54 protein-coding genes and 4 tRNA genes (2 of these 58 running past the window's edge) are annotated in these 57,053 nt (G+C 61.4%); 37 read left to right on the forward strand and 21 right to left on the reverse strand.

What is annotated here, in order from left to right; all coding sequences use genetic code 11:
* Nucleotides 1-202: the 5' portion of a hydroxyisourate hydrolase gene (gene uraH, locus ACZ5BO_RS25790; protein ID WP_011062635.1), read on the reverse strand. The gene continues 152 nt to the left of window position 1, outside the view; only the first 202 of its 354 coding nucleotides appear in the window; the start codon lies at nt 200-202; its stop codon lies beyond the left edge, outside the window.
* A gap of 426 nt (nt 203-628) precedes the next feature.
* Between uraH and puuE the strand changes: the two genes are divergently transcribed.
* The 7 genes from puuE to ACZ5BO_RS25825 all read left to right on the forward strand — a co-directional run bounded on the left by puuE (nt 629) and on the right by ACZ5BO_RS25825 (nt 7,344).
* Nucleotides 629-1,555, forward strand: a complete 927-nt coding sequence (puuE, locus tag ACZ5BO_RS25795; protein WP_025127078.1) for an allantoinase PuuE — start codon at nt 629-631, stop codon at nt 1,553-1,555.
* Nucleotides 1,552-2,067 (forward strand): 2-oxo-4-hydroxy-4-carboxy-5-ureidoimidazoline decarboxylase, encoded by a 516-nt coding sequence (gene uraD, locus ACZ5BO_RS25800; RefSeq protein WP_025127077.1) that lies wholly within the window; start codon nt 1,552-1,554, stop codon nt 2,065-2,067. The genes puuE and uraD overlap by 4 nt, the downstream gene beginning before the upstream one ends.
* Before the next feature lie 87 nt (nt 2,068-2,154).
* Nucleotides 2,155-2,430, forward strand: coding sequence for a hypothetical protein (locus tag ACZ5BO_RS25805; RefSeq protein WP_464696919.1), 276 nt, complete (start codon nt 2,155-2,157; stop codon nt 2,428-2,430).
* A gap of 99 nt (nt 2,431-2,529) precedes the next feature.
* The gene (locus ACZ5BO_RS25810; RefSeq protein ID WP_025127076.1) at nt 2,530-3,033 is read left to right on the forward strand and encodes an ureidoglycolate lyase; all 504 of its coding nucleotides are present in this window, start codon (nt 2,530-2,532) and stop codon (nt 3,031-3,033) included.
* A gap of 50 nt (nt 3,034-3,083) precedes the next feature.
* Nucleotides 3,084-4,400, forward strand: a complete 1,317-nt coding sequence (locus ACZ5BO_RS25815; RefSeq protein ID WP_464696920.1) for a urate hydroxylase PuuD — start codon at nt 3,084-3,086, stop codon at nt 4,398-4,400.
* A 171-nt stretch (nt 4,401-4,571) separates the two neighbouring features.
* Nucleotides 4,572-5,930 (forward strand): nucleobase:cation symporter-2 family protein, encoded by a 1,359-nt coding sequence (locus ACZ5BO_RS25820; RefSeq protein WP_464696921.1) that lies wholly within the window; start codon nt 4,572-4,574, stop codon nt 5,928-5,930.
* Between the two features lie 628 nt (nt 5,931-6,558).
* Nucleotides 6,559-7,344, forward strand: a complete 786-nt coding sequence (locus ACZ5BO_RS25825; protein ID WP_464696922.1) for an outer membrane protein OmpK — start codon at nt 6,559-6,561, stop codon at nt 7,342-7,344.
* Between the two features lie 79 nt (nt 7,345-7,423).
* On the opposite strand, the gene ACZ5BO_RS25830 is transcribed toward ACZ5BO_RS25825, so the two are convergent.
* Nucleotides 7,424-8,209, reverse strand: coding sequence for a FadR/GntR family transcriptional regulator (locus tag ACZ5BO_RS25830; RefSeq protein ID WP_025127073.1), 786 nt, complete (start codon nt 8,207-8,209; stop codon nt 7,424-7,426).
* A 161-nt stretch (nt 8,210-8,370) separates the two neighbouring features.
* Between ACZ5BO_RS25830 and ACZ5BO_RS25835 the strand changes: the two genes are divergently transcribed.
* From ACZ5BO_RS25835 to ACZ5BO_RS25845, 3 genes are all read left to right on the forward strand, one after another.
* Nucleotides 8,371-9,681: an MFS transporter gene (locus tag ACZ5BO_RS25835; protein WP_464696923.1), complete on the forward strand. Its 1,311-nt coding sequence runs from the start codon at nt 8,371-8,373 to the stop codon at nt 9,679-9,681.
* A gap of 16 nt (nt 9,682-9,697) precedes the next feature.
* Nucleotides 9,698-10,672: a D-erythronate dehydrogenase gene (denD, locus tag ACZ5BO_RS25840; RefSeq protein WP_025127071.1), complete on the forward strand. Its 975-nt coding sequence runs from the start codon at nt 9,698-9,700 to the stop codon at nt 10,670-10,672.
* 145 nt (nt 10,673-10,817) lie between these two features.
* The gene (locus ACZ5BO_RS25845) at nt 10,818-11,672 is read left to right on the forward strand and encodes a pirin family protein (protein ID WP_464696924.1); all 855 of its coding nucleotides are present in this window, start codon (nt 10,818-10,820) and stop codon (nt 11,670-11,672) included.
* 69 nt (nt 11,673-11,741) lie between these two features.
* On the opposite strand, the gene ACZ5BO_RS25850 is transcribed toward ACZ5BO_RS25845, so the two are convergent.
* The gene (locus tag ACZ5BO_RS25850) at nt 11,742-12,914 is read right to left on the reverse strand and encodes a patatin-like phospholipase family protein (RefSeq protein ID WP_025127069.1); all 1,173 of its coding nucleotides are present in this window, start codon (nt 12,912-12,914) and stop codon (nt 11,742-11,744) included.
* A gap of 51 nt (nt 12,915-12,965) precedes the next feature.
* Nucleotides 12,966-13,898: a lipid A biosynthesis lauroyl acyltransferase gene (locus ACZ5BO_RS25855; RefSeq protein WP_025127068.1), complete on the reverse strand. Its 933-nt coding sequence runs from the start codon at nt 13,896-13,898 to the stop codon at nt 12,966-12,968.
* 122 nt (nt 13,899-14,020) lie between these two features.
* Between ACZ5BO_RS25855 and minC the strand changes: the two genes are divergently transcribed.
* The 8 genes from minC to ACZ5BO_RS25895 all read left to right on the forward strand — a co-directional run bounded on the left by minC (nt 14,021) and on the right by ACZ5BO_RS25895 (nt 21,931).
* The gene (gene minC / locus ACZ5BO_RS25860) at nt 14,021-14,758 is read left to right on the forward strand and encodes a septum site-determining protein MinC (RefSeq protein ID WP_025127067.1); all 738 of its coding nucleotides are present in this window, start codon (nt 14,021-14,023) and stop codon (nt 14,756-14,758) included.
* Nucleotides 14,759-14,958: 200 nt separating this feature from the next.
* A complete protein-coding gene (gene minD / locus ACZ5BO_RS25865) occupies nt 14,959-15,771 on the forward strand; it encodes a septum site-determining protein MinD (protein ID WP_011062650.1) in 813 nt (270 codons plus the stop codon).
* On the forward strand, nt 15,771-16,025 hold the full coding sequence (minE, locus tag ACZ5BO_RS25870; protein WP_007898843.1) for a cell division topological specificity factor MinE: 255 nt from the start codon (nt 15,771-15,773) through the stop codon (nt 16,023-16,025). Before minD ends, minE begins: the two co-directional genes overlap by 1 nt.
* 91 nt (nt 16,026-16,116) lie before the next feature.
* On the forward strand, nt 16,117-16,752 hold the full coding sequence (locus ACZ5BO_RS25875; RefSeq protein ID WP_025127066.1) for an RluA family pseudouridine synthase: 636 nt from the start codon (nt 16,117-16,119) through the stop codon (nt 16,750-16,752).
* Nucleotides 16,753-16,801: 49 nt separating this feature from the next.
* Nucleotides 16,802-17,923, forward strand: a complete 1,122-nt coding sequence (locus ACZ5BO_RS25880) for a hypothetical protein (protein ID WP_025127065.1) — start codon at nt 16,802-16,804, stop codon at nt 17,921-17,923.
* A gap of 98 nt (nt 17,924-18,021) precedes the next feature.
* Entirely contained in the window at nt 18,022-19,311 is a 1,290-nt protein-coding gene (locus tag ACZ5BO_RS25885; protein ID WP_025127064.1) for a M18 family aminopeptidase, read from the forward strand.
* 156 nt (nt 19,312-19,467) lie between these two features.
* On the forward strand, nt 19,468-19,674 hold the full coding sequence (locus tag ACZ5BO_RS25890; RefSeq protein ID WP_157838058.1) for a hypothetical protein: 207 nt from the start codon (nt 19,468-19,470) through the stop codon (nt 19,672-19,674).
* A gap of 79 nt (nt 19,675-19,753) precedes the next feature.
* Complete coding sequence (locus tag ACZ5BO_RS25895; protein ID WP_025127063.1) at nt 19,754-21,931, forward strand: mechanosensitive ion channel family protein; 2,178 nt, start codon at nt 19,754-19,756, stop codon at nt 21,929-21,931.
* On the opposite strand, the gene ACZ5BO_RS25900 is transcribed toward ACZ5BO_RS25895, so the two are convergent.
* Nucleotides 21,928-22,641: a UTRA domain-containing protein gene (locus ACZ5BO_RS25900; protein WP_464696925.1), complete on the reverse strand. Its 714-nt coding sequence runs from the start codon at nt 22,639-22,641 to the stop codon at nt 21,928-21,930. The two genes, ACZ5BO_RS25895 and ACZ5BO_RS25900, sit on opposite strands and share 4 nt — an antisense overlap.
* A gap of 376 nt (nt 22,642-23,017) precedes the next feature.
* Between ACZ5BO_RS25900 and ACZ5BO_RS25905 the strand changes: the two genes are divergently transcribed.
* The 6 genes from ACZ5BO_RS25905 (at nt 23,018) to ACZ5BO_RS25930 (ending at nt 28,325) form a co-directional block, all read left to right on the forward strand.
* A complete protein-coding gene (locus ACZ5BO_RS25905) occupies nt 23,018-24,085 on the forward strand; it encodes an ABC transporter substrate-binding protein (RefSeq protein WP_025127061.1) in 1,068 nt (355 codons plus the stop codon).
* A 124-nt stretch (nt 24,086-24,209) separates the two neighbouring features.
* Nucleotides 24,210-25,016, forward strand: coding sequence for an alkaline phosphatase family protein (locus ACZ5BO_RS25910; protein WP_464696926.1), 807 nt, complete (start codon nt 24,210-24,212; stop codon nt 25,014-25,016).
* Nucleotides 25,013-25,858 (forward strand): ABC transporter permease, encoded by an 846-nt coding sequence (locus ACZ5BO_RS25915; protein ID WP_025127059.1) that lies wholly within the window; start codon nt 25,013-25,015, stop codon nt 25,856-25,858. Before ACZ5BO_RS25910 ends, ACZ5BO_RS25915 begins: the two co-directional genes overlap by 4 nt.
* Nucleotides 25,845-26,645, forward strand: a complete 801-nt coding sequence (locus ACZ5BO_RS25920; RefSeq protein ID WP_025127058.1) for an ABC transporter permease — start codon at nt 25,845-25,847, stop codon at nt 26,643-26,645. Before ACZ5BO_RS25915 ends, ACZ5BO_RS25920 begins: the two co-directional genes overlap by 14 nt.
* Complete coding sequence (locus ACZ5BO_RS25925) at nt 26,642-27,631, forward strand: ABC transporter ATP-binding protein (protein ID WP_464696927.1); 990 nt, start codon at nt 26,642-26,644, stop codon at nt 27,629-27,631. The genes ACZ5BO_RS25920 and ACZ5BO_RS25925 overlap by 4 nt, the downstream gene beginning before the upstream one ends.
* Nucleotides 27,632-27,671: 40 nt before the next feature.
* Complete coding sequence (locus ACZ5BO_RS25930) at nt 27,672-28,325, forward strand: HAD family hydrolase (protein WP_464696928.1); 654 nt, start codon at nt 27,672-27,674, stop codon at nt 28,323-28,325.
* Nucleotides 28,326-28,361: 36 nt separating this feature from the next.
* On the opposite strand, the gene ACZ5BO_RS25935 is transcribed toward ACZ5BO_RS25930, so the two are convergent.
* Nucleotides 28,362-29,324, reverse strand: a complete 963-nt coding sequence (locus ACZ5BO_RS25935; RefSeq protein ID WP_464696929.1) for a zinc-binding dehydrogenase — start codon at nt 29,322-29,324, stop codon at nt 28,362-28,364.
* Between the two features lie 138 nt (nt 29,325-29,462).
* Between ACZ5BO_RS25935 and ACZ5BO_RS25940 the strand changes: the two genes are divergently transcribed.
* Entirely contained in the window at nt 29,463-31,547 is a 2,085-nt protein-coding gene (locus tag ACZ5BO_RS25940) for a carboxy terminal-processing peptidase (protein ID WP_177330228.1), read from the forward strand.
* 134 nt (nt 31,548-31,681) lie between these two features.
* Nucleotides 31,682-33,514, forward strand: coding sequence for a bifunctional diguanylate cyclase/phosphodiesterase (locus tag ACZ5BO_RS25945; protein ID WP_464696930.1), 1,833 nt, complete (start codon nt 31,682-31,684; stop codon nt 33,512-33,514).
* On the opposite strand, the gene ACZ5BO_RS25950 is transcribed toward ACZ5BO_RS25945, so the two are convergent.
* The 5 genes from ACZ5BO_RS25950 to ACZ5BO_RS25970 all read right to left on the reverse strand — a co-directional run bounded on the left by ACZ5BO_RS25950 (nt 33,459) and on the right by ACZ5BO_RS25970 (nt 36,169).
* Nucleotides 33,459-33,881 (reverse strand): SEL1-like repeat protein, encoded by a 423-nt coding sequence (locus ACZ5BO_RS25950; protein ID WP_025127052.1) that lies wholly within the window; start codon nt 33,879-33,881, stop codon nt 33,459-33,461. The genes ACZ5BO_RS25945 and ACZ5BO_RS25950 overlap by 56 nt on opposite strands.
* The gene (locus tag ACZ5BO_RS25955) at nt 33,882-34,253 is read right to left on the reverse strand and encodes a hypothetical protein (protein ID WP_007898892.1); all 372 of its coding nucleotides are present in this window, start codon (nt 34,251-34,253) and stop codon (nt 33,882-33,884) included.
* Nucleotides 34,250-34,591: a helix-turn-helix domain-containing protein gene (locus ACZ5BO_RS25960; protein ID WP_081818604.1), complete on the reverse strand. Its 342-nt coding sequence runs from the start codon at nt 34,589-34,591 to the stop codon at nt 34,250-34,252. The genes ACZ5BO_RS25955 and ACZ5BO_RS25960 overlap by 4 nt, the downstream gene beginning before the upstream one ends.
* A 114-nt stretch (nt 34,592-34,705) precedes the next feature.
* Entirely contained in the window at nt 34,706-35,161 is a 456-nt protein-coding gene (locus tag ACZ5BO_RS25965) for a YkvA family protein (RefSeq protein WP_464696931.1), read from the reverse strand.
* 294 nt (nt 35,162-35,455) lie between these two features.
* Nucleotides 35,456-36,169 (reverse strand): FKBP-type peptidyl-prolyl cis-trans isomerase, encoded by a 714-nt coding sequence (locus ACZ5BO_RS25970; protein WP_025127050.1) that lies wholly within the window; start codon nt 36,167-36,169, stop codon nt 35,456-35,458.
* A gap of 267 nt (nt 36,170-36,436) precedes the next feature.
* Between ACZ5BO_RS25970 and ACZ5BO_RS25975 the strand changes: the two genes are divergently transcribed.
* Together ACZ5BO_RS25975 and ACZ5BO_RS25980 are read left to right on the forward strand one after the other, a co-directional pair.
* Nucleotides 36,437-38,245 carry a di-heme-cytochrome C peroxidase gene (locus ACZ5BO_RS25975; protein ID WP_464696932.1) on the forward strand — a complete coding sequence of 603 codons (1,809 nt, stop codon included), beginning with the start codon at nt 36,437-36,439 and terminating at the stop codon, nt 38,243-38,245.
* Between the two features lie 29 nt (nt 38,246-38,274).
* A complete protein-coding gene (locus ACZ5BO_RS25980) occupies nt 38,275-39,411 on the forward strand; it encodes a catalase family protein (protein ID WP_464701378.1) in 1,137 nt (378 codons plus the stop codon).
* 142 nt (nt 39,412-39,553) lie between these two features.
* Here ACZ5BO_RS25980 and ACZ5BO_RS25985 read toward each other — a convergent pair.
* The 4 genes from ACZ5BO_RS25985 to ACZ5BO_RS26000 form a co-directional block, all read right to left on the reverse strand.
* A tRNA-Asp gene (locus tag ACZ5BO_RS25985) sits at nt 39,554-39,630 on the reverse strand.
* 19 nt (nt 39,631-39,649) lie between these two features.
* Nucleotides 39,650-39,725, reverse strand: a tRNA-Val gene (locus tag ACZ5BO_RS25990).
* 187 nt (nt 39,726-39,912) lie between these two features.
* A tRNA-Asp gene (locus ACZ5BO_RS25995) sits at nt 39,913-39,989 on the reverse strand.
* A 19-nt stretch (nt 39,990-40,008) separates the two neighbouring features.
* Nucleotides 40,009-40,084: transfer RNA gene (locus tag ACZ5BO_RS26000), tRNA-Val, on the reverse strand.
* A 159-nt stretch (nt 40,085-40,243) separates the two neighbouring features.
* On the opposite strand from ACZ5BO_RS26000, the gene rdgC reads away from it, so the two are divergent.
* The 3 genes from rdgC to sugE all read left to right on the forward strand — a co-directional run bounded on the left by rdgC (nt 40,244) and on the right by sugE (nt 42,679).
* Nucleotides 40,244-41,164, forward strand: a complete 921-nt coding sequence (gene rdgC / locus ACZ5BO_RS26005; RefSeq protein ID WP_025127047.1) for a recombination-associated protein RdgC — start codon at nt 40,244-40,246, stop codon at nt 41,162-41,164.
* 115 nt (nt 41,165-41,279) lie between these two features.
* On the forward strand, nt 41,280-42,245 hold the full coding sequence (locus ACZ5BO_RS26010; RefSeq protein ID WP_464696933.1) for a bile acid:sodium symporter family protein: 966 nt from the start codon (nt 41,280-41,282) through the stop codon (nt 42,243-42,245).
* 116 nt (nt 42,246-42,361) lie between these two features.
* A complete protein-coding gene (gene sugE, locus ACZ5BO_RS26015) occupies nt 42,362-42,679 on the forward strand; it encodes a quaternary ammonium compound efflux SMR transporter SugE (protein WP_025127045.1) in 318 nt (105 codons plus the stop codon).
* A 63-nt stretch (nt 42,680-42,742) separates the two neighbouring features.
* On the opposite strand, the gene ACZ5BO_RS26020 is transcribed toward sugE, so the two are convergent.
* From ACZ5BO_RS26020 to ACZ5BO_RS26030, 3 genes are all read right to left on the reverse strand, one after another.
* Nucleotides 42,743-44,617, reverse strand: coding sequence for an MFS transporter (locus ACZ5BO_RS26020; RefSeq protein ID WP_464696934.1), 1,875 nt, complete (start codon nt 44,615-44,617; stop codon nt 42,743-42,745).
* Nucleotides 44,618-44,700: 83 nt separating this feature from the next.
* Entirely contained in the window at nt 44,701-45,852 is a 1,152-nt protein-coding gene (locus ACZ5BO_RS26025; RefSeq protein ID WP_464696936.1) for a TDT family transporter, read from the reverse strand.
* 108 nt (nt 45,853-45,960) lie between these two features.
* On the reverse strand, nt 45,961-46,272 hold the full coding sequence (locus tag ACZ5BO_RS26030) for a cupin (RefSeq protein ID WP_464701380.1): 312 nt from the start codon (nt 46,270-46,272) through the stop codon (nt 45,961-45,963).
* A gap of 245 nt (nt 46,273-46,517) precedes the next feature.
* On the opposite strand from ACZ5BO_RS26030, the gene ACZ5BO_RS26035 reads away from it, so the two are divergent.
* The gene (locus ACZ5BO_RS26035; RefSeq protein WP_464696937.1) at nt 46,518-47,570 is read left to right on the forward strand and encodes a GlxA family transcriptional regulator; all 1,053 of its coding nucleotides are present in this window, start codon (nt 46,518-46,520) and stop codon (nt 47,568-47,570) included.
* Here ACZ5BO_RS26035 and ACZ5BO_RS26040 read toward each other — a convergent pair.
* A complete protein-coding gene (locus tag ACZ5BO_RS26040) occupies nt 47,499-48,707 on the reverse strand; it encodes an MFS transporter (RefSeq protein WP_464696938.1) in 1,209 nt (402 codons plus the stop codon). The two genes, ACZ5BO_RS26035 and ACZ5BO_RS26040, sit on opposite strands and share 72 nt — an antisense overlap.
* A 92-nt stretch (nt 48,708-48,799) precedes the next feature.
* On the opposite strand from ACZ5BO_RS26040, the gene ACZ5BO_RS26045 reads away from it, so the two are divergent.
* The gene (locus ACZ5BO_RS26045) at nt 48,800-49,351 is read left to right on the forward strand and encodes a TetR/AcrR family transcriptional regulator (protein ID WP_025127039.1); all 552 of its coding nucleotides are present in this window, start codon (nt 48,800-48,802) and stop codon (nt 49,349-49,351) included.
* Nucleotides 49,352-49,475: 124 nt separating this feature from the next.
* Nucleotides 49,476-52,949: a hybrid sensor histidine kinase/response regulator gene (locus tag ACZ5BO_RS26050; protein WP_464696941.1), complete on the forward strand. Its 3,474-nt coding sequence runs from the start codon at nt 49,476-49,478 to the stop codon at nt 52,947-52,949.
* A gap of 15 nt (nt 52,950-52,964) precedes the next feature.
* On the opposite strand, the gene ACZ5BO_RS26055 is transcribed toward ACZ5BO_RS26050, so the two are convergent.
* Both ACZ5BO_RS26055 and ACZ5BO_RS26060 read right to left on the reverse strand, forming a co-directional pair.
* Nucleotides 52,965-54,332: a DNA recombination protein RmuC gene (locus tag ACZ5BO_RS26055; RefSeq protein ID WP_177330236.1), complete on the reverse strand. Its 1,368-nt coding sequence runs from the start codon at nt 54,330-54,332 to the stop codon at nt 52,965-52,967.
* A 175-nt stretch (nt 54,333-54,507) separates the two neighbouring features.
* The gene (locus ACZ5BO_RS26060) at nt 54,508-54,831 is read right to left on the reverse strand and encodes an SEL1-like repeat protein (protein WP_081818603.1); all 324 of its coding nucleotides are present in this window, start codon (nt 54,829-54,831) and stop codon (nt 54,508-54,510) included.
* 875 nt (nt 54,832-55,706) lie between these two features.
* On the opposite strand from ACZ5BO_RS26060, the gene ACZ5BO_RS26065 reads away from it, so the two are divergent.
* From ACZ5BO_RS26065 to ACZ5BO_RS26075, 3 genes are all read left to right on the forward strand, one after another.
* Entirely contained in the window at nt 55,707-55,931 is a 225-nt protein-coding gene (locus ACZ5BO_RS26065) for a hypothetical protein (protein ID WP_025127035.1), read from the forward strand.
* A 272-nt stretch (nt 55,932-56,203) separates the two neighbouring features.
* The gene (locus tag ACZ5BO_RS26070) at nt 56,204-56,686 is read left to right on the forward strand and encodes a hypothetical protein (RefSeq protein ID WP_025127034.1); all 483 of its coding nucleotides are present in this window, start codon (nt 56,204-56,206) and stop codon (nt 56,684-56,686) included.
* Between the two features lie 144 nt (nt 56,687-56,830).
* A protein-coding gene (locus ACZ5BO_RS26075) for an OmpP1/FadL family transporter (protein WP_025127033.1) crosses the window boundary here: on the forward strand, nt 56,831-57,053 show its beginning. The gene runs 1,058 nt beyond the window's last position; the window shows 223 of its 1,281 coding nt (coding positions 1-223); it begins with the start codon at nt 56,831-56,833; the stop codon falls past the right edge of the window.

Raw genomic sequence — 57,053 nt, forward strand, 5'->3', positions numbered from 1 at the left:
CGGCATGGAAATGCAGCTGGTACACACCGGAACGATAGTCATCGCCCTGCAGCAGCGGCGCATCGCAACGGCCATCGCTGTTGGTCAGGGTACTGGCGACCAGTTCCAGCTGTGCTCCCTCGACCCGATACAGCTCGACCTTGATAGCGCTGCCAGGGCAGCCATGTGCGGCATCCAACACGTGTGTAGTCAAACGTCCCATTGATTCCGCGGACCTGTCGCGACTCAAGCGTTCAGGCCTCGCGCCTCCCGGAGTCAGTGATTGATAGGGCAATGCAGCGATTCGATGGATGAAAGGCTGCGTCAAGAGCACGATTAAGACACTTTTCAAAAAAATTGTACACAATAATAATCACAATTATTCTGCCGACTTCAGGGCTCCCCATCCATCGGCGAATTAAGCCCAACCCCATGGCACCAGACGACTTGCCATTCATTAGCTGACCATCCGGGCAAGTTTCTTGCAGGTGCGACATATAGTGACAAAAGGAGAAAAATGCAAAAAAACGGGCTTACAAAGTGAATATAAAGTTGTATACAATCATTCCATCGCAGTGACGCTCACCTGGCGCTCCAGCTTCCAGGTCCCGCCACGCCACCGTTATCACGAATAAGAAGGAAGACTGCAGTGAGCGCTGACTACCCTCGTGACCTGATCGGTTACGGCTCCAACCCTCCTCACCCTCACTGGCCTGGCAATGCCCGCGTCGCACTGTCCTTCGTGCTCAATTACGAAGAAGGCGGCGAGCGCAACATCCTTCACGGCGACAAGGAATCGGAAGCCTTCCTGTCGGAAATGGTCTCGGCGCAGCCACTGCAGGGCGAGCGCAACATGAGCATGGAATCGCTGTACGAATATGGCAGCCGTGCCGGTGTCTGGCGAATCCTCAAGCTGTTCAAGGAATTCGACATTCCGCTGACCATCTTCGCCGTGGCCATGGCAGCCCAACGCCATCCGGACGTGATCCGCGCCATGGTCGAGGCGGGCCACGAAATCTGCAGCCACGGCTACCGCTGGATCGACTACCAGTACATGGACGAGGCCCAGGAGCGCGAGCACATGCTCGAAGCGATCCGCATCCTCACCGAAATCACCGGTGAACGCCCCCTGGGCTGGTACACCGGCCGCACTGGCCCGAACACCCGGCGCCTGGTGATGGAGGAAGGCGGCTTCCTCTATGACTGCGACACCTACGACGACGACCTGCCCTACTGGGAACCCAACAACCCCACCGGCAAGGCGCACCTGGTGATCCCCTACACCCTGGACACCAACGACATGCGCTTCACCCAGGTGCAGGGTTTCAACAAGGGCGACGACTTCTTCCAGTACCTCAAGGATGCCTTCGATGTGCTCTACGCCGAAGGCGCCGAGGCACCGAAAATGCTTTCCATCGGCCTGCACTGCCGCTTGATCGGCCGCCCGGCCCGCCTGGCTGCACTCAAGCGCTTCATCGAGTACGTCAAGGGTCACGAGCAGGTCTGGTTCACCCGTCGGGTCGATATCGCCCGCCACTGGCAACACACCCATCCGTACCAGGGAGCAGCCAAATGACTGCATTCCAGAGCCTCAAGCCCTCGACCCTGAGCCGCGACGCCTTTGTCAAAGCCTTCGCCGACATCTACGAGCATTCGCCCTGGGTGGCTGAAAAGGCCTACGACCTGGGCCTGGATGCCTCCGTCGACCAGATCGAAACCCTGCACCAGCGCATGAGCGATATCCTGCTCAGCGCCGATCACGCCAGCCAGTTGGCCCTGATCAACGCTCACCCGGACCTGGCCGGCAAAGCTGCCGTCCAGGGCGAACTGACCGAGGCCAGTACCAACGAACAGGCCGGTGCCGGCATTCATCAATGCACCGCCGAAGAGTTCCAGCGCTTCACCGAACTGAACGATGCCTACAAGGCCAAGTTCAAGTTTCCCTTCATCATGGCGGTGAAGGGCAGCAATCGACATCAGATCCTGGCCGCCTTCGAAACCCGCATCCACAACTCGGTAGACACCGAGTTCAAGTGCGCGCTGGCGGAAATCAACAAGATCGCCCTGTTTCGCTTGCAGACTCTGTAGCGAGCCTGGCCCGAGAACCCCGGTGAGAGCCGGAGTTCCCAGGGCCTTGTAAGCACACCCAGCCACTGAGCAAGGCAGATAAGAATAATGAGAACTTACGCCGCCGCCCCCCAGCACTTCGTCAACATGGCCGAAGTCCGCCCGGACCACTGCAGCGTCTCGGCCGTCGCTGAAATCGTTACCGACGCTTGCCGCCTGGATGCGCCGCGCTCGATCAGACGTGCGGGTAGCGACCACTGGTTCCTCTGCAAATCCCTTCTGTCATCGGCCAGGCCCCAAGGCACTCTGCAACGCGCGCCGGCGTCCGGTCGTCAGCAGAATGCTGGCAGTCACCCGCTGACTAACGGCCACGCTTCCCCGTGATATCGAACATCCAGGCCCCGGCCCGCCGGGTTCCTGCACACTCCTGCGCGCCGTGACGTGCGGGATCAATGACGAACCTGAGAATTTAAGAAGAACAGCATGCGCACATTAGTGATTGAGCCCCTGACCAAAGAAGCCTTCGCCCCTTTCGGTGACGTGATCGAAACCGACGGCAGCGACCACTTCATGATCAACAACGGTTCGACCATGCGCTTTCACAAACTGGCGACGGTGGAAACCGCCACGCCAGAAGACAAGGCGATCATCAGCATCTTCCGCGCCGACGCTCAGGACATGCCGCTGACCGTCCGCATGCTGGAACGCCATCCGCTGGGCAGCCAGGCTTTCATCCCGCTGCTCGGCCACCCCTTTCTGATCGTGGTCGCGCCCATTGGCGATGCACCTGTATCAGGCTTGGTCCGCGCCTTTGTCAGTAATGGCAGGCAGGGCATCAATTACCATCGCGGCGTCTGGCACCACCCGGTGCTGACGATCGAAAAGCGGGATGACTTCCTGGTGGTTGATCGCAGTGGCACTGGCAATAACTGCGATGAGCATTTCTTCAAAGAGGATGAGTGTTTGATCCTCGCCCCCCACCAATAAGAGAAGGTCTGATCACTCGACGACAGAGTGACAGGCGAGAGGTAAAGACTGTGGAAGCACATCTGTTGGAATGGCTCAATCTGAGCGTGCGTTGGATACACATGATCACTGGCGTGGCCTGGATCGGCGCGTCGTTCTACTTCGTCTGGCTGGAGAACAACCTCAACCGCGTCAATCCCAAGGACGGCCTGTCCGGCGACCTCTGGGCGATTCACGGCGGTGGTATCTACCACCTGGAGAAATACAAGCTGGCCCCCCCTTCCATGCCGGAGAACCTGCACTGGTTCAAGTGGGAAGCCTACTTCACCTGGATGTCGGGGATTGCCCTGCTGTGCCTGGTGTTCTACTTCAACCCGATGCTCTACCTGGTTGCTCCCGGCAGCGGCCTGAGCGGCCCTGAAGCGGTAGCCATCGGCATCGGTGCGCTGATCGCCGGCTGGTTCGTCTACGACTTCCTCTGCGACTCGCCGCTGGGCAAGAAACCCGCCCTGCTGGGTTTCATTCTGTTCGTCCTGCTGATCGCTGCGGCCTATGGCTTCAGCAAGGTGTTCAGTGGTCGTGGGGCCTACCTGCACGTCGGCGCCATCATCGGCACCATCATGGTGGGCAACGTGTTCCGCATCATCATGCCGGCGCAACGTGCGCTGGTGGCGGCCATCGCGGAAAACCGCACCCCGGACCCGACCCTGCCGGCCAAGGGCCTGCTGCGTTCGCGTCACAACAACTACTTCACCCTGCCGGTGCTGTTCATCATGATCAGCAACCACTTCCCGAGCACCTACGGCAGCCAGTACAACTGGTTGATCCTGGCCGGGATCGCGGTGCTGGCGGTGTTGGTCCGTCATTACTTCAACACCCGTCATGACAGCCACAAGTTCGCCTGGACCCTGCCCGTCGCGGCACTGGGCATGATCTGCCTGGCCTACGTCACCGGTCCGACGCCCACCCCGAGCACCCCGGAAGTGGCCAAGGCTCCCGCTCAGATCGAGTACCAGCCCCAGCCGGAAACGGCCCTGGGCGGCAAGCCGGCATCCTCGCAGGCACCGGCGGCACCGGCAGCCCCTGCGGCACCGGCAAGCGCACCGGCACAGGCATCCACCGCCGGCGCGTCCTTCGACAAGGTACACAGCGTGATCCAGGAACGCTGCGCGGTTTGCCACTCGGCCAAACCCACCAGCTCGCTGTTCAGCGCGGCACCGGCCGGGGTGATGTTCGATACGCCCGAGCAGATCCGTCTGCAGGCTGCTCGCATCCAGGCCCAGGCTGTCGCCAGCCAGATCATGCCGCTGGGCAACATCACCCAGATGACCCAGCAGGAACGTGACCTGATCGGTGCCTGGATTGCCCAGGGAGCCCAGGTCAACTGACCACTGGCCGCTGACCGGCTGCCTTGCGAGCAAGCTCGCTTCTACAGGACTGCATTGGCACTGTAGAAGCGGGCTTGCTCGCCATCAGCCCCGAAGATTCGCCCGATGTAGAAGCTGCAGGCAGCCATACGGCTGTTAAATCACAAGAATAAAAAAGATCCGAGGTGTTGCATGTCCGAGTCATCCGAACAGTGCGTCCCCGATGCGCCAGCCATTCAGCGCTTGCCCCTATTGCAACTGATCCTGGTCGGTCTGCAACACGTTCTGCTGATGTATGGCGGTGCAATTGCGGTACCGCTGATCATCGGACAGGCCGCAGGCCTGAGTCGTGAGGAAATCGCCTTCCTGATCAATGCCGACCTGCTGGTAGCCGGTGTCGCCACCATCGTCCAGTCGATGGGCATCGGCCCCATGGGCATTCGCATGCCAGTGATGATGGGCGCCAGTTTCGCGGCGGTCGGCAGCATGGTCGCCATGGCTGGCATGCCCGGCATCGGCATGCCCGGGATCTTCGGCGCCACCATCGCTGCCGGCTTCTTCGGCATGGTGATCGCGCCATTCATGTCCAAGGTGGTGCGTTTCTTCCCGCCCTTGGTCACCGGCACGGTGATCACCTCGATCGGGCTGTCACTGTTTCCCGTAGCCGTGAACTGGGCCGGCGGCGGCAGCAACGTCGCTCAGTTCGGCTCCCCCATCTACCTGAGCATCGCCGCTCTGGTACTGGGCACCATTCTGTTGATCCACCGCTTCATGCGCGGCTTCTGGGTCAATATCTCGGTGTTGATCGGCATGGGCCTGGGCTACCTGCTGTGCGGCCTGATCGGCATGGTCGATCTGAGCGGCATGGCTCAAGCGCCCTGGCTGCAGATCGTCACGCCGCTGCATTTCGGCATGCCGGAGTTTCACCTGGCGCCGATTCTTTCCATGTGCCTGGTGGTGGTGATCATCTTTGTCGAGTCCACCGGGATGTTCCTTGCCCTGGGCAAGATCACCGGCCAGGAGGTTACCCCACGGATGCTGCGGCGTGGCCTGTTGTGTGATGCCGGCGCCTCGTTCGTGGCCGGCTTCTTCAACACCTTCACCCACTCCTCCTTCGCCCAGAACATCGGCCTGGTGCAGATGACCGGCGTGCGCTGCCGTTCGGTGACCATGGTGGCCGGTGGCCTGCTGATCGTCCTCAGCCTGCTGCCCAAGGCCGCGTTCCTGGTTGCCTCGATCCCGGCCGCCGTGCTCGGCGGCGCAGCGATCGCGATGTTCGGCATGGTCGCCGCCACCGGCATCAAGATCCTCCAGGAAGCCGACATTGCCGACCGTCGCAACCAGTTGCTGGTAGCCGTCAGCATCGGCATGGGCCTGATCCCGGTGGTACGCCCCGAGTTCTTCGCTCACCTGCCACTGTGGATGAGCCCGATCACCCATAGCGGCATCGCCATGGCGACCCTCAGTGCCCTGCTGCTGAACCTGCTGTTCAACATTCTCGGCGGTGCCGAGCGCGCCTCCAACAACGCACGCCACGCGCATCAGCATTGAAGCCTGACCCGGGCGCCGCTGCGACGCCCGGGTCAGTGCCGTACCACTGACATCAGGTCGCGTCCCCATGACCGGGGCCGACGGCTACACGCTGCGCCTTGAAAATAAAAATAAACAGGGAGCAACAACCATGCAGCCAACCCAGGCTTGCTTACCCACGGGTGCCCCAGCGGTGCCTGTCAATTCCTTGCGCGACGACGCTCTGCAGTCGCTGCGCACGCCTGACTGCCCTCTGCGGATGCCAGGCTGAGATGTTCGCCCCTCCTGCCCCAAAGTTGCTTCACGTGCTCTATTGCAGAGCACTTGAGCCCCGCCGTGGGAGCCAGTATTCTCCGCGGCCGCGTAAATCTGGTCTAAAAAAAAGCCCGGATGAAAAACCTGACCTGAAAGCCAACTTATCCCGGCTCAGGCAGCTACCAAGGCGCACGAAATTACGGCTGAAAAACTCTCGTTCGACTGTATCAACACAGCCGAACGGGAGTTTTTTGCTTTTTTCCGCCTTGGCTCAGCTCTTGCTAACAGCAACAAAGCTGACCGATCGGATGGTTTTTACAGCAATGAAAAAGGCGCCAAACCAGAGCGCCGAGCCAAAAAACAACGTGGAAACACCAATTTTGGGAGCAACCGAATGAAACCGATGTGCAAAAGCCTGATGCTGGCCACCACCCTGCTCGCCGGGGGGCAGGCCGTGGCAGGTGACCTGCTGCTATGGCAGAACAACAGCCTGACTTACCTGTACGGCAAGAACTTCGAAGTTAACCCGCAGATCCAGCAGACGGTCACCTTCGAACATGCCGACGCCTGGAAGTTCGGCGACAACTTCTTCTTCCTCGACCGGATCTTCTACAACGGCAAGGAAGACGGCAACGTCGGACCCGATACCTACTACGGCGAGTTCACTCCGCGCCTGTCCCTGGGCAAGATCCTCGATCAGAAGCTCGAGTTCGGTCCGATCAAGGATGTGCTCCTGGCCATGACCTATGAGTTCGGCGAAGGCGACAACGAGTCCTACCTGATCGGCCCGGGCTTCGACCTGGCCATTCCCGGGTTCGACTACTTCCAGTTGAACTTCTACCAGCGCCACACCGAAGGCAGCCGCCCGGGCGACAACGTCTGGCAGATCACCCCGGTCTGGTCCTACACCATTCCCGTGGGCCGCTCGGACATTCTCATCGACGGCTACATGGACTGGGTCGTGGACAACGACCAGAACGCCAAGGGCACCTACCACGCCAACCTGCACTTCAACCCGCAAGTCAAATACGACCTGGGCAAGGCACTGAACTGGGGCGCCAAGCAGTTGTATGTCGGTTTCGAATACGACTACTGGAAGAACAAGTACGGCATCCAGGACTCCCGCAACTTCGAGACCAACCAGGACACCGCGAGCCTGCTGGTCAAGTACCACTTCTGATAGCGGCGTGACTCAACCTGCTCTCATCCCTTGATGGGAGCAGGCTGGCTTCTCAAGCGGATGTGGCAACCGCCATCCATCAGCCAAGACGCACGCTCGGATCCCTCCAGAACGCTGGATCAGCACTTTTGAGCCGCTCCACCGCATTGTGGATATGGCTCAGTGCCGCCTGCCGTGCGCCCTCGACATCCCGCGCCGCGATCGCCGTATAGACCGCGAAATGCTCGTCGTGCACCAAACGCGTCAGGTCCCGTCGACGCTCTTCATTGGAGCGGGTGATGCGGATCGCCTCCTTGATGAATTGCGCAATGAACTCATGCAGGGACGGGTACAAAGGGTTGCCCGTGGCCTGGGATATCGACAAGTGAAAAGCCAGGTCCTGCTCCACGCCATCCTGGCCCGCCTGCTCGGCCACCTCGATGGCCTGCAACGCCTGGTGGATTGCCTGCAACTGCTCCGCGGTATGCCGCTGAGCTGCCAGCGCCGCCGCCTCGCCTTCAATACCGCGGCGCAGTTCGGTCACCCTGAGCACCGCCTCGATCGATCCTCGCACGTCCAGGTCGATGGTGAACGCCTTGATATGCGCGCCCTCGCAGACCACGGTGCCGCTGCCCTGGCGCACTTCCACCAGACCGGCGGATTTCAGGCGCGATACCGCCTCGCGGATAACCGTGCGGCTGACCCCAAAACGCTCGGACAGCACAGGTTCGGTAGGCAGCCGTGAACCCGGCAGGGCTTCGCCGCTGGCGATGTGGGCCTTGAGTGCCGCCGTCACCTGATCCGCCAGCGTGCCCTTGGCCGAATCCTTGAGCGACGTCAGCGAATCAACGGCGCGGGAAGTGTTATCTGGCTTGGACATGGGTATCCCTGTATTCAAATCGGCTAACGGTACTGTATTTCAGGCACGCCGTCCCGTTCACCGTCCGGCCATTGAATTCGTATGATGTATTATGATATCTAAGACACCTCAGCGAGTCCGATAAAAACAAAACCACCCAAATACAAGAAACAAGGATGGGTAAAGGCATGTCTGAATCACTGTCGCAAACTGCTGCCCCTAGTACCGCTGCCTCGTTCGAGGATCAGGCCTACCGCAAAGTCGCCTGGCGAATCCTGCCGCTGTTGCTGCTGTGCTACCTGGTGGCCTACCTGGACCGGGTAAACGTCGGCTTCGCCAAATTGCAGATGTCCGAGGACCTGCAGTTTTCCGAGGCGGTCTATGGCCTGGGCGCCGGGATCTTCTTCATTGCCTACTTCCTGGTGGAGATCCCCAGCAACCTGATGCTGCATCGGGTCGGCGCACGCCTGTGGATCGCCCGCATCATGATCAGCTGGGGCATCATTTCCTCGTGCATGGCCTTCGTCAGCACCCCCACGTCGTTCTATGTCATGCGGTTCTTGCTGGGCATCGCCGAAGCCGGGTTCTACCCGGGGGTGATTCTCTACCTGTCCTACTGGTTCCCCTCCCACCGCCGCGGCAAGATGTACGCCCTGTTCGCCACGGCTGTACCGCTCTCGGGGTTGATCGGCGCGCCCCTGTCCGGCTGGATCATGAGCGCCCTCAACGGCCACCATGGGTTCGCCGGCTGGCAGTGGATGTTCTTCCTCGAAGGCTTGCCATCGGTTCTGGTCGGCGGCCTGGTGATCTATTGCCTCAGCGACCGCATCGCCGATGCCCGCTGGCTGACCCGCGATGAGAAGAGCCTGCTGCAGACCCGGATCGATGCCGAGGCCGACAGCCACCAGGTGCATGGCATCCGCCAGGTGTTTGGACAGCCACGGATCTGGCTGCTGACCGCGATCTACTTCTGCATGATCGCCGGCTTCTACACCGTCGGTTTCTGGCTGCCGTCACTGATTCGTCAGGCGGGGGTCAGCGACGTCTTCGAAGTCGGCATGCTCACCGCCATTCCCTATGCTGCCGCGGCCTTGACCATGGTGCTGATATCCCGCAGCGCCGACCGCCTGCGCGAACGTCGCTGGCACCTGGCACTGACCGCGGTGCTTGGCGGCATCGGCCTGATGGTATCGGCCACCTGGAGCGACAATTTCACCGTGTCGATGATCGGTCTGACCCTCGGCGCCATGGGCGCCTTCAGCACCCTGCCCCTGTTCTGGAGCCTGCCAACGGCCTTCCTCGGCGGCACGGCAGCGGCGGCCGGCATCGCCCTGATCAATTCCTGGGGCAACCTCGCCGGTTTCGTTTCGCCGTACCTGATGGGTTTTCTCAAAGACCTGACCCAGAGCACCACCATCGGCATGTACGTCATGGCCAGCGCGCTGTTCATCGGCGCCCTGCTGGTCTTCAAGATTCCCGGAAAACTCGTCAATCGCTGAATAGCTGGAGTCACTCATGAATATTCTTGTCACCGGCGCGGCCGGCTTTCTCGGACGGCGCTTGATCGAAGCCCTGCTGCAACTCGGCTCCCTGACCGATCGTCATGGCCAATTGCGCCCCATCAGCCGGATCATTGCATTCGATCGGGAACCATTGCAGGGCATGGATGACCCCAGGGTTCAGGTCAAGGGCGGGGACATCACCGACGATCAGGTGCTGGCCAGCCTGATCGATGCCGACACCGACAGCATCTTTCACCTGGCCGCAGTGGTCTCCAGCCAGGCAGAAGGCGATTTTGAACTGGGCATGCGCGTCAACTTCAGTGCGACCCAACGCCTGCTGGAACAGGTTCGCCTGCTGGGCACTTGCCCAAAATGGGTGATGACCAGCTCCGTTGCCGTGTTCGGCGGGGCACTGCCGGACACCGTCGACGATGATCAGGTCTGGGCGCCACAGAGCTCCTACGGCACCCAGAAAGCCATGAACGACCTGCTGCTCGCCGACTACAGCCGTCGTGGCTTCGTCGACGGGCGCAGCCTGCGCATGCCGACCATCGTGGTGCGCCCGGGCAAGCCGAACCTGGCGGCCTCCAGCTTTGCCAGCGGCATCATCCGCGAGCCGCTCAATGGCCAGGCCAGCGTCTGCCCGGTTGCCCTGGACACCCGGCTGTGGCTGATGTCCCCCGCCCAGGCCATTGCCAACCTGATCCATGGCCATGAGCTGGCCGGGGAACGCCTGGGCAAGGGCCGAGTGATCAACTTGCCCGGCCTGTCGCTGACGGTCGAGCAGATGATCGACGCCCTGCGAGAAGTGGCTGGCGACGAGGTGGCACAACGTATCCAGATGCGCCCGGACCCAGCCATCGAGCGCATCGTCGGTTCCTGGCCAGGGTCCTTCAGTGCGCCATACGCCCAGGCCTTGGGTTTTACCGCCGACAAGGAATTTGTCAGCGTGATCCGGCAGTTCATCCAGGACTATCCGCCACGCTGAGCCAGCCCTCGAGACCGTCGGGCCCACCCCACGGGCCCGTACGAATCATCTTGAAATTCGATAGGAACCCTGAATATTTTGCACCCATCGATCAAGCTCGCCGGCATAGCATGGCGCTCATTCCCACTTGATCAGGCGTTACTCCATGACTCAACTACGCAAAGTGCTCAGTGTCCATAGCGGCCAACCTGCCTCCGACGGTGCCGGGGTGAAATTGACCCGGGTCTTCGGCGGCCAGGGCGTCGAACGTTTCGACCCTTTTCTGATGCTCGACGAGTTCGGCTCGCAGAACCCCGACGACTACATCGCCGGCTTCCCGCCCCACCCACACCGTGGCTTCGAGACCGTGACCTACATGCTCGAAGGACGCATGCGCCATGAAGACCACCTGGGCAACGTCGGCCTGCTGCAGGGCGGCGGCGTGCAGTGGATGACGGCCGCCAAAGGCATCATCCACAGCGAGATGCCGGAGCAGGAGGAAGGCGTCATGCGGGGCTTCCAGCTGTGGTTGAACCTGCCGGCCAAGCACAAGCTCGACCCTGCCAGCTACCGGGACATCCAGCCCCAGGACATCCCGCGTCTGACTACGGCCGCGGGCATCGAGGTGGTGGTGATCGCCGGGCATTTCGATGATGGCCAGCACCAGCAGAGCGGCGCCGTACAGCGCCCCGACACTGAACCGCAGTATTTCGACCTGCACCTGCCCGCCGGTACTGCAATCAGCCCACGCCTGCCAACAGGGCACCGGGCCCTGCTGTACGTCTACGAAGGCGCCGTCGAGCTGCCCGGTCATCCACAGAGCGTGGCCAGCAGCCGGCTGGTGCGCTTGTCCGATGAAGGCGAGATCCGGTTGAGCAGCCAGGACGGTGCCCGGGTCCTGTTGATCGCGGGCAAGCCATTGGCCGAGCCGGTGGTGCAGTACGGGCCCTTCGTGATGAACACCCGGGAAGAGATCGAACAGGCACTGCGGGACTTTCGGGATGACAAGCTGACCGCGTGAGCAGTGGTCGCCAGCCTTCCTGGGGCGATTCACACCTGCAGATCGGTGCGGATCGGCCCGGGAAACCTGTCAGGCCGGCTCCAGACGCTCGCGCAACCCCAGGAACAGGGCCAGTTCCTCGCTCTTGGCCAGCGCATCACTGCGCCCCAGTTCGATCAGCTCACTGCAGTACGCAGCTTCGAAGAGCAAATAACTCAAGACTCCGGCACCGCTGGTACGGGTTGCACCCGGCCCTCGCAGGAACAGCCGCAAGGCCGCCGGCAGTTCCTGGCGATGGCGGGCCGCGATCTCGTCAATCGGCTGGCTCGGAGCAATCACCAGCACCTCCACCGGGGCGATCCCCAGACGTCGATCCGCCGCGCTGTCGGGCAACAGCCGGCTGAAATGATTGAGGCGCTCCAGCAACTCGATATCGCTTTCCAGGCTGTCGATGAAAGTACTGTTGAGCATGTGCCCACCGATCTGCGCCAGGGTCGGTTCCTGCCCGGTATAAGCCCGCAGCATCGCATTGTCCGGATCGGTGCCCCGTGGGTTGCCACTGACCCCTACCACCAGCACCCGGCTGGCCCCCAGGTGCAAGGCCGGGCTGATGGGCGCGGACTGGCGCACCGCGCCGTCGCCAAAGTACTCCTGATCGAGCTTCACCGGCGCGAACAGCAGCGGGATCGCCGCGCTGGCCAGCAAGTGGTCGACCGTCAGGTGCGTGGGAATGCCGATCCGTCGATGACGCAACCAGGGCTCGATCACCCCGCCCCCCTGATAGAAGGTCACCGCCTGGCCCGACTCATAGCCAAAGGCCGTTACCGCCACGGCGTGCAACTGCCCCTGGGAGATGGCCTCGTTGATGCCCGAGAGGTGCATGTGCTGGTTGAGCAACTCACGCAACGGCGAATTGTTGATCAGTGCCACCGGCACCTGGCCTCCCAGGCCCAGCAAGCTGTGACCGACAAAGCGGCTGGCCTGACGAATCACCCCGGGCCAGTCGCTGCGCATCACCTGGTCACTGCGAAAGCTGCGCCAGAATGCGGTGAGGCGCTGGATCGCCGCCGAAAAATCGGTGGCACCGCTGGCCAGGCTGACGGCATTGATAGCCCCGGCCGAGGTGCCGACGATCACCGGAAACGGGTTGCGTGCTCCTGGCCCCAACAGCTCGGCAATGGCCGCCAGCACGCCCACCTGATAGGCCGCCCGGGCCCCACCACCGGAAAGTATCAAACCCGTGACGGGTTGCTTCGCACTCATCACATCACTCCATCCGTGGCGCACTAGGGGCCGGTCGTCGATGCCTGGGGGTCAGCCGCGCTTCTTGTAGAGCTTGGGCTCGCCCGGAGGCCGGCTCTTGAAGCGCCGATGGGTCCAGAGGTACTGCTCGGGACACTCACGCAGCGCACTTTCCACCCATTGGTTGATCCGCAGGCAGTCCTGCTCTTCAGTGGCCCCTGGAAAATCCTTCAAGGGAGCATGGATCACCAGCCGGTACCCGCTGCCATCGGCCAGCCGCTCCTGGGTAAAGGGCACCACCAGCGCCTTGCCCAGACGAGCAAACTTGCTGGTGGCGGTGACCGTCGCGGCCTGGATGCCGAACAGCGGAACGAACAGGCTCTGCTTGGCGCCGTAGTCCTGGTCCGGTGCGTACCAGATCGCCCGTCCGGAGCGCAACAGCTTGAGCATGCCCCGCACGTCCTCGCGCTCCACGGCCAGGGAATCCAGGTTGTGCCGCTCGCGCCCCTGGCGCTGAATGAAGTCGAACAACGGATTCTTGTGCTCGCGGTACATGCCATCGATGGTGTGCTGCTGCCCCAGCAACGCCGCGCCGATCTCCAGGGTCGTGAAATGCAGGGCCATGAGAATCACCCCATGCCCTTCGCGCTGGGCCTGCTTGAGGTATTCCAGCCCCTCGATGTGGGCCAGGCGCGCCAGGCGCGGTTTGGACCACCACCAGCTCATCGCCATCTCGAAGAAGGCAATCCCGGTGGAAGCGAAGTTCTCCTTGAGCAGGCGCTTGCGCTGCGCAGGGGTTTTTTCCGGGAAACACAATTCCAGATTGCGCTTGGCAATCCGCCGACGCTCGCCGGCGACCCGGTACATCACGGCCCCCAGGGCACGGCCGATTTTCAGGAGTACGGGATAAGGCAGCTGGACGATCAGCCATAACACCCCAAGCCCCAGCCACAGCGGCCAGAAACGTGGAGACAAGAATGCAGCTCGAAAACGCGGGCGATCCATTACAGATTCCGGGACAGACAACAAGGTCGCGCATTCTACATCGGTTCGACCTGGCTTGCGGCCCGCGGGCGATCTCGTTATAAGTCTCGGCACTTTTAGTGACAAGCCGCCTTCTGCAGACCATGAGCCAAACCGAATCGCTAGACCAAGATCCTGTGTTCCAGTTAAAGGGCAGCATGCTCGCCATCACGGTGCTGGAACTGGCCCGCAACGACCTCGAAGGCCTCGATCGCCAACTGGCCGCGAAGGTCGCCCAGGCGCCGAACTTCTTCAGCAACGCCCCCTTGGTGCTGGCGCTGGACAAGCTGCCGGCGAGCGAAGGCTCGGTGGATCTGCCCGGACTGATGCGTGTCTGCCGCCAGCACGGCCTGCGCACCCTGGCCATTCGCGCCAGCCGCATTGAAGACATTGCCGCGGCAATTGCCGTCGACCTGCCGGTGCTGCCACCGTCCGGTGCCCGGGAACGGCCGCTCGACCCGCCGGAAAGCGAGGTCAAGAAAGCCCCGGAGAAACCACCGGAGCCCACGGTCAAGCCGACCCGAATCATCACTTCGCCAGTACGCGGCGGACAGCAGATCTATGCCCAGGGTGGCGATCTGGTAGTGGTGTCCTCGGTCAGCCCGGGTGCGGAACTTCTCGCCGATGGCAATATCCATGTATACGGCCCCATGCGTGGCCGGGCCCTGGCGGGCGTCAAGGGCGACACCAAGGCCCGAATTTTCTGCCAGCAATTGAGTGCCGAGCTGATCTCCATCGCCGGCCAGTACAAGGTCTCCGAAGACCTGCGACGCGACCCGTTGTGGGGCTCGGGAGTCCAGGTCAGCCTGTCGGGTGACGTGTTGAACATCACACGTCTTTAACGGATACTGCCGCATTTTCCAAGCATCTCTAAAACGTAGCGAAAACGGCTCAAACGAAGTAGGAAATTGGCAATCAGCAGCGTTTATCGAACATAAACCCTGCCGCTGACCGAGCTCCAGCCAAGGCTGTCCGACTGCAGTAGTTTTCAAGAGATGTTTTTCAGGGGCTAAAAGTCCTTTTTCCTTAGGGGTGAAACACCTTGGCCAAGATTCTCGTGGTTACATCCGGCAAGGGTGGTGTGGGTAAAACCACCACCAGCGCCGCTATCGGTACCGGCCTCGCTCTGCGTGGTCACAAAACAGTTATCGTCGACTTCGACGTCGGCCTGCGTAACCTCGACCTGATCATGGGCTGCGAGCGTCGCGTGGTGTATGACTTCGTCAATGTGGTGAACGGCGAAGCCAACCTGCAGCAAGCCCTGATCAAAGACAAGCGCCTGGAAAACCTCTACGTCCTGGCCGCCAGCCAGACCCGCGACAAAGACGCGCTGACGCTTGAAGGCGTGGAAAAGGTCCTGATGGAACTCAAGGAAACCTTCGAGTTCGTGGTCTGCGATTCCCCTGCCGGTATCGAGAAAGGCGCTCACCTGGCCATGTACTTCGCCGATGAGGCGATCGTCGTGACCAACCCTGAAGTATCGTCGGTGCGTGACTCCGACCGCATGCTCGGCCTGCTGGCCAGCAAGTCCCGTCGCGCCGAAAAAGGCGAAGATGCGATCAAGGAGCACCTGCTGCTCACCCGCTACAACCCGGAACGCGTCAGCAACGGCGAAATGCTCGGCGTCGAGGACGTCAAGGAAATTCTCGCAGTGACTTTGCTGGGCGTCATCCCGGAATCCCAGGCAGTGCTCAAGGCCTCCAACCAGGGCGTGCCGGTAATTCTCGACGACCAGAGTGATGCTGGCCAGGCCTACAGCGATGCGGTCGACCGCTTGCTGGGCAAAACCGTGGAACATCGGTTCCTTGATGTCGAGAAGAAGGGATTCTTCGAGCGCCTGTTTGGAGGTAGATAATGAATCTTTTTGACTTCTTTCGTGCCAGCAAAAAGGTCAGCACCGCGTCGGTAGCGAAAGAGCGTCTACAGATCATCGTGGCGCATGAACGCGGCCAGCGCAGCACCCCCGATTACTTGCCCGCCTTGCAGAAGGAACTGGTGGAAGTGATCCGCAAGTACGTCAATATCGGGTCCGACGACGTGCACGTCGCTCTGGAAAACCAGGGCAGCTGCTCGATCCTGGAACTCAATATCACCCTGCCTGATCGCTGATTGATCCGGTGGGAGCCACGGCGGCTCGCGGACCTCATGCATGCATCGAGGTCGGCGAGCCGCCGTTGGCGTTTGTTACGAGGCTGTTTTAATGCCGTTGTCGAATATCCACATCCTGCATCAGGACGCCGCCGTCCTGGTGGTGAACAAACCCACCCTGCTGCTCTCCGTCCCCGGTCGTGCCGATGACAACAAGGATTGCCTGATCACCCGCCTGCAGGAAAACGGCTATCCGGAAGCCCGCATTGTCCACCGCCTGGACTGGGAAACGTCCGGGATCATTCTCCTTGCCCGTGATGCCGATAGCCATCGCGAGCTGTCTCGACAGTTTCATGACCGGGAAACCGAAAAGGCCTACACCGCACTGTGCTGGGGCCAGCCGGAACTGGACAGCGGCAGCATCGATCTGCCCCTGCGCTACGACCCGCCCACCAAACCCCGACACGTGGTGGACCACGAATTCGGCAAACATGCCCTGACCTTCTGGCGTGTGCTGGAGCGCTGCGGCGACTGGTGCCGGGTCGAACTGACGCCGATCACCGGCCGCTCCCATCAGTTGCGGGTGCACATGCTGTCCATCGGCCACCCGCTGCTGGGAGATGGTCTCTACGCCCATCCACAAGCCCTGGCAGCCTGGCCACGCCTGTGCCTGCACGCCAGCATGCTCAGTTTCACCCACCCGCAGACCGGCGAACGCCTGCGCTTCGAGTGCACCGCCCCTTTTTGACCCTCATCAGCTCCACCAGCGCTTCCCTCAGTAAGGACACTCAACCCCAATGACGTGCATAGCAGTACCTGCCCCTCATGCCCTGGAGAAAACACCGCAGCAGTTGCTCTACCTGGTGTATGGCAACAACGATGTCTATCGACGCGAAGTGAAATTCAGCATTCTCACCGCTCTCAGCCAACTGAAGAGCGATGAGCCGCTGTGCATCAGGATCATGACCGACCGACCTGAAGACTACGCAGGCTGGCCAGTAGACACCGTGCCACTGTGTGAAATGACCTTGCAGCAATGGCAGGGCGAGAATGGCTACCACCATCGCCGCAAGGCTTGTGCCATGGCCTATGGGCTGACTCTGGCACAGAAGACTCTCTTCGCGGACACCGACACGCTGTTTCTGGCCTGCCCAAACCTGTTGTTGAAGAAGATCCGCCCTCAGCACTACCTGATGGACAGCTTCGAATACCACTGGCGGGACGTCAGCACGCGCCAGACCTACCTCAGGCTCGGCGACTGCCTGCGCCCCCATGGCGTGAAGCCTGATAGCGACTTCAAGCTCTACAACAGCGGCCTGTGCGGCCTGACCGACAGTGACCCACCCCTGTTGGAAGCCTCCATAGGTTTCATCGACAAATGGACCGAGAGCTCGTTCGATATCCACACCATCGAGCAGATCGCCCTGTCCTTCGCCATGCGTGACAAGACGGTGCAGGAGACAAAGAAGCACGTTTATCACTACTTCGGCGAAAAACGCTTCTTCCATGCGATGCAGGCGCACTTCTTCAACCAACACGGAGAAGATTATCGGGGCGAACTTCTCGCCCTGTGCCAGGAGATGCCAAGACGCAGACCACTTCCCCAGCGCTGGCAGCGACTTCAAATCAAATGGCGCCTGCGCAAGCTCAAGGGAGGGTTCAAAAAAATTGGCCGCGACCTCCTCTACGGCAGTGAACTCTCCGACAGTCCCTACCACTCGGCTTGCCGACACGAATGGTGGGAGAATGCCTCCCGTGAAATTGGCCGCTGGGACCGGCAACAGCAGCAGGATCTGCTCAAGCTTCTGAGCCAGGATCATGGCGCCTGGCCCGAGGCCCTGCCCAAGCCCAGCAAGCCAGAGGACCAACAGGCCATCCTGGCCTACCTGCGCAGCAACCTGGCGCCACTAATCGATTGAACCGGCTCCTGAGGCATCGGGCAAAGAGCAGCGCATGCTCTTGCCCATTGCCTTGAGCCAATACGTTAAACTCGCGCCATTGCTGTCTGGAGCTACTTATGCGCGAAGAGTTGAACCAAGGCCTGATCGATTTCCTCAAGGCCTCCCCTACCCCTTTCCATGCCACCGCCAGCCTTGTTCAACGCCTGGAAGCGGCCGGCTATCAACGCCTTGACGAACGCGAGACCTGGACCACCGAAGCCAACGGTCGCTACTACGTCACCCGCAACGACTCCTCGATCGTGGCGTTCAAGCTCGGCCGCCATTCGCCGCTGCAGGGCGGTATCCGCCTGGTGGGTGCCCATACCGACAGCCCCTGCCTGCGGGTCAAGCCGCAGCCGGAACTGCAGCGCCAGGGTTTCTGGCAATTGGGTGTGGAAGTCTATGGCGGCGCCCTGCTGGCCCCGTGGTTCGACCGCGACCTGTCCCTGGCCGGCCGCGTGACCTTCCGCCGCGACGGCAAGGTGGAAAGCCAGCTGATCGACTTCAAGGCACCGATCGCGATCATTCCCAACCTGGCCATCCACCTCAACCGTGAGGCCAACCAGGGCTGGGCGATCAACGCGCAGAACGAACTGCCGCCGATCCTGGCCCAGTTTGCCGGTGACGAGCGGGTGGATTTTCGCGCCGTGCTGACAGACCAACTGGCCCGCGAACACGGCCTGAATGCCGACGTGGTGCTGGACTACGAACTGAGTTTCTACGACACCCAGAGCGCCGCGGTGATCGGCCTGCACGGCGACTTCATCGCCGGTGCGCGCCTGGACAACCTGCTGTCCTGCTACGCCGGGTTGCAAGCCCTGCTGACGGCCGACAGCGAAGAAACCTGCGTGCTGGTGTGCAACGACCACGAAGAAGTCGGTTCCTGCTCGGCCTGCGGCGCCGATGGCCCGATGCTCGAACAGACCCTGCGCCGCCTGCTGCCCGAAGGCGACGAATTCGTGCGTACCATCCAGAAATCCCTGTTGATTTCCGCGGACAACGCCCACGGCGTGCACCCCAACTACGCCGACAAACACGACGCCAACCACGGGCCCAAGCTCAATGCCGGCCCGGTGATCAAGGTCAACAGCAACCAGCGCTACGCCACCAACAGCGAAACTGCCGGTTTCTTCCGCCACCTGTGCATGGCCGAGGAGGTCCCGGTGCAGAGTTTCGTGGTGCGCAGCGACATGGGCTGCGGCTCGACCATCGGCCCGATCACCGCCAGCCACCTGGGGGTGCGCACCGTGGACATCGGCCTGCCGACCTTCGCCATGCATTCGATCCGTGAGCTCTGCGGCAGCCATGACCTGGCCCACCTGGTGAAAGTGCTGAGCGCTTTCTACGCCAGCCACGAGCTGCCCTGATCCACCTGCCGCCACTGCGCGGGGGATTATCAGCCACGCTGACATTGCCAGGGTGGCGATTCCTGAACGCGGCAGCGGCGGCAAGGACTCCGGCGGCCAACCACCGCCGGTTTCTGATGCACATCAACCCGGGTTGCGACAAAGCGACCTAGACTTATGAGTACTCCTCCTGACAAGGCTGTCGCCATGATCTCGATGTCTTCGTTCCACTCCATGCTCATCCCGATCCTCACGGGCATGATCCTCCTGGCCATCGGCTTCAACTTCCGGGACAAGAACCTCGGCGTGTTCAGCATGTGGATCGGCATGCTGCTGATTCTCGGCACCGTGGTTTACAAGATCCTCGCCAAGCTCGCGGAATAAATGCAGCACTCACCCTCGCATTGAATTTGGCGGCCTCGTACACTCGGTCGATCCATTTTCCCCCGAGGTTGACCGCCCAGTGTTCGCTCGTCTTTTTGCCCTGCCCTGCTATGTGCTTGTCTGCCTGCTGACCTTGCTGCCCCTGGGCAGCGCTCAGGCAGTGGGCCTGCCTGGTTTACTGGGCAACCAGACCAAGGCGCAGCCCCAGGCCGAGGAACCCCTGGGACAATCCCTGGACGAAGTGATCAAGTCCCTGGAGAACGACCAGCAACGGGCCAAGCTGCTGGCGGACCTGAAGAAGCTGCGCGACGCGACGAAAAAAGCCCAGCCCACTCCCGAAGAAGGCGTGCTCGGCCTGATTGGCGGCACCCTGTCGAACCTGGAAAAACAATTCTCCGGTGCCGACAGCCCGGTCACCCGCTGGTCCGACGAGTTCGACCTGGCCCAGGAAGAACTCTCGGCACTGATGCTACCGGCCAGCCAGTGGCTGCCGATCATCTTTGCCTTCGCCTTGATTCTCATGGTCTGGAGCCTGCTGGCGGCGGCGCTGATCTGGCTCAGCCACCGGGTACGCCTGCGCTTCGGCCTCACCGAAGACCTGCCTCAGCACCCCAAGACCTGGGACCTGCTGCGCTTTGCCCTGCGCAAGCTTGGCCCCTGGCTGATCGCCCTGTTGATCACGGTCTACATGACCTACTCCCTGCCCTCGTCCCTGGGCAAGGACCTGGCCATGGTCCTGGCCTACGCCCTGGTGGTCGGCACCTGCTTCTCGGCGATCTGCGTGGTGGCCTTCTCCGTGCTCGACGGCCCGCACCGCCATCGTGCGCTGTACATCCTGCGACGCCAGGCCTTCCGTCCGCTGTGGTGGATCGGCAGCTTCGCCGCCTTTGGCGAGGCCCTGAGCGACCCGCGCATGGTGGCCAGCCTGGGCCAGCACCTGGCCCATACCGCGGCGACCTTCGCCAATGTCATGGCGGCGCTGTCCACCGGGGTGTTCATCCTGCGTTTCCGCCGTCCCATCGCCCACCTGATCCGCAACCAGCCGCTGTCACGGCGCCTGACCCGCCGGGCCTTGAGCGACACCATCGAGATCATCGGCACCTTCTGGTACCTGCCGGCCCTGGTGCTGGTGGGCATTTCGCTGTTCGCCACCTTCGTTTCTGCCGGCGACACCAGCACCGCCCTGCGCCAGTCGCTGCTGTGCACGGTGCTGCTGGTGCTGTGCATGGTGATCAACGGCCTGGTGCGCCGCCATGCGCTCAAGCCCCAGCGCGGGCACAAACGCCACGCGCTGTATTCCGAGCGGCTGAAAAGCTTCTTCTATACCTTGGCCCACCTGATGGTCTGGCTGGCGTTCATCGAACTCGGCCTGCGGGTCTGGGGCCTGTCGCTGATCCGCTTCACCGAAGGCGATGGCCATGAAGTCAGCGTCAAGCTGTTCAGCCTCGGTGGCACGCTGATCTTTGCCTGGCTGATCTGGATCCTCAGCGACACCGCGGTGCACCATGCCCTGACCCGCTCGCGCAAGGGCCTGGCCAACGCTCGCGCACAGACCATGATGCCGTTGATCCGCAACGTGCTGTTCGTGGCGATCTTCATCATTGCCACCATCGTCGCCCTGGCCAACATGGGCATGAACGTCACGCCGCTGCTGGCCGGTGCCGGTGTCATCGGCCTGGCCATCGGTTTTGGCGCCCAGTCCCTGGTGGCAGACCTGATCACCGGTCTGTTCATCATCATCGAAGACTCCCTGGCCATCGACGACTACGTCGACGTCGGCGGCCACCTCGGCACCGTCGAGGGCCTGACCATCCGCACCGTGCGCCTGCGGGACATCGACGGCATCGTCCATACCATTCCCTTCAGCGAGATCAAGAGCATCAAGAACTACTCGCGGGAATTCGGCTACGCGATCTTCCGGGTGGCGATCCCCTACAACATGGAGATCGACGACGCGATCAAGCTGATGCGCGATGTCGGCCAGAAGATGCGCACCGACCCCTTGCAGCGGCGCAATATCTGGTCGCCGCTGGAGATCCAGGGCGTGGAGAGCTTCGAGTCCGGCAGCGCCATCCTGCGGGCCCGGTTCAAGACCGCGCCGATCAAGCAGTGGGAAGTGTCCCGGGCCTTCAACCTGTCCCTCAAGCGCCATCTCGACGAGGCCGGGCTGGACCTGGCCACACCGCGCATGAGCATCCAGGTGATCACCGCTGGCGGCGGTGCACAGACGGCCCAGGAGCCGGCAACCGGTTCCTAGGCCACGTCGACGCCGACATGGATCGCATCATGGCGCCAGAACTCCAGGTCACAGTCGATCAGCCGCTCGTGCTGATCGTAGTTGACCCGAGCGATGCGCAACCCCGGGCTGCCCACCGACACCTTCAAGGCCGCGGCCGCTTCAGGCTGCAATGAGGTGGGCACTATTTCAAAGCGCACCCGACCGTAATGCAGGCCGTAGTGCCGCGCGTAGAGCTCGGTGATCGACTGGTTCAGGTCCAGTTCGAGGATCTTCGGGAAATACTGCGGATTCAGGTAATGCTCGACGTACAGCACCAGTCGATCATCGATGCGCCGTGCCCGACAGATCTGGATCACGCTGGACAGCGCCGGCAGCTGCAGCCACGCACACACCGCCGCTGACGCCGGCAACAGCCGCGCCGATATAACCTCGGTGGAAGGCACTCGCCCCTGGGCGCTGACCATGGCGTGGAAGTGGCTGCGCTGCATCAGGTTGTAGGCCAGCCGTGGCGGCGAGATGAACCAGCCACGACGCTCCTCGCGGTAGATCTGGCCCTGGGCCTCCAGTTGCAGCAGTGCCTCGCGCACGGTGATCCGGGTGGTGTCGAACAACTCGCTGAGCTTGCGTTCGGCAGGCAGCTTGCTCCCGGGTGACAGCAGGCCATGGGCGATCTGTTCCTGCAGGACCTGGCCGATGGCTGTCACCGCTTTAGTTGCCTCAATACGCATCAACGTTACCTATCTGGACTAGACCAGCACTGTTTCAGGGCATCCGAAGGCCTTCGATAGCCCCCTGCCGATCAGCAAAAGCCTAGGCAATGCGTGTGACTGTCCGATGACAGCGCTGCCGAACGGTAGCTCTCGACACCTGCAAATTACCCGCCAGCCCCTTGCATTACGGGTGTTTGGCGATGAACTACGCTTACCCCGCGACGGCCAATCGGCAGCCCGTTTGCTGCCTTCGGCGCCGACACCGACACCGACACCGACATCAAAGTGTCATCCAAGGGGCCTAGATTGGCTCAGGTATTGCTGACCTAGACCAACTCATCGCAAGACCATCGATAACAACGCTGCGTTGAACACACGCCCAAAGGAGCTTCGGATGAAACAGCTTTTCCTGGCCTCACTGTTAGGTTCGACCATCGCCATGTGCACCGCCGCCATGGCCGCTGACAACGATTTGAAAACCCTGGAAGCCGCCGCCAAGGCGGAAGGCGCGGTCAACAGCGTCGGCATGCCCGATGACTGGGCCAACTGGAAAGGCACCTGGGAGGACCTGGCCAAGACCTACGGTCTCAAGCACATCGACACTGACATGAGTTCGGCCCAGGAAATCGCCAAGTTTGCCGCCGAAAAAGACAACGCCAGCGCCGATATCGGCGACGTTGGCGCCGCCTTCGGCCCGATCGCGGTCAAGCAGGGCGTGGCCCAACCCTACAAGCCAAGCACCTGGGCCCAGGTCCCGGACTGGGCCAAGGACAAGGACGGCAACTGGGCCCTGGCCTACACCGGCACCATCGCCTTCATCATCAACAAGAAGCTGCTGCACGGCTCCGATGCACCGAAAAGCTGGGCCGACCTGGAAAAAGGCAAGTACAAGGTCTCCATCGGTGACGTCAGCACCGCCGCCCAGGCCGCCAACGGCGTACTGGCTGCAGCCATCGCCAAGGGCGGTGACGAGAAGAACATCCAGCCGGCGCTGCTGATGTTCGCCGAGATCGCCAAGCAGGGCCGCCTGTCCCTGGCCAACCCGACCATCGCCACCATGGAAAAGGGTGAAGTGGAGGTCGGCGTGGTCTGGGACTTCAACGGCCTGAGCTACCGCAACAAGATGGTCAACAAGGACGACTACATCGTGCTGATCCCATCGGACGGCTCGGTGATCTCCGGCTACACCACCATCATCAACAAGTACGCCAAGCACCCCAACGCCGCCAAGCTGACCCGTGAATACATCTTCAGCGACGCCGGCCAGACCAACCTGGCTCGCGGCAACGCGCGGCCGATCCGCGCCGAGCACCTGACCCTGCCGGCCGAAGTCCAGGCCAACCTGCTGCCCAACGAGCAGTACAAGCACGTAACGCCGATCAAGGATGCCGATGCCTGGGAGAAAACCTCCAAGGCCCTGCCGCAGAAGTGGCAGGAAGAAGTGATCATCAACATGCAGTAATGCTGCATCCCTGTAGGAGCCGGCTTGCCGGCGAATGGCTCAAAGGCGCTGCCCAGACAAGCGCACACAAGCCACTCGCCGGCAAGCTGGCGCCTACACACCCGATCCCGGAGCCCTCCACCTCATGAAGCACAACGTCATCCTTGTGGTGCTCGATGGCCTCAACCACGAAGTCGCCCGACATGCCATGGGGCACTTGCAGGCCTACGTCGGCGCCGGCCGTGCTGCGTTATACAAGCTGCAATGCGAACTACCCGCGCTCTCGCGCCCGCTGTACGAATGCATCCTCACGGGCGTGCGTCCGATCGACAGCGGCATCGTGCACAACCAGGTCGCGCGCCTGTCCAACCAGCGCAGCCTCTTCCACTACGCCCGCGATGCCGGCCTGACCACTGCTGCCGCGGCCTACCACTGGGTCAGCGAGCTGTACAACCGCTCGCCCTTCAATGCCGCGCAAGACCGGCACACTGCCAACCCTGAATTGCCGATCCAGTACGGCCATTTCTACTGGAGCGATCACTACCCCGACTCCCACCTGTTCGCCGACGCCGAAGACCTGCGCCTGCGCCATCAGCCCAACCTGCTGCTGGTGCACCCGATGAACATCGACGACGCCGGACACAAGCATGGCCTGGACAGTTCGCAATATCGCAACAGCGCGCGCTCGGCGGACATCATCCTCGCCGACTACCTGCAAGGCTGGCTGGATGCCGGCTACCAGGTGCTGGTGACGGCCGACCACGGCATGAACAACGACCGCTCACACAACGGCCTGCTGGCCGAGGAGCGGGAAGTCCCGCTGTTCGTGTTCGGCAACGCCTTCAGCCTCGATCCCGCTGCCGCGCCGAAACAGACCGAACTGTGCGGCACCGTCTGCCAACTGCTGGGCGTGGCCCATGACAAACCTTTCTGCCGGGAGCTGTTGAAGTGAATTCAGTCACCCGCGGCAAATGGCTGGCGGCCTTGTGCCTGGTGCCCTTTGCCCTGTTCTTCATCGTGTTCCAGATCGCCCCGCTGGTGTGGGTACTGATCAACAGCCTGCAATCGGAAGAGTTCGGCTGGGGCCTGGCCAACTTCACCAAGATCTTCAGTTCGAAGTTCTACCTGCAGGCCATCCAGTACAGCCTGGAGATCAGTTTCTGGTCCAGCGTGTTCGGCATCATCATCGCGGTGCTGGGCAGCTATTCCCTGCGCCGGGTGGATTCGCGCCTGCGCAACTTCGTCAATGCCTTCGCCAACATGACCAGCAACTTCGCCGGGGTGCCCCTGGCCTTTGCCTTCATCATCCTGCTGGGCTTCAACGGCACCATCACCATCATGCTCAAGCAGTCGGGGATCATTCAGGACTTCAACCTGTACTCCAAGACCGGGCTGATCATTCTCTACACCTACTTCCAGATCCCCCTGGGGGTGCTGCTGCTTTACCCGGCCTTCGATGCACTGCGCGAAGACTGGCGCGAATCCGCCGCACTGCTGGGGGCCAGCGGCTGGCAGTTCTGGCGGCATATCGGCCTGCCGGTGCTGACCCCGGCGCTGCTCGGCACCTTCGTCATCCTGCTGGCCAACGCCCTGGGCGCCTATGCCACGGTGTATGCCCTGACCACCGGCAACTTCAACGTGCTGCCGATCCGTATCGCCGCCATGGTTTCCGGGGATATTTCCCTGGATCCGAACATGGCCAGCGCCCTGGCTGTGGTGCTGGTGGCACTGATGACCCTGGTGACCATCGTCCATCAGTTGCTGTTGAAGAGGAGCTACCATGTCTCGCGCTGAACAAGGCTCCGCCGTGCTCTACCACCGGGTGGTGGTCTACCTGCTGTTTGCCATTCTGTTGCTGCCCCTGCTGGGGACCTTCGTCTACTCCATCGCCAGCAGCTGGTCGGCGACCATCCTGCCCAGCGGCTTCACCTTCAAGTGGTACCTGCAACTGTGGAGCGACCCGCGCTTTCTCAATGCCTTCGGCCAGTCGCTGCTGGTCTGCGTGGGTGCGTTGGTGCTCTCGGTGGTGCTGATCCTGCCGCTGCTGTTCGTGGTGCACTACCACTTCCCCAAGCTCGATGCGCTGATGAACATCCTGATCCTGCTGCCCTTCGCAGTGCCGCCGGTGGTGTCCTCGGTGGGCCTGCTGCAGCTCTATGGTTCGGGGCCCTTCGCCATGGTCGGCACGCCATGGATCCTCATCGGCTGCTACTTCACCGTGGCATTGCCCTTCATGTACCGGGCCATCACCAACAACCTGCAGGCGATCAACCTGCGGGACCTGATGGACGCCGCCCAGCTGCTGGGCGCCAGCACCTGGCAGGCGGCGTTCCTGGTGGTTCTGCCGAACCTGCGCAAGGGCCTGATGGTGGCTTTGCTGCTGTCCTTCTCGTTCCTGTTCGGCGAGTTCGTGTTCGCCAACATCCTGGTGGGCACCCGCTATGAAACCCTGCAGGTCTACCTGAACAACATGCGCAACAGCAGCGGCCATTTCACCAGCGCCCTGGTGATTTCCTACTTCTTCTTCGTGCTGCTACTGACCTGGGCCGCCAACATCTTGAACAAGGACAAAAGCCAATGAGCTTCGTCAGCGTCCAACACTTGCAAAAGCACTACGCGGGCACTGCGGTGTTCAGCGACATCAACTGCGAGATCCACAAGGGCGAGTTCGTTACCCTGCTCGGCCCTTCCGGCTGCGGCAAGTCGACCCTGCTGCGCTGCATCGCCGGGCTGACCCCGGTGGATGCCGGCAAGATCCTCCTCGATGGCCAGGACATCGTGCCCCTGAGCCCGCAGAAACGCGGGATCGGCATGGTGTTCCAGAGCTATGCACTGTTCCCCAACATGACCGTGGAGCAGAACGTCGCCTTTGGCCTGCGCATGCAGAAGGTCAACGCCGACGACAGCCACAAACGAGTGCTGGAAGCCCTGCAGTTGGTGGAGCTCAATGACTTCGCCAGCCGCTACCCGCACCAACTGTCCGGTGGCCAATGTCAGCGGGTAGCCCTGGCCCGCTCCCTGGTGACCCGGCCACGCCTGTTGTTGCTGGACGAACCGCTGTCGGCCCTGGATGCGCGAATCCGCAAGCACCTGCGCGAGCAGATCCGCAATATCCAGCGGGAGCTGGGGCTGACCACCATTTTCGTTACCCATGATCAGGAAGAGGCCCTGACCATGTCCGACCGGATCTTCCTGATGAACCAGGGCAAGATCGTCCAGAGCGGCGACGCCGAGACCCTCTACACCGCACCGGTGGATGTGTTTGCCGCAGGCTTTATCGGCAACTACAACCTGCTCGATGCCGAGAGCGCCAGCAAGCTGCTGCAGCGACCGGTCAGCGGTCGAATCGCCATTCGCCCGGAAGCCATCGAACTGAGCAAGGAAGGCCAGCTCGACGCCCTTGTCCGCAGCCACAGCCTGCTGGGCAACGTGATTCGCTACCGGGTCGAGGCCCGCGGCGTGGAACTGGTGGTCGATGTGCTGAACCGCTCCGCCGGCGATCTGCACGCCGACGGTCAACGCCTGGCACTTTCCATCGATCCGACGGCCCTGTGTGAGGTAGCCTGATGCCTTTGACACGATTGAACTTGAAGAGAGAGTTGCACTGATGGCCCTGGCAATCTTTGATCTGGACGAGACCCTGATCCACGGCGACTGCGCCACCCTCTGGAGCGAGCAGATGGGCCGCCTGGGCTGGGTCGACCGCGAGTCGTTCATGCGCCGCAACCACGAGTTGATGGACGCCTACAGCCACGGCAAGCTGGCCATGGAAGAGTTCATGGCCTTCAGCCTGGAACCCATGGCCGGCCGCACCCCGGAGGAAGTCGCGCACCTGGTGGAGCCCTGGGTCGAGGACGTGATCGAGCCGATCATCTTCAGCGACGCCTGCAAGGCCATCGCCGCCCATCGCCAGGCCGGCGACCGGATCCTGGTGATCTCTGCCTCGGGCACCCATTTGGTCAAGCCGATTGCCGCGCGCCTGGGCATCGACGAAGTGCTGGGGATCGAGCTGGAAGTCCGGCACGGGGTCTACACCGGCCAGACCCTGGGCACCCTGACCTATCGCGAAGGCAAGATCACCCGCCTGCTGGAGTGGCTGGATGCCGAGGAAGAGAACCTGGAGGGCGCGACCTTCTATTCCGATTCGCGCAATGACTTGCCGCTGCTGTTGCGGGTGGATCACCCCCTGGTGGTAAACCCGGACCCGGTCCTGCGCGAGCACGCGCAAAAGGCCGGCTGGCCGATCCATCACTGGAAATGAGCACGGCAGGAGCCGGCATGCCGGCTCCGCCAGGGGTTACGCCAGACTGGCGTCGATCACCAGAACCAGCTTGCCCGAGACCTGATTGGTCGCCAGTTCTGCAAAAGCCGCTTCGGCCTCCAGGATCGGGAAAGTCTTGGCCAGTTGCGGGCTCAAGCGCCCTTCACTGAACAGCGGCCAGACATTCTGTCCAAGGTCGCTGAGCAGGTCGGCCTTGAACTGCTCGTTGCGGCTGCGCAAGGTCGAGCCCAGCAACTGGATGCGCTTGGCCAGCACCTGCGCGAGATCCAGTTGTGCGGTACGCCCGCCCATCAGGCCAATCAGCACCCAACGCCCGTCCAGGGCCGACACCTTCAGGTTATCGGCGGCGTAGCTGGCTCCCACCGGATCGAGAATCACATCAAAAGGACCGAAGTCCCGCAGGGCCTCCAGGCCATCGCCGCGAATCACGCCGCCCTGCGCGCCGAGACTTTCACAATAGGCCAGCCGCTCGGCCGAACCAACGCTGATCCAACACGGGCTGCCAAAGGCCTTGCACAGTTGGATGGCGGCGGAACCGACACCACTGGCCCCGGCATGCAGCAACACCTTTTCCCCTGGCTTGAGCGCCGCCAGCTGGAACAGGTTCAGCCAGGCCGTGGCGTAGACCTCAGGCAATGCCGCCGCCTGCGCCAGGGACAGCCCCTCGGGCACCGGCAGCACATGACGCGCATCCACCACCACTTCTTCGGCCATGCCGCCGCCAGCCAGCAACGCGCAGACCCGGTCACCGACTTGCCAGGACGAACCCGGGCCCACTTCGCTGATCACCCCCGAGCATTCCAGGCCCAGTACCTGGCTGGCTCCCGGAGGTGGAGGATAGAGCCCTGCGCGTTGCAACAGATCGGCCCGATTGAGGCCCGCAGCCGCCACGCGGATACGAACCTGCCCTACATCACAGGCAGGACTTGGCTCTTCAACCCACTCCACATGACCTTCAACGCCTTGCAATGCTTTCACAGTGCCTCCATAGTGAGTCTGGACTGAGCCCGGAGCGGTAGCACCGGGCTTTTTGCATTATGCGACCGGTCCTTATGGAACCGGCGACTTCAAAGACGGCCTAATATGCGTTATCAATTGCCCCCGCGTCGAATCAGCATGAAGCATTTGTTCCCCAGCACCGCCCTCGCTCTTTTCATTGGTCTCGGCCTCCTGCCGATGTCGACCAATACGTTCGCAGCCAATAGCTGGGACAATCTTCAGCCCGATCGCGATGAGGTAATTGCCAGCCTCAATGTTGTTGAACTGCTCAAACGTCACCATTACAGCAAGCCGCCGCTGGATGATGCACGCTCGGTGATCATCTACGACAGCTACCTGAAGCTGCTGGATCCATCGCGCAGCTACTTCATGGCCAGCGATATCGCGGAGTTCGACAAATGGAAAACCCAGTTTGACGACTTCCTGAAAAGCGGCGACCTGAACGCCGGCTTCACCATCTACAAACGTTATCTGGACCGGGTCAAATCCCGCCTGGATTTCGCCCTGGCCGAGCTCAACAAGGGTGTCGACAAGATCGACTTCACCACCAAGGAAACCTTGCTGATCGATCGCAAGGACGCACCTTGGCTCAAGACCACCGCTGAACTCGACGACCTGTGGCGCAAGCGCGTCAAGGACGAAGTGCTGCGGATGAAGATCGCCGGCAAGGATCCCAAGCAGATCCAGGAAACCCTGACCAAGCGCTACAAGAACCAGCTGGCGCGCCTGGACCAGACCCGTGCCGAAGACATCTTCCAGGCCTACATCAACACCTTCGCCATGTCCTACGACCCGCACACCAATTATCTGTCACCGGATAACGCGGAAAACTTCGACATCAACATGAGCCTGTCGCTGGAAGGCATCGGCGCCGTGTTGCAGAGCGACAACGACCAGGTCAAGGTCGTGCGCCTGGTGCCGGCAGGCCCGGCGGACAAGACCAAGCAAGTGGCCCCGGCAGACAAGATCATCGGTGTTGCCCAGGGCAACAAGGAAATGGTCGACGTGGTGGGCTGGCGCCTGGACGAAGTGGTCAAGCTGATCCGCGGTCCGAAAGGCACCCTGGTGCGCCTGGAAGTGATTCCGGCCAGCAATGCGCCGAACGACCAGACCAGCAAGATCGTGCCGATCACCCGCGAAGCGGTGAAGCTTGAAGACCAGGCGGTGAAGAAGTCGATCCTCAACCTCAAGCAGGACGGCAAGGACTACAAGCTCGGGGTGATCGAGATCCCGGCCTTCTACCTGGACTTCAAGGCCTTCCGTGCCGGTGACCCGGACTACAAGAGCACCACTCGCGATGTGAAGAAGCTGCTGACCGAGCTGCAGAAAGACAAGGTCGACGGCGTGGTCATCGACCTGCGCAACAACGGCGGCGGTTCCCTCCAGGAAGCCACCGAGCTGACCAGCCTGTTCATCGACAAGGGCCCCACCGTGCTGGTGCGCAACGCCGACGGTCGCGTGGACGTGCTGGAAGACGAAAACCCCGGCGCCTTCTACAAGGGCCCGATGGCCCTCCTGGTCAATCGTCTCTCGGCTTCAGCCTCGGAAATCTTCGCAGGCGCCATGCAGGACTACCATCGTGCGCTGATCATCGGCGGCCAGACCTTCGGCAAAGGCACCGTGCAGACCATTCAACCGCTCAATCATGGCGAGCTGAAACTGACCCTGGCCAAGTTCTACCGGGTTTCCGGGCAGAGCACCCAGCATCAGGGCGTGCTGCCGGATATCGGCTACCCGTCGATCATCGACACCAAGGAAATCGGCGAAAGCGCGCTGCCTGAAGCCATGCCCTGGGACACCATTCGCCCGGCCATCAAGCCGGCGGTGGACCCGTTCAAGCCGTTCCTGGCCCAGCTCAAGGCCGAACATGAAAGCCGCTCGGCGAAAGATCCGGAGTTCGTGTTCATCCGCGACAAGCTGGCCCTGGCGCAGAAGCTGATGGCGGAAAAAACCGTCAGCCTCAACGAAGCCGACCGCCGTGCCCAGCATGCCGATATCGAAGCCAAGCAACTGGCCCTGGAAAACGCCCGTCGCAAGGCCAAGGGCGAAGAGCCGCTCAAAGAGCTGAAGAAAGAAGACGAAGATGCACTGGCCGCTGCCGAGCCGGACAAGACCAAGCCGGAAGACGACGCCTACCTGAGTGAAACCGGGCGTATCCTGCTGGACTATCTGAAGCTCAACACCTCGGTGGCCAAGCACTGAAGATGATGGCAATTTAATTCGATCGCTCCTCGGATCGTCATTAAACAGTCATCATTCTGTCGTGAAATAAAGGACCGGGCGCCGCTCTCTCACCAGAGCCGCGCCCGGTCCTTTTTTTATCGACAGAGATTGCCATGACCACGACCGAACAGCTGAGTGCATTGAGTTCAATCCTGGCTCAAAGCGGTTTGCACAGCCTGTTCCAGCCCATCATCTCTGTCTCCGAGCGGCGCATCCTGGGGTACGAGGCCTTGAGCCGGGGCCCCTCCAACAGCCCGCTGCACTCACCCGTGGCGCTGTTCGCCGTGGCCCGCCAGGCCGGTCGCCTGAGCGAGCTGGAGATTGCCTGCCGCCACAGCGCCTGCAAACGCTTCAATGAGCAGCAACTGCCCGGCAAGCTCTTCCTCAACGTCTCTCCAGAGTCGCTGCTGGAGGCGACTCACCAGCCCGGACGCACCCTGCAACTGCTTCAAGACTTCGGTATTCCGCCCAGCCAGGTAGTGATCGAACTCACCGAGCAGACACCGATCGATGATTTCCAACTGCTGCAGAATGCCTTGCATCACTACCGCGACATGGGCTTCTCCATCGCCCTGGATGATCTGGGCGCCGGCTATTCCAGCCTGCGCCTGTGGTCCGAGCTGCGCCCGGACTATGTGAAGATCGACCGGCACTTTATCGACGGCATCCACCAGGACGCGCTCAAGCGCGAGTTCGTCGGCTCGATCCTGCAGATCGCCAAGGCCTCCCGCGCCCAGGTGATCGCCGAAGGAATCGAGAGGGTCGAGGAACTGGCGGTACTCACCGAGATGGGGGTCGATCTGATGCAGGGCTACCTGCTGTGCCGCCCCCAGGAACAACCGCCCCGGGATGCCCGGGCGATGATGCCCAAACATGACAGCACTTGCGTGACACTCAACGATGAGGGCAGCGACCTCAGCGCATTGCTCAACGAGCAGCCGGCCGTGGCCCGCAACACGCCGACGGCCAATGTACTGGAAGCCTTCCGTCGACAGGCCAACCTCAATTCCCTGGCGGTCCTCGACGAGCGGGGCCAGCCCTGCGGGATCGTTCATCGGCATTCACTTTCCGATGCCCTGCTCAAGCCTTTCGCCACCGACCTGTTCGCCCGCAAGCCCATCAGCCGCCTGATGAACGATGACTTTCTCGCCGTCGAACTCAGCCAATCCCTGCAGCAGGTCAGTCGCCTGATCACCAGCCGCGCCCGGCAGCGCATCGAGGAAGACTTCATCATCACCCTCGACGGCCATTACCTGGGGCTGGGCCGGGTAATCGACGTGCTCAAGCTGATTACCGAGCTGAAGATCCAGCAGGCCCGCTACGCCAACCCGCTGACCCTGCTACCGGGCAACGTGCCCATCCAGCAGTGCCTGACCCGCCTGCTGCAACAAGGACGGGAATCGGTGATCTGCTACGTGGACATCGACAGCTTCAAGCCCTTCAACGATATCTACGGTTATGGCCGCGGCGACGAAGTACTGCTGTGTCTGGCGCAATGCCTGAACGATCGGGTGGACCCGAGCCGCGACTTCGTCGGGCATATCGGCGGGGATGATTTTCTGCTGGTGCTCGGGCCGCACGACTGGCGCAAGCGCCTGAATCAACTATTGGATGACTTCCATAGCCAGTGCCGGCGCTTCTATCGCAGCGAACACCTGGAGGCGGGGTGTTTCATCGCACTCAACCGACAAGGCCAGCGCCAGGAATTCCCCCTGCTGTCGTTGTCCATCGGTGTGGTGCATTTACATCCACAGGCCTGTGGGCAACTGGACTCCAGCCAGTTGGCGGAGTTGGCCTCTCAAGCCAAGCACCACGCCAAGAATGTGCAGGGCTACAGCATCCATGTGATCGACAGCCTGGAAGCGGCAGCCCGCCTGGGGGATGCCCCCCTCAATGAACCGGTGCGGGATCGGGATCCGCCGACTGATTTAACTGCGTCAGCTTGAGGTCCGCCAGAGGATGCCCGGCCTTGGCCGAAAGCGTCCACCAACGAGCCGCTTCAGCGACGTCTGGAGCCTTGCTGGCAGAGCCTGCAAGGCTGATCACCCCCAGTTGATAGGCGGCCTTGCCATCTCCCGCCAACGCCGCCAGGCGCAGCAGGCGAATACCTTCTTCCCGCGCGCCGAGCCCCTGGCCGCGAAAGGTCAGGATGTGCCCGTAGAAACTTTGCGCGTCGACATCGCCCAGGTTGGCCATTCGCGCGAACTGCCCTTCCATCCAGCGCCAGCTGCGGGGTTCGCGGACAAACCACGGCCAATGAAACAACCGTCGCGCCAGCCAGTAACTGACCCTTGCCTTGAGTCGCAGGAACATTCAAGCCTCCGCTGATTCGGGGTACTCGTATTCGAACACGCGCACCACTTCCGAGGCGTGCCATGAAGCCGCCGCCACACCATCGGAAGGCCCGGAGAAACGCCCCAGGCGCTCCACGCATTCAAAGAAGCCAGTGCGCGGCAGGCGACTGGCTCCCTGGCTGATCACCAGGGAGCTGCGCAACGGCTGCTCGGCCCGTGCATCCAGGGCCGCCAGATGCTCCAGCGCGGCGGTCAGGGTCTGCATGGCCGGCGTGGGCAGCTGCAATCGCTCAAGCAGCGCCCGATAGGTTAAAAGATGACGTTGACGACGGGCCTGATCCAGCTCACCCAACAGCCCATCCCAGTGCTGACGACTGATCCGTACACTCACGATTGTTCCCTCCACCCCGGCACCGTCAATTCCCAGGCCAGGCTGCGGCGAATTGCAGCGTCGGGTTGACGCTCGCCACTTTCAATCAGGGCCAGGTAAGACGGACTGATACCTACTTTGCGAGCCAGCGCCTCGATGGCGATGCCCTTCCCTTCGCGCAGATTGCGTAATTGATCCAGCCCTGGAAGATTCTGGGCCGGTGTAGCTGCCTGAGGCGTTGCGGCAGCTTGCGGTGATTGATCGGTGAGGCCTGCGGCTGACAATAAAGCTTGATACTGAGCCCACGGCAGAACCGCATATTCGGGTTCGCCATTGCGTTCAATAATCTGAATATCCATTACTACCCCGTAGGACAACGACACTTAGCGAGTCGGACTTTTCCCTTGAAGTGTAATCCTAACAGCGGCAACGGTCGCGGGGAGCATGATTGTTAAGGCAGACGGTGAATCACCTCAGTTTTTCCGGGGAGCTTCCAATTGCAGTTGCTCCGCGGTCTCGGGCAGGCGTTCGACCACCGCGAGCTTTTCCGGCACCTGGCGGTTGCGCCAGGCGCGAAATGCACTGAGTTCGTCATCCAGGACTTTCATCAACCAGGCCAACACGGCAATGTCGTCGAGCATGCCGAACAGCGGGATGAAATCGGGGATCGCATCCACCGGGCTGAGAAAATACATCAAGCCCGCCACCACCGACAGCAGTGCCTTGGGACTAATGGCCCGGTACTCTCCTCGCCAATAGGCCAGGCACAACGCCTGCAGCAGGCGCAGGTCATCTTTGACCTGGCCCAGGCGGCTGCCCTGGCTGGCGCCCTTGCTGGCCACCGCGAACAGCAGCGTCGGCAAGCGACCTCGACTCAGCAACCGCCCCGCCAGGGGCAGGAAGCGGGCAAAGTTCCACGGTGCTTTCATCATCACCCCACTGAAATGTTATCCACACAAATTGTGGATAACCTTGTGAACAGAGCTATTTTTCACGGCTGAAAGCCCCGTTTCATAAGGGCTGAGCTCAGATCGGGCGTTTTTTACTCACATAAAAAAACCCATAATTTCATTGACTTGGCAGCCTTCAACGACTACCTACCACCGATACTCTGTTCAGACTGCCTACGGTGCCGTCAGTTCGGATTTTTTACCCGCCCTACCCTGCAGAAACGACAACGCCCCGTAAGAACGGGGCGTTGTCGCTTCAGGCGCTGACGCAGGTTACTTGGCGGCGTCCTGCTTGGCTGGATCCTTGATACCCAGCAGTTCCAGTTCGAATACCAGCACCGAGTTGGCTGGAATCGACGGGCTTGGGCTTTGGGCGCCGTAGGCCAGATCGCTAGGAATGAACAGCTTGTACTTCTCACCCACATGCATCAACTGCAGGCCTTCAACCCAGCCCGGGATCACGCCGCTGACCGGCAGGTCAATCGGGCTGCCACGCTCAACCGAGCTGTCGAATACGGTGCCGTTGGTCAAAGTACCGGTGTAGTGAACGGTGACCACATCAGTCGGCTTGGGCTGAGGGCCGTCGGCCTTCTTCTCCACTTCATACTGCAGGCCGGAAGCAGTGGTGGTTACACCAGCTTTCTTGCCGTTTTCCTCGAGGAACTTCTTGCCGGCCGCAGCCGACTCTTCGCTCATCTTGGCCATGCGCTCTTCAGCACGCTTTTGCAGCGCGGCAAAGGCTTCGACCAACTCGTCATCCTTCAGCTTCTGTTCTTTCTTGCCGACGGCATCTTCGATGCCCTGGGCTACCGCTTTGGAATCCAGGTCATCCATGCCTTCCTGAGCAAGACTCTTGCCCATGTTCAGGCCGATACCGTAGGAAGCTTTTTGCGCCGGGGTTTTCAGCTCTACGCTGGTCTGCGAGTCACAACCCGCAAGTACCAGGCTAACCAGGGCCACCGCCGCCGCCAACCGATGCTGTTTCATGCTATTTCCTTGTTCATGCGCCTAAAGGGCAATCGAATAAAGTCGCGAGCTTATCAGGCGGCCACGACCAATGGCTACCGGCATAAGAGCAGTAAACCGCTGATAAGTTCACGTCTTTAAACGCATTTTGTGTCTGGGATACGCCCCGTTCAGGCAAATGGCCGAGGCGCTTGAAAGAGCGCAAATAACCATAGCGCAAGTAATGGCTACTTGCCGCGCCAGATGGGCTCAGGCATAAGGAAGCGAAATTCGACAAGGAAGTACATCTTGCGCCTCATCTACCGTGTATTGCTGTTGATTGCCGTGTTGATCGGCATTGTCCTGGCCGTGGTCCTGTACTACATCGCCAACCCGAAACTTCCCGACTATGTACCTGCCGAGCAGGTGCACTACCTGGATCAGTGGGACGCCGCCGACCGCCAGACCTACTATTTCACCCCCCAGGGGACCCAGGTCAAAGGCCTGCGCTATGAATGGTTCGGCGCTCTGGAACTGCCCTTCTCTGAGCAGCCCTTCGCCGCGCCCGAATACCTGGCACGCTTCGGTTTCTTGGTAGAACCCGGACAAAAGGCCACTACCCAGAACCCCGGCAACCTGCCGGTCGGATTCGCCCGCCATCAGAACCCTGGCAGCTCCGAGCAGTACCTGGACATCACCTGCGCCGCCTGTCACACCGGGGAACTGCGCTTCAACCATCAGGCGCTGCGCATCGACGGTGGCTCTGCACAACACGTGCTGCCCTCCAGCGTGCCGACCTTGCGCGGCGGCAGCTTTGGCCAGGCCCTGGTGGCCAGCCTGGCTGCAACCTATTACAACCCGTGGAAATTCGAGCGCTTCGCCCGCAAGGTGCTGGGAGCGGACTACGACGCGCAACATGAACAGCTACGCAAGGACTTCAAGGCCTCGCTGGACACCTTCCTGCAGGTGGCCTGGAACGACACTCACCGTGGTCTCTACCCCACTCTGGAAGGCCCAGGGCGCACCGATGCCTTCGGGCGCATTGCCAACGCCAGTTTCGGCGACGCCATTTCCCCGGACAACTACCGCATCGCCAACGCTCCGGTGGACTATCCGCAGCTGTGGGACATCTGGACCTTCGACTGGGTGCAGTGGAACGGCTCGGCGCAGCAACCCATGGCGCGCAATATCGGCGAAGCCCTGGGAGTTGGCGCCACCCTGAACCTGTTCGACGCCGACGGCCAGCCATTGACCGGCGACGCCCGCTACCCTTCCAGCGTTCGGGTTCGCGACCTCAATCACATCGAGGAAACCCTGCAGCGGCTCAAGCCGCCGACCTGGCCGGAAACACTCTTGGGCAGCATCGACAAACCCCTCGCCGCCAAGGGACGCACGCTGTTCACCGAACATTGCGCCGGTTGCCACGTCCCTACCGTGAGCGAAAGCAACGGCCGGCCGGTGCAGCAACTGAAGATGCTGTCGGTCTCGGTGATTGGCACCGACCCGAACTCGGCGAACAATATCGCCGACCTGCGCTACGACCTGAGCCCCCTGCAGTGGGACACCGCGGAACTCGCCAAGTCCAATGTGGAATTGCACCCAACGCCCACCGAGCCGCTGGATCTGCGCCAACTCTCGGCCGCCAAGGGTCTTGCCTACATCACGGCCTTCGTCGAGGAGCGTGCCTACCGCGACGCCAAGGTCACCCCCGAAGAGCGACCGCGCCTGGACGGCTACGGGCTACCGATCGGCGTACGTGAACTGCGGGCCTACAAAGCCCGTCCCCTGGCCGGCGTCTGGGCGACCCCGCCCTACCTGCACAACGGCTCGGTACCCAACCTGTATCAACTGCTGTCCCCGCAATCAGAACGTGCCATCACCTTTTATCGCGGCACCTTCGAGTACGACCCCAAGCACCTGGGTTATCGACCGGAAGCCTTCAAGAACGGCTTCGAATTCGACACTCGCATCAGCGGCAACCACAACAGTGGCCACGAATTCCGCGCCGGCCAGCGTGGCAACGGAGTCATCGGTCCGCTGCTGCAACCTGAAGAGCGCTGGGCGTTGCTGGAATACTTGAAAGTGCTGGGCGGACCGCTGGAGTCGCAACTGCCATGAAACTCGATCTCGCAAGAAAACGACCGTCCCTGCTGGGCAGACTCTGGCTGCGCCTCGGCGCGTTGCTGGGCAAGACTCTATTGGTGCTGCTGTTACTCGGCCTGGTGGGCTGGGCCCTGGCCAGCGCCTGGTTCGCCTGGCAACACCGCGGCCCAGTGGCCGTGCAGGAGCAGATCCCCGCCGGTGAAGCCGAACGCACCCAGGACATCATTCAGACCGCAGTGCGCATCGTCGATCAGCACCGCGAGGGCACTCGCTACCTGCGCGATGCCCACGCCAAGGCTCACGGCTGCGTGAAGGCGCAAGTTCAGGTATTGAAGGACTTGAGCCCGGAACTGCGCCAGGGAGTGTTCGCCAGCCCCGGCCAGACCTGGCAGGCGACCGTGCGCCTGTCCAACGGCAATGCCTACCCGCAGTTCGACAGCATTCGCGATGCCCGGGGCATGGCGATCAAGCTGCTGGATGTTCCCGGGCAGCAACTGCTGCCATCCGAATCAGCACGGCAGGAACAGGACTTCGTGATGTTCAATCATCCGAACTTCTTCGTCAGTGATGTAGCCGAGTATCAGCAGAACATCGCAGCCCAGGCCGACGGCAAGAAAGTCACTGCCTTCTTCCCCGGCTGGGATCCACGCAGCTGGCAAGTGCGGCACCTGTTCATTGCCCTGGCGACCTTGTCCCCGGCACCGGCCAGCCCGACCCAGACCACCTACTTCTCGGTCTCACCCTACAAATTCGGCAACGCCAACGCCAAGTTCCGAGTCATGCCGGACCCGGACAGCTGCCCGTCCTACAACCTGCCGACGCAGAACCGGGACCTGCCCAACTTCCTGCGCAGCGCCTTGACCCAGCAGCTGTCCACCGACCGGATAGCGGCCTGCTTTGTGCTGCAGATCCAGCGTCAGGACCCGAGCCGGTTCATGCCGATCGAAGACACCAGCATCGAATGGAAAGAAAGCGACGCGCCCTTCGAGACCGTCGCCCGCATGACCATTCCCGCCCAGGACTTCGACACGCCTGCACAGAACCTGGCCTGCGACAACCAGTCCTTCAATCCCTGGTTCGGCCTGGAAGCACACCGCCCCATCGGCGGCATCAACCGCCTGCGCAAGGCGGTGTACGAAGCGGTCAGCGACTACCGGCACAGCCGTAACGCCGAACAGTAATCCAGAAACGAAAAAAGCGGCCATCAGGCCGCTTTCTCTTTGGGTGCAAGGTATGGACAGTGCCAAACCCCGGACAGCAAAAAGCCCGCGTTAGCGGGCTTTTTGTGGTGACCTGGCGTTCAGTGTTCCAGGTTACCGAATATGGCGCAGCGGACGGGACTCGAACCCGCGACCCCCGGCGTGACAGGCCGGTATTCTAACCGACTGAACTACCGCTGCGCGTAGCGTTGAAAGTAAGTGGTGGGTGATGACGGGATCGAACCGCCGACATTCTGCTTGTAAGGCAGACGCTCTCCCAGCTGAGCTAATCACCCTTTACCTTCGTTGCGGGGCGCATTATGCCACAGAAATTCTTAAAGTGTTGATTTAATTAATAATTTTATTAAAAAAACCAAATTTCCATGAACATCAACACAACCCACGTAACTCTTTACAGCAAAAAGCCCGCGTTAGCGGGCTTTCCGTGGTGACCTGGCGTTCAGTGTTCCAGGTTACCGAATATGGCGCAGCGGACGGGACTCGAACCCGCGACCCCCGGCGTGACAGGCCGGTATTCTAACCGACTGAACTACCGCTGCGCGTAACACTGAATGCGAATGGTGGGTGATGACGGGATCGAACCGCCGACATTCTGCTTGTAAGGCAGACGCTCTCCCAGCTGAGCTAATCACCCTTCACGTTCGGTGTGGCGCGCATTCTACGGAGCAGTCTCTACTCTGGCAAGCACTTTTTATAATAATTTTTTCAGGCCTTCCAAAGGCTTAGGAAGGGTTGGCCTGAGCAGCTGCGCGGAGAATAATGCCCTCCTTTGTATAAAGGAGAGATTCACCCCATGTGGTTCAAAAACCTGCTGATCTATCGCCTGACCCAAGATCTGCCTTTTGATGCTGAGGCGCTGGAAACTGCACTGGCGACCAAACTGGCGCGCCCCTGTGCAAGCCAGGAGTTGACCACTTACGGCTTCGTCGCCCCTTTCGGCAAAGGTGAAGACGCGCCATTGGTCCACGTCAGCCAGGACTTCCTGCTGGTGGCCGCGCGCAAAGAAGAACGTATCCTGCCCGGTAGCGTGGTACGCGACGCGGTCAAGGAAAAGGTCGAAGAGATCGAGGCCGAGCAAATGCGCAAGGTCTATAAAAAGGAACGCGATCAGATCAAGGATGAAATCATCCAGGCGTTCCTGCCCCGAGCCTTCATCCGCCGCTCCTCGACCTTCGCCGCCATCGCCCCGAAACAGGGCCTGATCCTGGTCAACTCGGCCAGCCCAAAACGCGCCGAAGACCTGCTCTCCACCCTGCGCGAAGTCCTCGGCACCCTGCCAGTACGCCCACTGACCGTGAAGATCGCACCGACCGCGATCATGACCGACTGGGTCAAGACCCAGAAAGCCGCCGACGACTTCTTTGTCCTCGACGAATGCGAACTGCGCGATACCCACGAAGACGGCGGTATCGTGCGCTGCAAGCGCCAGGACCTGACCAGTGAAGAAATCCAGCTGCACCTGAGCACCGGCAAAGTGGTCACCCAACTGTCCCTGGCCTGGCAGGACAAACTGTCTTTCATGCTCGACGACAAGATGACGGTCAAGCGCCTGAAGTTCGAAGACCTGCTGCAGGATCAGGCCGAACAGGACGGTGGGGATGAGGCCCTGGGCCAGCTCGACGCCAGCTTCACTCTGATGATGCTGACCTTCGGCGATTTCCTGCCGGCGCTGTTCGAAGCCCTGGGCGGCGAGGAAATCCCCCAGGGGATCTGATCCACCCGCTCCAGAGAGTACCTGCAGGGCCCCGCACAATCACCGCCGGCGGGCCGGCTCCTGCAACTAGACGCCACCGCAACAGGTGGCGTTTTCACATAATCGGGAACAGATCATGCGCGCACTGGCTGCACTGAGTCGTTTCGTCGGTAACACCTTCGCTTACTGGGTATTGATCTTTGCCGTGCTGGCATTCTTCCAGCCCGCCTGGTTCGTCGGGCTCAAGGGCGCCATCGTGCCGTTGCTGGGCCTGGTAATGTTCGGCATGGGCCTGACCCTCAAGCTCGAGGACTTCGCCGCAGTCGCCCGCCACCCCTGGCGCGTGGCCCTGGGTGTGGTTGCCCACTTCGTGATCATGCCCGGCGTGGCCTGGGTGCTGTGCCAAGCCTTCCAGTTGCCGCCGGAAATCGCCGTCGGGGTAATCCTGGTCGGCTGCTGCCCCAGCGGGACTTCGTCCAACGTGATGACCTGGCTGGCCAAGGGTGACCTGGCGCTGTCAGTGGCCATTGCCGCGGTGACTACCCTGCTCGCCCCCCTGCTGACTCCGGCACTGATCTGGTTGCTGGCTTCGGCCTGGCTACCGGTGTCCTTCATGGAGCTGTTCTGGTCGATCCTGCAGGTGGTGCTGCTGCCGATCGTGCTGGGGGTGGTTGCCCAGCGCCTGCTGGGCGAACGAGTACGCCATGCGGTGGATGTACTGCCGCTGGTATCAGTAGTAAGCATCGTCATTATCGTGACGGCCGTGGTGGCCGCCAGCCAGGCAAAAATCGCCGAGTCCGGCTTGCTGATCATGGCCGTGGTGATGCTGCACAACAGCTTCGGCTACCTGCTGGGCTATTTCACCGGCCGCCTGTTCAAGCTGCCCCTGGCCCAGCGCAAATCCCTGGCCCTGGAAGTCGGCATGCAGAACTCCGGCTTGGGCGCCGCCCTGGCCAGCGCCCACTTCTCGCCGTTGGCGGCGGTGCCAAGCGCCTTGTTCAGCGTCTGGCACAATATTTCCGGAGCCCTGCTCTCGACTTATTTCCGGCGCATGCAGGATGAGCCCGAGCAAAAACTGGAAACATTGCCCCCGCATCACTGAACAAAAAATCCCGTGCACCGGATATTTTGGGCAGTATACTGCGCAACGCGAGGACGACCTCGCACTCATTAGAGTGACCAATCCTGGGGACGACCCCATCAACCGATGAGGTCAGCATGTCCTGGATCATTTTGTTTTTTGCCGGTTTGTTCGAAGTGGGTTGGGCCGTCGGCCTGAAATACACCGATGGCTTCAGCCGCCCGCTACCCACCGCCCTGACGGTCATCGCCATGGCCATCAGTCTCGGCCTGCTGGGCCTGGCGATGAAGGAGCTGCCCCTGGGCACCGCCTACGCGATCTGGACCGGGGTTGGCGCAATCGGCACCGTGATTGCCGGCATCATTCTGTTCGGCGAATCCATGGCATTGGTGCGCCTGGCCAGCGTGGCACTGATCATTGCCGGCCTGGTGGGCCTGAAGGTCAGCGCCAGCTGAACCACTTCCTGGAAAAAACAAAAACGCCCGCAGCATTGCGGGCGTTTTCATTTGCACTCGGAGTCAGCGAGCATCACCTCGCAACTGACTCACTACTGCCTGCAAATGTCCGGGTTGCGCCGCCTCCACAGCGATCGACGGCCCAGCCACCAGCGTCACCCGCGACCAGATGCGATGGAAGAAGCCCTTGCTCGGATCGCGACTGAAGAAACTGCCCCACAACCCCTGCAAGGCCAAGGGAATCACCGGCACCGGGGTTTCTTCCAGAATCCGCGTCAGGCCGCCCTTGAATTCGTTGATCTCGCCATCGGCGGTCAGCTTGCCCTCTGGAAAGATGCACACCAGTTCGCCATCTCGCAGGTACTCGGCAATTTTCTTGAACGCCCTTTCGTAGATTTCCAGGTCTTCATGCCGGCCGGCAATGGGAATGGTCCCAGCGGTGCGAAAGATGAAGTTCAACACCGGCAGGTTGTAGATCTTGTAGTACATCACGAAGCGAATGGGCCGACGCACCGCGCCACCGATCAGCAAGGCGTCGACGAAAGACACATGGTTGCACACCAGCAAGGCTGCCCCCTCGTCAGGGATCAGTTGCAGATTGCGATGCTCGACGCGGTACATGGAGTGGCTCAGCAGCCAGATCATGAAGCGCATGCTGAACTCGGGCACCACCTTGAAGATGTAGACGTTGACCGCGATATTGAGCAGCGACACCACCAGGAACAAATGGGGAATGGTCAACTCGACGATGCTCAGCATCACAATGGAGACGATCGCCGACACCACCATGAACAGCGCATTGAGGATGTTGTTGGCAGCAATGACCCGAGCCCGTTCGTTTTCCGGAGTGCGGGACTGGATCAGGGCGTACAGCGGCACGATATAGAAGCCACCGAAGACTCCCAAACCCAGGACATCAAACAGCACCCACCAGGCATGTGCAAAACCCAGCACCTGCAGCCAGCCGTGTCCCGTGGCACTCTCTGGAATACCGCCGGAATGCCACCACAACAGCAGGCCGAACACCGTCAAGCCAAAGGAACCGAACGGCACCAGACCGATCTCCACCTTGCGCCCCGAAAGCTTCTCGCACAGCATCGAGCCCAGTGCGATCCCCACCGAGAACACCGTGAGGATCAGGGTCACCACCGTCTCGTCGCCGTGCATCCACTCCTTGGCATAGGCCGGAATCTGGGTCAGGTAGATCGCCCCGACAAACCAGAACCAGGAGTTGCCGACAATCGAGCGCGACACTGCCGGAGTCTGCCCCAGGCCCAGGCGCAAGGTGGCCCAGGACTGACTGAAGATGTTCCAGTTCAGGCGCATTTGCGGAGTCGCCGCGGCAGCCCGGGGGATCGCCCGACTGGCCAGATAGCCCAGTACCGCGACACCAATGATGGCGGTCGAGACGATAGGTGCGTAATGCGCCGAGGACATCATGATCCCGGCACCAATGGTGCCCGCCAGGATCGCCAGGAAGGTACCCATTTCCACCAGGCCGTTGCCTCCCACCAACTCTTCTTCATGCAGGGCCTGGGGCAGGATCGAATACTTCACCGGACCGAACAGGGCCGAGTGGGTGCCCATGGCGAACAACGCCACCAGCATCAGCGACAGGTGATCGAAGGCGAACCCCACCGCCCCCACGACCATGATCACGATCTCCCCCAGCTTGATCAGCCGGATCAGCGAGTCCTTGGCGAACTTCTCGCCAAACTGCCCGGCCAGGGCCGAAAACAGGAAGAACGGCAGGATGAACAGCAAGGCACAAAGATTGACCCAGATCGAACGGTCGCCCTCGATGCTCAACTTGTAGAGGATGGCCAGGATCAGCGACTGCTTGAAGATGTTGTCGTTGAAGGCACCGAGGGACTGCGTGATGAAAAACGGCAGAAACCGCCGCTTGCGAAGCAAGGTGAACTGCGAAGGATGACTCATCGTCCATGTCCCTGAGTGGCGTGGATACTGTTATTGGAATGTCGAATATCGATCCAGGCCACAACCTTACCTATCTTTAGCGATTATTTCCCTAAGCCCGCAATGCACGGCGAAACAAACAGCTCACCTTTATAAGCGCCCTGTACCGTGCGCTTGGCCACGATCAGCCAGAGCACCGCCAGTGCCGCGACCAGCACCGCACCGAACACACTGAAGAAGCCCAAGTGCAGGATGCTGCCCAATTTCAGGGTGGCCAGGGAATAGACGCCCAAGGGAAAGGTAAAGCCCCACCAGCCGAGGTTGAATGGAATGCCTTCGCGCAGGTAGCGCAGGGTGATCAGCACCGCCATCAGCATCCACCACAAACCGAAGCCCCAGAGCGTGAGCCCGGCCACCAGGCCCAGGCCGGCCGCGATTTCACCCATGCCCGGCAGGCCGTTGGCAGCGAAGATCGCCGGCGCATCGGCCCCCAGTACCAGCATGCCCAGGGCGCCAGTGCCAATGGGCCCAAGGGCCAGCCAGCTCGAGGCGGCCATGCTTTCATGGGGCAGTTTGTGCAGCGCCATGCGCAACAGGAGGATGGTCAGGATGCTGAAGGCCACCGGCAACGAAAAGGCCCACAGCACGTAGCTGGTGCTGAGCATCACCAGTTGCCCATGTGCGTCTTGCAGATGAGGCGCCAGCAAGCCGCCGCTGGCCGCGGCCACCTCGGCCGCCACCACCGGCAACAGCCAGACGGCCGTCATCTGATCGATGCTGTGCTCCTGACGGGTGAACATCATGTAGGGAATCAGGACCCCACACGCCAGGGACATGGCCACGTCCAGCCACCACAGCACCTGCGCAACCTGCACCGCTGCGTCGCCCCAGTGAGGAATGCCAAACAGCAACAGGCCATTGATGAGGGTCGCCAGGCCCATGGGAATGGTGCCAAAGAACATCGAGACCGTGGAGTGGCCGAAGATCCGCCGCGCCTCGTCGAAAAACAGCACCCAGCGTGCGGCATACATCGCGGTGAACAGCAGGAACAGGGCGATGGTCAGCCACCAGAACCCTTCGGCCACCAGGCGCAGGCCAGGCACCTCGGCCGGCCACTGGGCCAGGGCCAGGGCCAAGACCCCGGTGCCCATGGTGGCGGCAAACCAGTTGGGAGTGAATTGGCGAATGGCCTCGCGCGGATGCTGCAGATGACTCAAGGGCCGATAGCCGGTTTTAACGCTGTTGGGGCATGTCATGGTCGTGTCTCCTGTCCTCTGTTGAGGTAGAGCCCATGATAGAAGCTGATCGAATATCTATATAACGGGTAATTTCTCTATCTGTTATCTATTTCACCAATATTAAAGTTACACACTGCCCTCGGACTCGATCACCAACACCCTGGCGACGCCGAGAGGACAGGCCATATGCTCGGCGCCGATGCCGGCATGGAAAATATCTCCAGCCTCCAGCAACACTGCCTGCTCCCGCCCCGCGTGGCGATAGCCCATCCGCACTTGGCCACTGAGCACCACGAACACTTCCTGGCCGTCGTTGATGTGCCATTGATAGGGCTGGTCGGTCCAGTGCAGGCGCGTACTGATACCGTTCATGCTGGCGATATCCAGAGCCGCCCAGGCTCGCTCAGCGACAAAATCTGCACTGCGAACCACCTCAATGCCTGACTCCGTAATGTCTGGCCGCTCGACACAAGCACCGGACTGACCACCCCGTAACGAGGCAGAATGTCCCTCCCTCTGGCACAGGCCAAGGCCGATCAGAAGACGATGAAATAGCGAGGACATGGAAGGCTCCTTGAGCACCGAGAATGAGCCCGCATGGTGGACAGAGTCGGTGATTTTAATAAGTGGCCCGATAGCCATGTTTCGATAGAATCGGGCCAGATCCTCAAGCAGATACAGCCATGCACAACCCAGCCGATCCGCCCTTGCGCATTGCGGTGATCGCCTTCGATGGCATCAGCCCCTTTCATTTGTCGGTGCCGTTGCTGGTATTCGATGAACAACGCCAGGATCTCGGCTTGCCACCCTTTCAGGTGCGAGTCTGCGCATTCGAGCAGCCCCCGCTGCGAACCTCCGCCGGCTTCGATATCACTGTGCATCACGACTTGAGTGAGCTGCGCGACGCCGACGTGATCATCATGCCCTCCTGGCGCGACAGCCTGGAGCGCCCGCCCCAGGCGCTGCTCGACGAACTGTGTAATGCCCATCAACGGGGCGCTCGTCTGGTGGGACTGTGCCTGGGGGCGTTTGTCCTGGCCGAGACCGGGCTGCTGGACGACCACAAGGCCACCACCCACTGGCACTGGGCCCAGGCATTTACCGAGAAATACCCGCGGGTAGCCCTGGATGCCACAGTGCTGTATGCCGAAGCGGGGACCTTGCTGACGTCAGCCGGCACAGTCGCCGGGCTCGACTGCTGCCTCTACCTGCTGCAACAACTGTGCGGCGCCCAAAGCACCCACAAGCTGGCTCGCCGCCTGGTCATCGCTCCCCACCGTAGCGGCGGTCAGGCACAGTTCATCGAACGTCCCATGCCCCAAGCGGGCGAACAGGATCGCATGGGGCAGCTCCTGCAATGGCTGGGACAGAACTTCACCCGCGATCACTCACTGGATGCGCTCGCGGAACGCGTGACCATGAGCCGGCGCTCCTTCACCCGCCACTTTCGCCAACTGACCGGCACCACCGTCGGCCAGTGGCTACAGGACCGGCGCTTGAGCCAGGCCCAGCGACTGCTGGAAACCAGCCCACTGAGCATCGAAACCATTGCCGCGGAATCAGGCTTTGCCAGTGCCCTGTCCATGCGCCAGTGTTTCAACGCCACACTGCGCCTCTCCCCTTCGGCCTATCGAGCACAATTCCCCCCTCTCCAGTGCCCTGGCTCAGAGCCCCGGCGCTGCGCCACAGGCCGCAGCCGGACGCCGACGCATCAGGACCAGCAGAGCCCCCAATGACAACAGGATCAGCACCACCCCATAACCATCAGTCGTGGCAATAAGGCCGAAACTGCGGGTCAGGCTGCCTGCCAACAACGCCGGCAGGCAAAAAGCCAGGTAACTCAACACATAAAATGCCGACATCAAGCCCGCACGCTCGTGGGGCAAGGCCAGGGGCACCACGCTGCGCAACGCACCGAGAAAACCGCCACCAAAACCGCTGCCCAGGACCAGAGTGCCGAAAAAGAACAGCGTCAGGCTGGCACTGTGCACCGCACCGAGAATCAATATCACCCCCAAGGCCAGCAGTCCGGCCCCCAGGCGCAAGACCTTGTCCGCTGGACGCTGGCGCAAGGTGAAGATCATCAGTGCGCCACTAAGCGTCAGCACGGCCACTAGCCCTCCCCCGATCAGATTCGACGTGGAGCCGGTGGCCGCGCGCACCAGGGAAGGTGCCAGGGACAGGTAGAAACCACCCACCGCCCAGACCGCCACATCCACCGGCAAGGCCAACCACAAGGCTCGCCGTGCTTGCGGCGGCACATGCAGCCTGGGCCGCAACGACGTCCAGGCACCGGGTTGCCGGCTCACGCTCTCGGGCAGCCGCCAGACATACAGGGCCTGGACCACAAACACCCCCAGCAGCAGCCAGTAACTCAGTTGCAGCGGCAGCGGTGCAAACTCCACCAGCAGGCTCGCTCCCATGGCACCGCATGCCATGCCCAGCAGCGGCGCAACACTGTTGACCAGCGGCCCTTGCTGACGATCGGTGTCCAGCAACGCAGCACCGAGCACGCTGGTGGCCATGCCCGTGGCAAACCCCTGCATCACCCGCGCCGCCAACAGCCACTGCACGCCACTTTCATTGATAAACAGCAACATCGCCAGAATGTTGAGCACCAAGGCAACGAAGATCACCGGACGCCGCCCCAGGTGGTCCGACAGCGACCCCACCGTCAGCAAGGCTGCCAGCAAGCTCAGGGCATAGACTCCGAATACCAGGGTCAGGACCGCCGCAGAGAAATGCAGGGACTCCTGATACAGGTGATACAAGGGAGTCGGCACGCTGGAGGCGGCCAGAAAACTGAGCAGGGTCACGGCCAGAAACACCAGACTGCGACGTTTGGACACGCAAGTGTCGATGGCACCAGGCATAAGCACGCTCCACTAAAGCTAATATTTTGCTTTTGCGAAGTGTGCTACCGCCAAGCGCTTAAAGCAAATTCTTTGTGTTAAGGTTCGATCCCATGGCTATTAAAGAAGGTTTACGCCCAGGCGGCCGCAGCGCCCGGGTCCAGGAATCCATTCACTCGGCAATCCGCGAGCTCCTCGAAGAGCAGGATCGCTCGACCCTGACGGTGCCGCAGATTGCTGCCCGGGCCGGCGTCACGCCCTCCACCATCTATCGTCGCTGGGGTGATCTGTCGGCGCTGTTGGCCGATGTTGCCCTGGCGCGCATGCGCCCCGACAGCGAGCCGCTCAACACCGGCAGCCTGCGCGGCGACCTGCAGGCCTGGGCCGAGCAATACCTGGACGAGATGAGCTCGGAGCCTGGGCGCAACATGATGCGTGATGTGCAGTGCAGTGCCACACCGGGTTATTGCGTGAGCATTCTCAGCGAACAGCTCCAGGTCATTGTTGAGCGGTATCAGGGCACCGAAACCGCACTACCGAGTATCGACCGCCTGCTCAACCTGCTGGTGGCTCCTTCCGTGTTCCGGATCCTGTTTGCCGCCACGCCCCTGCCGGTGCAAGAGTTGCATGAGTTGATCGAACTGGCCCTGCAGCCATCACCCTGAGGCCACGCCTCGACCTGCGACATCAGGCCGCGCTGATACCTTGGTCGACACTGACGCCAACCCGACATCGTGCCAGACTGTCTGGCCGGGCTGAGGTGCCCGGTGTCTTTGTTTCGGAGTTGCCATGTCGTTGTCCAGCGGGCTGATTGCCGCCGTTGCCCTGGCCTATATGGCCATCATGTTCGCCATCGCCTTCTACGGCGACCGTCGCAGCACGCCACTGCCGCCACGAGTGCGTGCCTGGGTATACAGCCTGTCGCTGGCGGTCTATTGCACCAGCTGGACCTTCTTTGGCGCGGTCGGCCAGGCCGCCGAACAACTCTGGGCCTTCCTGCCGATCTACCTCGGCCCCATCCTCCTGCTGGTACTCGCCCCCTGGGTGCTGCAGAAAATGGTGATGATCAGCAAGCAGGAGAACATCACCTCCATCGCCGACTTCATTGCTGCCCGCTATGGCAAGTCCCAGTCCCTGGCCGTAGTGGTGGCCTTGATCTGCCTGGTGGGGGTACTGCCCTATATAGCCCTGCAGCTCAAGGGCATCGTGCTCGGGGTCAACCTGCTGATCGGCGCCGGCGCCGACGCCATGGGTACCCGGGCCCAGGACACCGCACTGATCGTGTCACTGATCCTGGCGCTGTTCACCATCGTCTTCGGCACCCGCAACCTCGATGCCACCGAACACCACCGGGGCATGGTGCTGGCAATCGCCTTCGAATCCCTGGTCAAGCTGTTTGCCTTCCTCGCCGTCGGCGCCTTCGTGACCTTTGGCCTGTACGACGGTTTCGACGACCTGTTCAACCAGGCCATGCTCGCTCCCCGCCTGGAGCAGTACTGGAAGGAAACCATCAATTGGCCGTCGATGGTGGTCCAGACCGGCGTGGCCATGATGGCGATCATCTGCCTGCCCCGGCAGTTCCACGTCACCGTGGTGGAGAACATCGAACCCCAGGACCTGCGCCTGGCCAAATGGGTGTTTCCCGCCTACCTGGCCCTGGCCGCACTGTTCGTCGTGCCTATTGCCCTGGCCGGGCAGATGCTCCTGCCCAGCAGCGTGCTGCCGGACTCCTTCGTCATCAGCCTGCCCCTGGCCCAGTCCCATCCGGCCCTGGCCCTGCTGGCCTTCATCGGCGGCGCTTCGGCCGCCACTGGCATGGTGATCGTCGCCAGCGTGGCGCTGTCGACCATGGTCTCCAACGACATGCTGCTGCCGTGGCTGTTGCGACACAAGAATGCCGAGCGGCCCTTCGAAGTGTTCCGCCACTGGATGCTCTCGGTGCGCCGGGTCAGCATCGTGGTCATTTTGCTGCTGGCCTATGTCAGTTATCGCCTGCTGGGCTCTACCGCAAGCCTGGCCACGATTGGCCAGATCGCCTTCGCTGCCGTGACCCAGCTAGCCCCCGCCATGCTCGGCTCGCTGTACTGGAAACAGGCCAACCGCCGTGGTGTATTCGCCGGACTCGCGGCCGGCACCTTCATCTGGTTCTACACCCTGGTCCTGCCGATCGCGGCCCACAGCCTGGGTTGGTCCCTGAGCAGTTTCCCGGGCCTGGCCTGGCTGCACGGCAACCCATTGGGCCTGCCGATCACCCCATTGACCCAAGGCGTGGTGTTGTCCCTGGCCGGCAACTTCACCCTGTTTGCCTGGGTCTCGGTGCTGTCACGCACCCGGGTCTCGGAACACTGGCAGGCCGGACGCTTTATCGGCCAGGAAATCAGCAGCCGCCTTAGCTCCCGCTCGATGCTCTCGGTGCAGATCGACGACCTGCTGAAGCTCGCCGCGCGCTTTGTCGGTGAAGAACGCGCGCGCCAGAGCTTCATCCGCTTCGCCTACCGCCAGGGCAAAGGCTTCAACCCGAACCAGAACGCCGACGGCGAATGGATCGCCCACACCGAACGCTTGCTGGCCGGCGTCCTCGGCGCCTCTTCGACCCGCGCAGTAGTCAAGGCGGCCATCGAAGGCCGGGAAATGCAGCTCGAGGACGTGGTGCGCATCGCCGATGAAGCCTCCGAAGTGCTGCAGTTCAACCGCGCCCTGCTGCAAGGAGCGATCGAGAACATCACCCAGGGCATCAGCGTGGTCGACCAGTCGCTGAAACTGGTGGCCTGGAACCGACGCTACCTGGAACTGTTCAACTACCCCGAAGGCCTGATCAGCGTCGGCCGGCCGATAGCCGACATCATCCGCCACAATGCCGAACGCGGCCTGTGCGGCCCCGGCGAGGCCGAAGTCCATGTAGCCCGGCGCCTGCACTGGATGCGCCAGGGCCGCGCCCACACCTCCGAGCGACTGTTCCCCAACGGCCGAGTCATCGAACTCATCGGCAACCCGATGCCCGGTGGCGGCTTCGTCATGAGCTTCACCGACATCACCCCATTCCGCGAAGCCGAACAGGCCCTCACCGAGGCCAATGAAGGCCTGGAACAACGGGTGGCAGAACGCACCCACGAGCTGTCCCAACTCAACGCGGCGTTGACCGAAGCCAAGGGTACGGCGGAAGCCGCCAACCAGTCGAAGACGCGCTTTCTGGCCGCGGTCAGCCACGACCTGATGCAGCCCTTGAACGCCGCACGCCTGTTCTCCGCTGCCCTGTCCCACCAGGACGACGGCCTGTCCGCCGAAGCCCAGCAACTGGTGCAGCACCTGGACAGTTCGCTGCGTTCCGCGGAAGACCTGATCAGCGACCTGCTGGACATTTCGCGCCTGGAAAACGGCAAGATCACCCCTGACCGCAAGCCCTTTGCCCTCAATGAGCTGTTCGATACCTTGGGCGCCGAATTCAAGGCCCTGGCCCAGGAGCAGGGCCTGCAATTTCGCGTACGGGGCAGCCGCCTGCGCGTGGACAGCGACAGCAAGCTGCTGCGACGGGTCTTGCAGAACTTCCTGACCAACGCTTTCCGCTACGCCAAAGGCCCGGTGCTGCTGGGGGTGCGCCGTCGAGGCGACTCGTTGAGCCTGGAGGTCTGGGATCGAGGCCCGGGCATTCCCCTGGACAAGCAGCAGGTGATATTCGAAGAGTTCAAGCGCCTGGACAGCCACCAGACCCGCGCCGAAAAAGGCCTGGGGCTGGGCCTGGCGATCGCCGATGGCCTGTGTCGCGTGCTCGGCCACCCCCTGCGGGTGCGCTCCTGGCCCGGTAAAGGCAGCGTGTTCAGCGTCAGCATTCCTCTCGCCCGTACCAGCGTGGTCGCTCCCGGCAAGAGCGCCGAAGCCAACGGCCAGTCGCTAAACGGTGGGCAAGTGCTCTGCGTGGACAATGAAGACAGCATCCTGATCGGCATGAACAGCCTGCTCACCCGCTGGGGCTGCCAGGTATGGACCGCGCGCAACCGCGAGGAATGTGCCGCGCTGCTCAAGGAAGGCATCCGTCCGCAGCTGGCGCTGGTGGACTATCACCTGGATGACGGTGAAACCGGCACCCAGGTCATGGCCTGGTTACGCACACAACTGGGCGAACCGGTGCCCGGGGTGGTGATCAGCGCCGATGGGCGTCCCGAGATGGTGGCCCAGGTACATGCCGCGGGCCTGGACTACCTGGCCAAGCCGGTGAAGCCCGCGGCGTTGCGCGCCCTGCTCAGTAGGCACTTGCCTTTGGGATGATGGCCAGGCAACCGCCTACTCCGGCAGCTCCAGCTCCCGCCCTTCAGCATCGGTCATGGCACGTTCCAGCAAGTCCGCCGGCAAGCTCTTGCTGGCACGCGCACCGAGCAACCGCAGCTGCTCGCTGCGGCTGACCAGGTTGCCGCGTCCGTCGGTCAGTTTATTGCGTGCCGCGCAATAGGCCTTGTCCAGTTGCTGCAAGCGGTTGCCGACTTCATCCAGGTCCTGGATGAACAGCACGAACTTGTCATAGAGCCAGCCCGCACGCTCGGCGATTTCCCGGGCATTCTGGCTCTGCCGCTCCTGCTTCCACAGGCTGTCGATCACCCGCAGGGTCGCAAGCAAGGTAGTGGGGCTGACAATCACGATATGCCGATCAAAGGCTTCCTGGAACAGGTTGGGCTCAGCCTGCAGGGCGCAAGAGAACGCGGCCTCGATCGGCACGAACAGCAGGACGAAGTCGAGACTGTGCAAACCTTCGAGGCGCTTGTAGTCCTTATCGGACAGGCCCTTGACGTGATTGCGCAGGGACAGCACATGCTGTTTCAAGGCCGCCTGGGCGATTTGCGGATCGTCGCTGCCGACATATTGCTGATAGGCCGTGAGGCTGACCTTGGAGTCCACCACCACCTGCTTGTCGCCGGGCAGCATGATCAGCACATCGGGCTGGAAGCGCTCGCCATCCGGCCCCTTGAGGCTGACCTGGGTCTGGTATTCGCGGCCCTTCTCCAGGCCCGCATGTTCCAGCACCCGCTCGAGAATCAGCTCCCCCCAGTTGCCCTGGGTCTTCTGCCCCTTGAGGGCGCGGGTCAGGTTGGTGGCCTCATCGCTCAGGCGCAGGTTCAACTGCTGCAGGCGCTCCAGTTCCTTGGCCAGGGAAAAACGCTCCCGAGCCTCGGCCTGATAGCTTTCCTCGACACGTTTCTCGAAGGACTGGATGCGTTCCTTGAGCGGGTCGAGCAACTGCCCGAGGCGCTGCTGGCTGGTTTCGGCGAAGCGCTGCTCGCGTTCATCGAAGATCTTGCCCGCCAACTCGGCGAACTGCGCACGCAATTCATCCCGGGAACCCTGCAAATCCGCCAGGCGCTGCTGGTGGCTTTCCTGCTGTTCGCGCAGTTCGGCATGCAGTGAAGCAGCCAGGGCATCCAGGCGGCGCAACTCGTTTTCTTTGGCCGCGCGTTCCAGGTTCCAGGCATGGGCGGCATCGCGAGCATTGTCCCGCTCGACCTGCAGCAACTCGACTTCCCGGCCCAAGGCCGCCAGGTCCGCTTGCTTGAGGGCATTGGCCTGGCTCAGGTCGCTGACTTCATCGCGACTGGCGTCCAATTGCGCTGCCAGCCCTTCCTGGGCCAGTTGAGCCGTGGCCAGGCGCTCTTCCAGCAAAGACAGTTCATTCTGGTAGGAATTGGCACGACGCTGCAGTTGCCAGGCCAGTACCAGTAGCGGCAATGCCGCTCCCGCCAGGCCAAGCAGCATGCTGGTCAAGTCCATAGCCATAGCGATTCCTGTCATCGAAAGAAGAAATGAAGGTTAACCAAGCCACCGAGTGTTGGACAGCTCAGTCTTCGATCCGGCCCAGCTCCTGCTGAGCGCGACGATCGCCGGCACGGGCGGCCTGGCGCAGCAGATCATGGCCGATGCGCCGGTCCCGGGCGTTGCCACACTCACGGCACATCAACTGGCCCAGGCGACTTTGCGCCGCGACCACGCCTTCCCGGGCCGGCTGCTTGAGCAAGCGTCCGGCAAAGTGCTTGACGTTGGGGTTATCTCCGAGACGCGGACTGTCCAGCAGCCACAGGGCGACTCGCAGGGAAAAGCGCTTGGGTTCGGTAACACTGGCAGGGGGAGCGGTAACAGAAGGTGATACTGAGCGAAACTTCATAAAGCACTGTGGGGCAGATCGGAAGGCGCGCCACTCTACTCCTTTTTTCGCACGGGTAAAGCCCAAAAGAGCCAGCACGCCCGTCCTAGAGCAAGCGCTTGGGACAATCCACAGAAGCTGTGGATAACTCAGTGGACAACCCCTCCACAACCCTCCCAAAGGCCCATGAGACGGGCCTTTCAGTCAAACTGACGATTTTTTCACCAGTAAAAAAAAGCGATGTTTATCATTGACTTAAATTCTCGAGACAGGCTAGAGGGACTGCAGGAAGGAAGGTGACAAGGCGGTGACACGCTGCGCAACAAGTGTGCACAAACACGCGGAAACAAACGTCGGTAACGCACCGTTTTCGTACACGCTACAGCAGTGCAGGTTACATACTCGACACGAGCGGGTTCCTCCCTCTGACAATTTTTTTCCTAGCACACTTGCATTCTTCCGTTCAACTCAATAGAATTCTCGCCGTTAGTACCAAGCTGAAAGTCAATTCTGGTCGAACAAGTCCCATCGGCAGTTACTCGAATCGAGAACAACGCCGAACCTAAAGGACCGACCACCTCGATGGTTTCCAGGTAAAACTCAACGCAATCCCGCCCTTGAAACGAATTCAAAGGCAGTGTGATGACTTACTCTGACCGAACCAACCTGCAAATTGATCAGGATCTCCACCCTGGGCCCAGAACCTTTGCCCTTGCTGTGCTGCCTGCCCTCCTAAGTACCTACCTGCCAGCCCTAGCGCAACCTAATTAAAGCGCTGCAACTGGCTGCTTTGTTCCAGTCGGGTTCTTCGTTTGACCAATGGTGGTCGACGTTACTGGAACGTTTTAACGTTGCACGGTTCTTAACCGTGTCATTTGTAGGAACACCTAATAATTATGTCTACTCAAATCCAGACTCAGGATGCCATTCGCACCCTAACCCACGCCTTTGCTCCGTTGAACTGCCTGATCATGGCCACTCGCAAAGGCTGCTTCAGCTTCACTCTGGTCAACGAACACGGCATCGCTCGTCACAGCGAACGCCTGTACCCCGACCAGTACTCCAGCGCTGAACCGCTGCAGGCGGTGATCGAGCGCACGCGCCAGGCCCTGGTGGCCTGATACGCCAAAGCGTTGAAAACCTCAAAAGCCTCGCTTGATCGCGGGGCTTTTTATTGCCCGTTATTTGCCAGCCGGCCATCTGGGCCAAAGTACCAATCGGTATAAGGCTTATAACAAGGGAACAGAAATATTTTAAAAACAATCCTTTACAGCACAGATATGACACTACACTTCAACTCAAGCGGCCTGAGCCGCTTCCGGCAAACCTGATCCTCTCCTCGCTGCCAAGCTCCCTTCAGGTTTCGCCGGCCATTTCAATCCTCGAGGGCTTTATGGGTATCGCCGCCAGCGAGTTGTGCCGCTATGTCATCCGCCCGACATTGATGTACCTGGGCAGCCATAGCAAAACCGCTGAAGCCTTGTTACTGGGCATTGCCGCCAGCCAGTCCGGGCTGGGCTCGGCCCTGCACGATCGCCGCGGCCACGGCCTGTATCGCATCACCGAAATACGACACCAAGCCCTCTGGGATCAATACCTGGCACTGGATCCCGAACGGGCCAGCCTGGTTCGCGGGCTGGCCAGCCAGCACGCCTTCCTCAGCGGTCCACACCTGGAACTGACCGTCAATCTGCGCTACGCCACCGCAATCGCCTGGTTGCTGGTGGAAGAACAACATACCCCGCTCCCTGCTGCCGACGATCTGCTCGGCATGGCCCGTATCTGGAGGAAGACCTTTCAACCACAAGGACGTTTAAGAGATTTCGCCTGCGCCTGGCAAACCTGTATTGCCCCGTTAAGCCAGGTCGCCTGCTGACCACGACTTTTACAAAATCGGAGAAAGAAGCCGATTCTGGTCGGATTGTCCTACAAAACCGCTCTAAATCAACTGTTGCAGCCTATAGCGCCGAGACCGAAATGTTGGTAATTTTCGCCTCGGTGATCATCAGGAGTTCTAATAATGAAAAAAGTAATGCTCAAATCCACCATAAGTCTCGCGGTTGCACTTGCTTCCACCCAACTTTTCGCCAGCGGCTTTGCTCTTAACGAACAAAGCATCAGCGGCATGGGTACCGGCTTCGCGGGTCGTTCTTCTTCTGCCGAAGATGCCAGCACTGTATACGGCAACCCTGCCGGTATGTCCCTGCTCAAACGCGACCAGGTAACTGTCGGCGTGGCAGCAA

Source organism: Pseudomonas sp. FFPRI_1, from assembly GCF_055384485.1.

Coding starts and splice junctions, on each gene's coding strand:
- minC (WP_025127067.1), top strand. CDS start 14,021: ATGAGCCAAACCGAATCGCTAGACCAAGATCCTGTGTTCCAGTTAAAG.
- ACZ5BO_RS25835 (WP_464696923.1), top strand. CDS start 8,371: ATGTCTGAATCACTGTCGCAAACTGCTGCCCCTAGTACCGCTGCCTCG.
- ACZ5BO_RS26040 (WP_464696938.1), bottom strand. CDS start 48,707: ATGCCTGGTGCCATCGACACTTGCGTGTCCAAACGTCGCAGTCTGGTG.
- ACZ5BO_RS25910 (WP_464696926.1), top strand. CDS start 24,210: ATGAAGCACAACGTCATCCTTGTGGTGCTCGATGGCCTCAACCACGAA.
- minE (WP_007898843.1), top strand. CDS start 15,771: ATGAATCTTTTTGACTTCTTTCGTGCCAGCAAAAAGGTCAGCACCGCG.
- ACZ5BO_RS25890 (WP_157838058.1), top strand. CDS start 19,468: ATGAGTACTCCTCCTGACAAGGCTGTCGCCATGATCTCGATGTCTTCG.
- ACZ5BO_RS25970 (WP_025127050.1), bottom strand. CDS start 36,169: ATGAAACAGCATCGGTTGGCGGCGGCGGTGGCCCTGGTTAGCCTGGTA.
- ACZ5BO_RS25820 (WP_464696921.1), top strand. CDS start 4,572: ATGTCCGAGTCATCCGAACAGTGCGTCCCCGATGCGCCAGCCATTCAG.
- sugE (WP_025127045.1), top strand. CDS start 42,362: ATGTCCTGGATCATTTTGTTTTTTGCCGGTTTGTTCGAAGTGGGTTGG.
- rdgC (WP_025127047.1), top strand. CDS start 40,244: ATGTGGTTCAAAAACCTGCTGATCTATCGCCTGACCCAAGATCTGCCT.
- ACZ5BO_RS25940 (WP_177330228.1), top strand. CDS start 29,463: ATGAAGCATTTGTTCCCCAGCACCGCCCTCGCTCTTTTCATTGGTCTC.
- ACZ5BO_RS26065 (WP_025127035.1), top strand. CDS start 55,707: ATGTCTACTCAAATCCAGACTCAGGATGCCATTCGCACCCTAACCCAC.
- denD (WP_025127071.1), top strand. CDS start 9,698: ATGAATATTCTTGTCACCGGCGCGGCCGGCTTTCTCGGACGGCGCTTG.
- ACZ5BO_RS26035 (WP_464696937.1), top strand. CDS start 46,518: ATGCACAACCCAGCCGATCCGCCCTTGCGCATTGCGGTGATCGCCTTC.
- ACZ5BO_RS25965 (WP_464696931.1), bottom strand. CDS start 35,161: ATGAAAGCACCGTGGAACTTTGCCCGCTTCCTGCCCCTGGCGGGGCGG.
- uraD (WP_025127077.1), top strand. CDS start 1,552: ATGACTGCATTCCAGAGCCTCAAGCCCTCGACCCTGAGCCGCGACGCC.
- ACZ5BO_RS25905 (WP_025127061.1), top strand. CDS start 23,018: ATGAAACAGCTTTTCCTGGCCTCACTGTTAGGTTCGACCATCGCCATG.
- ACZ5BO_RS25875 (WP_025127066.1), top strand. CDS start 16,117: ATGCCGTTGTCGAATATCCACATCCTGCATCAGGACGCCGCCGTCCTG.
- ACZ5BO_RS26050 (WP_464696941.1), top strand. CDS start 49,476: ATGTCGTTGTCCAGCGGGCTGATTGCCGCCGTTGCCCTGGCCTATATG.
- ACZ5BO_RS25850 (WP_025127069.1), bottom strand. CDS start 12,914: ATGAGTGCGAAGCAACCCGTCACGGGTTTGATACTTTCCGGTGGTGGG.
- ACZ5BO_RS25805 (WP_464696919.1), top strand. CDS start 2,155: ATGAGAACTTACGCCGCCGCCCCCCAGCACTTCGTCAACATGGCCGAA.
- ACZ5BO_RS25885 (WP_025127064.1), top strand. CDS start 18,022: ATGCGCGAAGAGTTGAACCAAGGCCTGATCGATTTCCTCAAGGCCTCC.
- ACZ5BO_RS25880 (WP_025127065.1), top strand. CDS start 16,802: ATGACGTGCATAGCAGTACCTGCCCCTCATGCCCTGGAGAAAACACCG.
- ACZ5BO_RS26045 (WP_025127039.1), top strand. CDS start 48,800: ATGGCTATTAAAGAAGGTTTACGCCCAGGCGGCCGCAGCGCCCGGGTC.
- ACZ5BO_RS26025 (WP_464696936.1), bottom strand. CDS start 45,852: ATGACATGCCCCAACAGCGTTAAAACCGGCTATCGGCCCTTGAGTCAT.
- ACZ5BO_RS26020 (WP_464696934.1), bottom strand. CDS start 44,617: ATGAGTCATCCTTCGCAGTTCACCTTGCTTCGCAAGCGGCGGTTTCTG.
- ACZ5BO_RS25825 (WP_464696922.1), top strand. CDS start 6,559: ATGAAACCGATGTGCAAAAGCCTGATGCTGGCCACCACCCTGCTCGCC.
- ACZ5BO_RS25930 (WP_464696928.1), top strand. CDS start 27,672: ATGGCCCTGGCAATCTTTGATCTGGACGAGACCCTGATCCACGGCGAC.
- ACZ5BO_RS25925 (WP_464696927.1), top strand. CDS start 26,642: ATGAGCTTCGTCAGCGTCCAACACTTGCAAAAGCACTACGCGGGCACT.
- ACZ5BO_RS25945 (WP_464696930.1), top strand. CDS start 31,682: ATGACCACGACCGAACAGCTGAGTGCATTGAGTTCAATCCTGGCTCAA.
- ACZ5BO_RS26010 (WP_464696933.1), top strand. CDS start 41,280: ATGCGCGCACTGGCTGCACTGAGTCGTTTCGTCGGTAACACCTTCGCT.
- ACZ5BO_RS25920 (WP_025127058.1), top strand. CDS start 25,845: ATGTCTCGCGCTGAACAAGGCTCCGCCGTGCTCTACCACCGGGTGGTG.
- ACZ5BO_RS25855 (WP_025127068.1), bottom strand. CDS start 13,898: ATGGATCGCCCGCGTTTTCGAGCTGCATTCTTGTCTCCACGTTTCTGG.
- ACZ5BO_RS26070 (WP_025127034.1), top strand. CDS start 56,204: ATGGGTATCGCCGCCAGCGAGTTGTGCCGCTATGTCATCCGCCCGACA.
- ACZ5BO_RS25845 (WP_464696924.1), top strand. CDS start 10,818: ATGACTCAACTACGCAAAGTGCTCAGTGTCCATAGCGGCCAACCTGCC.
- ACZ5BO_RS25960 (WP_081818604.1), bottom strand. CDS start 34,591: ATGGATATTCAGATTATTGAACGCAATGGCGAACCCGAATATGCGGTT.
- ACZ5BO_RS25900 (WP_464696925.1), bottom strand. CDS start 22,641: ATGCGTATTGAGGCAACTAAAGCGGTGACAGCCATCGGCCAGGTCCTG.
- ACZ5BO_RS26060 (WP_081818603.1), bottom strand. CDS start 54,831: ATGAAGTTTCGCTCAGTATCACCTTCTGTTACCGCTCCCCCTGCCAGT.
- ACZ5BO_RS25810 (WP_025127076.1), top strand. CDS start 2,530: ATGCGCACATTAGTGATTGAGCCCCTGACCAAAGAAGCCTTCGCCCCT.
- ACZ5BO_RS25950 (WP_025127052.1), bottom strand. CDS start 33,881: ATGTTCCTGCGACTCAAGGCAAGGGTCAGTTACTGGCTGGCGCGACGG.